The following is a 57,671-nucleotide window of genomic DNA, read 5'->3' as shown; positions in this document are numbered from 1 at the left end:
TCGAGTTAGATGGATTAAGGCTAACTCCAGTAGAACTAGAAAATGCGATCGCTAAATTCGATTTAACGCTATCAATGGAAAACACTTCTACTGGACTAGTGGGATGGTGGGAATACAATACAGATTTGTTTGATGGTAGTACCATCGAGCGCATGACAGGTCATTTTCAGACTTTACTTGAAGCGATTGTTGAAAATCCCCAAAAACAAATCTCTCAATTACCAATCTTAACCACAGCCGAACAACAGCAGTTATTGGTGGAATGGAATAATACTCAAACTGATTATCCAGTTGATAAATGTCTGCATCAATTATTTGAAGAACAGGTAGAAAAGACACCTGATGCGGTAGCAATAGTCTTTGAAAATCAACAATTAACTTATTCACAATTGAATAATCGCGCCAATCAATTAGCACATTATTTACGTTCATTAGGTGTGGGTGCAGATGTGCTAGTGGGGATTTGTCTAGAACGCTCAATAGAAATGGTAGTCGGATTATTGGGTATTCTCAAAGCGGGTGGAGCTTATGTACCCCTTGACAGCGAGTATCCTACTGAACGATTGCGCTTTATGTTAGAAGACTCTCAAGTAGGAGTGCTACTGACAAATGAGCGAACCAGAGAAAGGACGCTTGAGTATCAAGGAAACTTATTCTGTTTGGATAGTGACTGGCAATTAATTCAACAGTGGAGTCAGGATAATCCCATAGCCCAAGTACAAGCAACTAATTTGGCATATGTAATCTATACATCTGGCTCTACAGGTCAGCCGAAAGGAGTACTAGTTACTCATCAGTCGCTGCTCAATCTAGTGTTCTGGCATCAAAGTGCTTTTAAAATCACGTCATTAGATAAAGCCACGCAATTAGCAGGAACCGCATTTGATGCTGCTGTCTGGGAACTGTGGCCTTACCTGACGAAGGGAGCTAGTATTTACTTGGTGAAAGCGGAGACTCTGCACAACCCGATCGATTTGCGAGACTGGCTGATTAGCCAAAAAATTAGTATCAGTTTTCTGCCCACACCGTTGGCAGAGAAGTTATTGAGTCTGGAATGGCCTGAAAGTGTAGATTTGCGAACCATGTTAATTGGTGGGGATCAACTGCACAATTATCCGTCACGGTTGGTGCCGTTTTCAGTGGTGAATAATTATGGGCCAACAGAAAATACGGTAGTGACAACTTCTGGGGTGGTAGTAACCAATGGGGAAAACAATGCTGCATCACCTCCTATTGGTCGTCCCATAGCCAACACCCTAATCTACATCCTTGACCAATATCTACAACCTGTCCCAGTAGGTGTACCAGGAGAATTACACATCGGCGGTGCTGGATTAACACGAGGCTACCTGAACCGACCAGAATTAACTAATGAGAAGTTCATTGCCAATCCCTTGAGCAATGACCCAAATTCTCGCCTCTATAAAACTGGGGATTTAGCTCGTTATTTACCTGATGGCAACATCGAATACCTGGGAAGGATAGACAATCAAGTGAAAATCCGAGGTTTTCGCATCGAATTGGGCGAAATCGAAGCTATCCTTAGTCAACATCCTCAAGTCCAAACTGCGGTGGCGCTCGTCCGGGAAGACACACCCGGAGATAAACGCCTAGTAGCATACATCGTAGCGCCAGCCCAAGCAACACCTGCAACCAACGAACTACGGCAATACTTGAAAGCCAAACTCCCAGAATACATGGTGCCCAGTGTCTTCGTAATTCTCGAAGTATTACCACTCACACCAAACGGGAAAATTGACCGACGGGCTTTACCTAAACCAGAATCTCGCTCAGGAATCGAAGTCAACCTAGTAGCCCCCCGCACCTCAGAAGAAGAAACACTTTTGCAAATTTGGAAACAAGTCCTGGGAGTAGAGGAAATCGGCATTCACGATAACTTCTTTGAACTCGGAGGCGATTCCATCTTAAGCATTCAAATCATCACTAAAGCAAGGCAAGCGGGATTAGACTTTAGTGTCAAACAACTATTTACCAATCAGACAATTGCCGAATTAGCCGCAGTCGCAAGTGTTACTAAAGCCATTGAAATTTCTCAAGGATTAGTCACAGGTCAAGTAGAATTAACACCAATTCAACAGTGGTTTTTGGAGCAAAACTGGGTTGAACCGCACCACTTTAATCAATCATTTTTACTCACAACACCATCCAATTTCCAGCCGGAATTATTAAAACCAATCTGGCAGCAATTACTGCTCCATCATGATGCGTTGCGCTTACGTTTTACCCAAACAGAATCAGGTTGCGAACAGATTCACGCTACGCCAAATGATAACATTGCCATATCCTGTTTCGACTTATCAAGTCTCCCAGAAAGCGAGATTGCCGCTACCATTGAAAACACTGCCAACTCCTTACAAGCGAGTTTAAATTTGGCAGAAAATCTCGTCCAAGTCGCCTATTTCAAAGGGGGAGAAGATCGACCGGGAAGATTACTAATAGTAATTCACCATTTAGTAGTCGATGGAGTTTCTTGGCGGATATTGTTAGAAGACTTGCAGACAGCTTACCAACAACTAAGTCAGGGTCAACCAATTCAATTACCACCGAAAACCACCTCTTTTCAAAATTGGGCGCAACAGTTAACCAACTATGCTCAATCGGAGGTTTTAAAATCGGAATTATCTTATTGGTTGCGCGAATCTTATACCTCTGTTTCTCCTATTCCAGTAGACTATCCCCAAGGAGAAAACACAATTGCTTCAGCTCAGAACATATCTGTATCGTTAAATGAAGTTGAAACTCGCTCACTCTTACAAGATGTTCCGAAAGCTTACTCTACCCAGATTAATGATGTCTTATTAACAGCTTTAGTTCTAGTTTTAAGTCGCTGGACTAACTCAAATTCTGTGTTATTCAACTTAGAAGGACATGGAAGGGAAGATATTATTGAGGAAGTAGATTTATCCCGAACAGTTGGTTGGTTTACCAGCATTTTCCCAGTAGTAGTGGAACTGGAAGAAAGTGAGAATCTAGGTAGGGTTTTAAAATCAGTCAAAGAACAATTACGCAAGATTCCCAACAAAGGAATTGGCTATGGAATCTTGCGTTATTTATCTAGTCGAGACATCCAAAGCCAAATTAAAAACCTAAAAGAAGCAGAAATTAGCTTCAATTATTTAGGTCAATTTAGTCAGTTGTTTGATCGATCTTCTCTGCTGCAATTAGCGAATGAATCGAGTGGAAACTACTCGAGTTGGCAAAATGTACGTTCTCATCTGCTGGATATAAACGCCATTATTACAGAAGAACGGCTACATATAGATTGGATATACAGTAGCAATGTGCATAACTCTAGTACAGTTGAACAGATTGCCCAAGAATTTATTGCTTTGCTTAGAGAGCTAATTAGTCATTGTTTATCACCAGAAAATGGTGGTTATACTCCCAGTGATTTCCCGTTAGCCAAACTAAGTCAAATAGAACTCGATCGCGTTTTAGCAACTTGGGCAAAAGAAGCAGGACAACAGACAACTAATTGGCAAAATATTGAGGATATTTATCCCTTATCGCCAATGCAACAGGGAATGTTATTTGAAAGTTTCTATGCTCCCGAAACCGGAGTATATTTTCAGCAGATAACTTTCTCGATTACCGGAAATTTAAATGTGTCGGCGTTTGAGCAAGCTTGGCAACAAATAGTAGCCCAGCATTCAATTTTCCGTACAGCTTTCCTTTGGGAATCTTTACACCAACCTCTGCAAGTTGTCTGGCGACAAGTTAATATTAATGTCGCCACTTATGATTGGCGCAATTTATCTGCCAATGAGCAACAACAGCAATTAGAGATATTTCTTGAATCAGATCGCCAGCTCGGTTTCTCATTTTTGCCAGCGCCATTAATGCGTTTATATCTAATTCAAACCCAGGAGAATACTTACCAATTTGTTTGGAGTTTTCATCATATATTGCTGGATGGTTGGTCTTTACCTTTGGTGTTGAAAGACCTCTGGGATTTCTATGAAGTTATTCTGACGGGCAAATCTTTAGAGCGTCAACCCTCACTCAACTACCGACAGTATATTGCTTGGCTACAACAACAAGATGTGGCTCAATCTGAAGCTTTTTGGCGAGAAAAACTTGCCAGCTTTAGTGCGCCAACTCCTTTGATGATTGATAAACCTTTATCGCATCGGGAAAATGGCTTGGCTAGTTATGGGGAACAACATATTGAGTTAAGTTTATCAGCAACAACAAAGGCTAATTCTTTTGTCCGAGAACATCAATTAACCCTTTCTAATTTGGTGCAAGCGACTTGGGCTTTGTTGCTATCTCGCTATTCTCAAGAGTCTGATGTAGTGTTTGGTGCGAGTGTTTCTGGTCGTCCGCCTGTTATTAATGGAGTTGAGTCGATGGTAGGGTTATTTATTAATACTTTACCGATGCGTGTTCGATTCAATGAAAATACTAAACTTTTGGGACTGTTAAAGGATTTACAGGCGCAACTGGTGGAATCGGAACAATTTGCTTACAGTTCTTTGGTGGAGATTCAAGGATTTAGTGATGTACCTAGAGGTACTTCTCTGTTCGATACCATTGTGGTGTTTGAGAATTATCCAATTGATAGCGATCTTTTAGAAGACAATAGTAACTTTTCCTTCTCTAATTTCCGGGCGATCGAACAAACAAATTATCCTTTAACAGTTGTAGTAGGTCTAGGGGAACAATTGTTTCTGAAGGCGAGCTATGATAAGAACCGTTTTGATGATGGCTCAATCAGCCGGATGTTGGGTCATTTTGTCAATCTGCTACAAGCCATTGTCGCCAATCCCGAAACGACACCAATTTCCCATTTGCCGATGTTAACTCCATCGGAACAACAGCAGTTATTAGTGGAGTGGAATGATACTCAAACTGATTACTCAGTTGATCAATCTCTGCATCAGTTGTTTGAAGAACAGGTAGAGAAAACACCAAATGCCATAGCAATAGTGTTGGAAAATCAACAACTGACTTATCGGGAATTGAACGATCGATCCAACCAACTAGCCCATTATTTGCGCTCTTTCGGCGTAGGTGCAGATGTCTTAGTGGGGATTTGTGTCGAACGTTCCTTGGAAATGATTGTGGGAATACTTGGAATTCTCAAGGCGGGTGGCGCTTATGTTCCCCTCGACCCAGATTATCCGACAGAACGTTTACGCTTTATGTTGTCAGACTCTCAAGTGTCGGTGTTGCTGACTCAACAGAAATTCGTAAAGACATTGTATACAACGTCTTTACCTCAACATCAAGCGCAAATAGTTTGTTTGGATCGGGACTGGGAAACCATTGCAGAGCATAGCAACGCCAACCCGGAAAAGACTGCAACATCTGATAACCTGGCTTATATCATCTACACCTCTGGTTCTACAGGTCAACCCAAAGGCGTTTTAGTTAACCACTCGAATGTAGTGCGTTTGTTTGCTGCAACTAACGATCGCTATCATTTCAATGAGCAAGATGTCTGGACATTATTCCACTCTTACGCCTTCGACTTTTCTGTGTGGGAAATTTGGGGAGCATTGCTTTATGGTGGAAAACTAGTAGTTGTGCCTTATTTAGTGACACGCGAACCCGAATCCTTCTATAAGTTATTAGTAGAAGAGAAAGTCACAGTTCTCAATCAAACACCTTCGGCATTTCGCCAGTTAATTCAAGCCGAAGAGTCCCTAGCTACTGTGGGAGATCTGAAGTTACGCTTGGTAATATTCGGTGGAGAAGCCTTAGAACCGAAGAGTTTGCAACCTTGGTTTGAGCGTCATGGCGATCGACAACCCCAATTAGTGAATATGTATGGGATTACAGAAACTACTGTTCACGTCACCTATCGTCCATTAACTATCGCTGATGTCAATGGTACAGCAAGTGTAATTGGTCGTCCGATTCCCGACTTGCAGGTGTATGTGTTAGACCAACATTTACAGCCAGTACCAATAGGAGTTCCCGGTGAGATGTATGTTGGTGGTGCGGGAGTAACACGCGGCTATTTGAATCGACCCGATTTAACGAGCGAAAAGTTTATCGCCAATCCCTTTGACAACTCAAAAAACGAAGCGGTAGAGACGTTGTATACAACGTCTCTACCGCCCCTACTCTATAAAACCGGAGACTTAGCTCGTTATTTACCATCTGGCGAGTTAGAGTACTTGGGACGGATTGACAATCAAGTCAAAATTCGCGGTTTCCGTATTGAATTGGGCGAAATTGAGAGTTTACTGGTGAAACATCCGACTGTGTGGGAAAGCGTGGTAGTGGTGCGAGAGGAAACGCCTGGGGATAAACGTTTGGTGGCTTACGTAGTGCCCAAAGGTGAAGCATCGATTCAATCGGAGGAACTACGTCAATTCGTCGCCAACCAATTACCAGCTTACATGGTGCCGAATACTTTTGTAGTTTTGGAATCTTTACCCCTAACATCTAATGGCAAAGTAGACCGTCGGGCTTTACCCACGCCAAATGTAAAGAGCGAACCATCAGACAAGTATGTAGCACCTCGCACGCCTGTTGAAGAAATGCTGGCTCAAATTTGGATAGAACTCCTGAAAGTAGAGCGAGTAGGCATTCATGATAACTTCTTTGAATTAGGGGGACATTCTTTATTAGCAACTCAATTGGTTTTATGTATTCGCGATCGCTTTAAGGTCGAACTTCCTTTGCGCGACTTGTTTAATGCTGCGACATTAGCTGAATTAGCGCAAACAATAGCCAATTTACCCCAACAAAACTCAGATCAAACGACCCCACGCATTTTACCAAGGAAAAGACAATGATGACTGAAGAATTACCCCTATCTTATGCTCAACAACGTTTATGGTTTTTAGACCAATTTGAGCCGAACAGTGCTTTATACAATATCCCAGCAGCATTACGTCTGGAGGGAAAACTCGATCGCGTGGCGCTGGAAAAAAGCTTGACTGAAATTATTCAGCGTCACGAGGTTTTACGCACAAATTTCGCTGTTGTTGATGGACAACCAACCCAAATTATCCATACAGAAACAACCTGGAATGTCTCAATTGAGGATTTAACGCATTTATCCACACAAGAACAAGAGATAATTTCACGACAATTATTGCAACAACAAGGGTTGCAACCTTTTGACCTCACAAGTGAGTCATTAATCAGAGCAACGTTACTAGTGCTGTCCGAAACAGAACATATTTTGTTGGTTTGTATGCACCACATTGTTTCTGATGGCTGGTCAATGGGTGTGTTTGTTCAGGAACTATCGGCACTATACAATGCTTACACTCAAGGTGAGCGATCGCCTTTGAACCCACTACCAATTCAATATGCCGATTTTGCTATCTGGCAGCGAGAATGGTTGCAAGGGGAAGTATTACAACGCCAATTGAATTACTGGCAAGAAAAACTAAAAGACGCACCTGCTTTATTAGAATTACCTACAGACCGTCCCAGACCACCAGTACAAACTTTCGTTGGCGGAAATCAACAGTTTGCACTTTCTCCTGAATTGTCACGAAAATTGACCCAACTTAGTCAGGAGACAGGAGCGACTTTGTTCATGATGCTTTTGGCGGCTTTTAATACTTTACTGTACCGCTATACAGGACAGTTGGATATTTTGGTGGGGACAGCCATTGCTAATCGCAATCATAGTGAAATTCAAAGCTTGATTGGTTTTTTTGTCAATACATTAGTGATGCGGACTGATTTATCAGGTAATCCCAGCTTTAGGGAGTTACTGAGTCGGGTTCGAGAAACGGCAATGGAGGCGTATACTTATCAGGATTTGCCGTTTGAGATGTTGGTGGAGGCATTGCAACCGGAACGTAATCTCAGCTATTCACCACTGTTCCAAGTGATGTTTGCGCTCCAGAATGCTCCCATGTCTAAGTTAGAACTGGGTGGATTAACGCTGAGTCCCATAGAGCTAGAAAATCCGATCGCTAAATTTGATTTGAGTTTGGCAATGGCTAGCACATCTGAAGGACTGGTGGGAATATGGGAGTACAATTCTGATTTGTTTGATGGCTGTACGATCGAACGAATGACAAATCACCTTCTCTCTTTACTCGAAGGTATTGTCGCCAATCCCCAAATCCCAATTTCTCAACTACCAATTTTAACGGCAGCAGAACAAGGTCAGTTAATTGAATGGAATAATACTCAAGTTGATTATCCGGTTGATAAGTGTCTGCATCAGTTATTTGAACAACAAGTGGAGAAGACACCCGATGCAGTAGCTGTAGTGTTTGAAAATCAACAACTAACATATCGGGAATTGAATGAAAAAGCGAATCAGTTAGCACATTATTTACGCTCTTTAGGTGTAGGCGCAGATGTGCTTATCGGAATTTGTGTGCGACGTTCTTTAGAAATGGTGGTGGGAATACTTGGTATTCTCAAAGCGGGTGGTGCATACTTACCCCTCGATCCAGATTATCCTAAAGAACGTTTAAGCTTTATACTTGAAGATTCTCAGGTATCAGTGCTGCTTACCCAATCTTTCCTATCCGACAAATTAAGCAACATTAATTTAGAACCATCTCCACAAATTATTTGCTTAGACCAAGCAACTTTTAGTTCAGAATTAAAAGATAATCCCAGTCCCCTAAGTACTCCGGCTGATTTAGCTTACGTAATTTACACTTCTGGTTCCACTGGTACGCCTAAAGGTGTGACGATCGAGCATCGTGCTATTGTCAATCTTTCTTTAAGTTGGGCAAAAACTTTTCAAGTACACAGTGAGAACCGTTTGCTTCAGTTTGGCTCGTTTAGTTTTGATTTATCTGTAGGAGAAATAGCCACAAGTTTAATCAGTGGTGCTAGTTTATATCTGACTGATAAAGAAACTTTGTTACCTAGTCAAATGTTGGTTGACTTCTTAGCCGAAAACCAAATTACCCACTGCTTTTTATCTCCTTCGGCTTTGTCTGTTTTACCGCAAGCAACCTTACCCCATTTGCAATGTTTAACTGTTGGTGGTGAAGCTTGTCCGGCTCATTTAGCTAACTTTTGGGGGGTAGGAAGGCAGTTTTATAATTGCTATGGGCCTACAGAATCTACGGTAACAGCTGCGATCGCACCAATTCAACCCAACAACAAAAAACCCCCCATCGGTAAACCCTTATCCAATCTTCGCATCTATATTTTAGATGCCCACAATCAACTATTACCTGTAGGAATCCCCGGAGAATTGTGCATTGCTGGGGTAGGTTTAGCTAGGGGTTATTTGAATCGTCCCGACTTAACGGGTGAAAAGTTTATCGAAGTAGAATTGTACGGTAAAGTTGAGCGAATTTACAAAACAGGAGACTTAGCTCGCTATTTACCCGATGGCAACCTTGAATACTTGGGACGCATAGACAATCAAGTAAAAATTCGCGGTTTCCGAATTGAATTAGGCGAAGTTGAAGCAGCTTTGTCCCAACTACCTGAAGTCCAAACAGCGGTTGTTGTTGCACGGGAAGACTTCGGCGTGAGCGCTCAGTCGAACGATGAACCAAACAAAAAACGTTTGGTAGCTTACGTTGTACCACAACAGAAAAATTTTGAATCATCAAACAAACTAGAAGATTCATTAACAGATAAAGCAGAACTATTGCCATCTGTAGCTGAATTTTATGTTTATGATGATTTACTTTATTATGCGATGACTAATGACCATCGACGCAATCATAGTTATCAGGTGGCGATCGATCGATTGGTCAAAGATAAAATAGTTGTGGAAATCGGCACAGGTAAAGATGCTATCTTAGCGAGATTTTGTGTTGCAGGAGGTGCCAAGAAAATTTATGCAATTGAACTAAATGAAGAAACCTGCCACAAAGCCAGAACTTGTATTGAAAAGTTAGGTTTAGCAGATAAAATTATAGTGATTCATGGAGATGCAACTGTAGTTAATCTCCCTGAACTTGCTGATGTTTGCGTTTCAGAAATTGTGGGATCGATCGGTGGCTCTGAAGGTGCTACAGTAATTATTAATAATTCCAGAAGATTACTCAAGCCTGATGGTTTGATGATTCCTGAAAGAAGCGTTACTAAAATGGCAGCTGTCACGCTTCCAGATGAAATATTACATAATCCTCAGTTTGCTGAAATTGGGGCACATTACGCCAAAGAAATCTTTAAACAAGTTGGATATCCCTTTGATTTAAGGGTATGTATTAAGAATTTTCCCAAGTCAAATCTTCTATCCACAGTGGATATTTTAGAAGATTTGAACTTCAATGAATATGTTAGCCCGGACTTCACCCATGAAATTAAATTGAAAATCCAAAAAAATGGGCGAATGGATGGCTTTTTAGTCTGGTTGAATCTGCATACAATTGCTGGAGAAGAAATAGATATTTTAGAACACGAACATTGCTGGCTTCCGATTTATTTCCCAGCATTTGAGCCAGCAATTGAAGTAGAACAAGGTGATATCATTCAAGCAAATTGTTCTCGGACACTTTGCGACAATAATCTCAATCCAGATTATGCGATTAAGGGTAGTTTGCTGAAAAAGAATGGGGAAAAGATTGATTTTGAATATGTTTCCTATCACTATAAAAATAATTTCCGGCAAACACCTTTCTATCAACGATTATTTGCTAATTATGAACAGGGGGAAAATAACAATCAACTCGATAATCTAGTGCCATCGCTGAGATCTAATCTCAAGAAACTCCTGCCTGATTTCATGATTCCCTCTAGCTTTGTGGTATTAGAGAATCTGCCCTTAACACCAAATGGCAAAGTAGATTATCGCGCTTTACCTATCCCGGAATCTCGATCGGGAATAGAAGCAAATTTAGTCGCACCCGTCACCGCAGTTGAAGAAATTCTGGCAACTATTTGGCAAGAAGTTTTGAAGGTAGATCCGATCGGCATTCATGATAACTTCTTTGAACTAGGTGGCGATTCTATCCTCAGCATTCAAATCGTCACTAAAGCAAGGCAAGCTGGACTACAACTCACTGTTAACCAATTATTTGCCCATCAAACTATTGCCGAATTAGCTGCTGTTGCTGGGACTACAAAAGTAATTCAAATTGCCCAAGAATTAGTTACTGGTAAAGTACACCTAACGCCAATTCAACAGCGATTTTTTGAGCTAAAATGGGTAGAACCACACCACTTTAATCAATCATTTCTATTCACAACACCATCCCACTTTCAGCCGGAATTATTATCACCAATCTGGGGGCATTTACTTAAACATCACGATGCTTTGCGTTTACGCTTTACTCAATCAGAATCCGGTTGGGAACAGATTCACGCTACTCCAAATGAAAAGATTGCTTACTCCTATTTCGATTTATCAAGTCTCCCAGAAAGTGAAATTTCAGCGACTATTGAAAACACCGCCAACAGTTTACAAGCAAGTTTGAATTTGGCATCTAATCTGGTGCAAATTGCCTATTTTAAATTAGGAGAAAATCAACTAGGAAGATTACTAATAGTAATTCATCATTTGGTAGTAGATGGAGTATCTTGGCGGATCTTGTTAGAAGATTTACTAACAGCTTATCAACAACTAAGTCAGAATCAAGCAATTCAGTTACCGCCAAAAACCACCTCTTTCCAAGATTGGGCACAACATCTTAAAGAATATGCTCGATACGCCTACGGCACGCTGACGCGAACGGAAATTCTCAAATCAGAATTAGCTTATTGGCTATCCAAATCTGACTCAAATGTTTCATCCCTACCAGTAGATTATCCTGCTGGAGAGAACACAGTTGCCTCGGCTAGCAATATCAGTGTCAGCTTAAATGAAGCGGAAACTCAAGCTTTGTTACAAGAAGTACCAAAAGCTTATAAAACCCAAATTAATGATGTCTTATTAACAGCTTTAGTGCTGGTTTTAAGTCGCTGGACTAATTCAAATTCAGTGCTGTTCAACTTAGAAGGACACGGACGGGAAGATATTATTGAGGGAGTAGATTTATCCCGGACTGTTGGTTGGTTTACCACCCTTTTTCCGGTACTGGTGGAACTGGAAGAAATTGATAATTTAGGGACAATTTTAAAATCAGTCAAAGAACAATTACGCAAGATTCCTCATAAAGGAATTGGCTACGGCTTATTGCGTTATCTTTGTGATGACCCGGAAATTACCAGCCAAGTTCAGAAAATAAAAGAAGCAGAAATTAACTTCAATTATTTAGGTCAGTTTGGTCAAGCACTGAATCAATCTTCTTTGTTTCAATTGGCAACTGAGTCAACTGGAAACAGCCTGAGTTTACAAGGTCAACGATCGGGTTTACTCGATGTTAACGCTGCGATCGCAGAAGAACAGCTACATATACATTGGATATACAGCAGCAATGTGTATTCTTCGAGTACGATCGAGAAAATTGCCCAAGAATTTGTAGTTACTTTACGAGAATTAATCGCTCATTGTTTATCACCAGAAAATGGTGGCTACACTCCCAGTGATTTCCCCTTAATCAAACTCACACAACCAGAATTAGATCGGGTATTAGCCAGTCTTCCATTAACTAATTGGCAAAATATTGAGGATATTTATCCCTTATCACCAATGCAACAGGGGATGCTATTTGAAAGTTTGTATGCTCCTGATTCTGGTGTATATGTGGAACAGATGACTTCCACTTTAACCGGAAACTTAAATGTGTCGGCATTTGAGCAAGCTTGGCAACAACTAGTAGCGCATCATTCAATTTTCCGCACAGCATTTGTTTGGGAATCTTTAGAACAACCAGTGCAAGTGTTGTATCGACAAATAGAAGTGAAAGTCGAAAGATTAGATTGGCGGGAATTATCTGCACAAGAGCAGCAACAGCAATTACAATTGTTTCTTGATTCAAAACGGCAACAGGGTTTCGATTTTGGCATAGCACCATTGCTGCGTCTCTATCTGATTCAATGTTCAGAGAATACTTATGAATTTGTCTGGAGTTTTCATCATATATTAATGGATGGCTGGTCTTTACCATTAGTATTTCAAGACCTATTGAATTGTTATCAAGCAATTATCCAGGGTCAAAGAATCGAAGCTCAACCCGCACTGAACTACCGTCATTATATTGCTTGGCTACAACAACAAGAACAACAGCTAGCAGAAGAATTTTGGCGCAAAAAATTGCAAGGTTTTAGTGCTCCTACACCTTTGATGGTAGATAAACCGATAACAAACCGGGAAAAAGGCTCACGCAGTTACAAGGAAAAACAAATTGGGTTAAGTGTTTCAACAACAGAAAAGGCAGTATCTTTTGTCCGAGAAAATCAATTGACACTCAATAATTTGGTGCAGACAACTTGGGCTTTGTTGCTATCTCGCTATTCTCAAGAAACGGATGTGGTGTTTGGTGCAACTGTTTCTGGTCGTCCAGCGGCGTTAGCTGGGGTAGAGTCGATGGTAGGATTGTTTATCAACACTTTACCGATGCGTGTTCAGTTCTCCGAGTCAAAGGAATTGCTGGGTTTGTTAAAGGATTTGCAAGTTCAATTGGTGGAGTCGGAGCAGTTTTCCTATAGTTCATTGGTGGAAATTCAGGGATGGAGTGATGTTAAGAGAGGGACGGCTTTGTTTGAGAGTATTCTGGTGTTCGAGAATTATCCGGTGGATAGTGAGAGCCTAGAAGAAAATTATAGTTTTTCGTTTTCTAATTTCCGAACGATCGAACAAACAAATTATCCTTTGACAATTTTAGTCGGACCCGGAGAACAGTTATTGCTGAAGGTGTACTACGATGGCGATCGGTTTGATGATAGTGCAATCAGCCGGATGTTGGGTCATTTTGTCACCCTGCTAGAAGCCATTGTCGCCAATCCCCAAACGCCAATTGCTCAACTACCAATGTTAACTCCGGCTGAACAACATCAACTATTAACCGAATGGAACAATACTCAAGTAGACTATCCGCTTAATCAATGTCTGCATCAATTATTTGAACAACAGGTAGAGAAAACACCCGATGCAGTAGCAGTAGTATTTGAGAATCAACAACTAACTTACTCCCAATTGAATGCCAAAGCCAATCAGTTAGCAAATTATTTGCGTTCATTAGGTGTGAGTGCAGATGTGCCCGTAGGCTTATGTGTGGAACGTTCGATCGAAATGCTTGTGGGAGTGTTGGGAATTCTCAAAGCTGGTGGCGCTTATGTTCCCCTAGATCCAGAGTATCCAGTTGAGCGTTTAAGCTTGATGTTGTCAGACTCACAAGTTCCTGTGTTGCTGACACAACAAAAATTTGTAGAGACGTTGTATACAACGTCTCTACCTACACATCCCACACACTTAACTCGCTTGGATACTGACTGGGCAATGATTCAAGAGTGCAGTCGGGATAATCTGATTTGTGATGTTCAACCGGAAAACTTAGCTTATGTAATTTATACCTCTGGTTCCACAGGAAAACCCAAAGGCATCGCCATGAATCACCTACCTTTGGTGAATCTGATGCTTTGGCAAGTGCAAAATTCGACAATGGCTCAAGGAGGAAAAACCCTACAATTTGCGCCAATTAGCTTTGATGTCTCATGTCAAGAAATGTTCTCTACTTGGTGTAGTGGTGGGACATTATTGTTGATTAGCGAGCAATTGCGTCGAGAGCCAAAAGCTTTATTGGATTTACTCTCTGAACAAGCAGTAGAAAGACTGTTTCTACCTTTTGTTGGCTTACAACAGTTAGCTGAGGTAGCTATGGAAAGCCAATCAACTGTGTGTCTGAGGGAAATTATTACCGCAGGGGAACAGTTACAGATGACACCAGCAATTACTGATTGGTTGAATCAGCTAAGTAACTGCACTTTGTACAATCACTATGGGCCTTCGGAAAGTCATGTAGTTACCAGTTTTACCGTAAATCAGACAGGAGAAAGTTGGTCGTTACTGCCCCCGATCGGTCGCCCCATAGCCAACACTCAAATTTACATTCTCGATCGATATCGTAAGCCAGTACCGATCGGAGTCCCAGGAGAATTGCACATTGGCGGTGTTTCCCTAGCCAGAGGCTACCTAAACCGACCAGAATTAACCAGTGAAAAATTCATCACCAATCCCTTCGGGGATAGGGGTCAGGTGTTAGGGTGTAGGGAAGAAGAATTTCCCCAACCCCTAACACCTACCCCCCAACCCCCAAGACTTTACAAAACCGGAGACTTAGCCCGTTACTTACCGGATGGGAACATCGAATACCTGGGAAGGATCGACAATCAAGTGAAAATCCGAGGTTTCCGCATTGAATTGGGCGAAATTGAGGTAATTTTGGGGCAACATCCCCAAGTCCAAGCGGCTGCGGCGATCGTTCGCGAAGACACACCCGGAGATAAACGCCTAGTTGCATACATCACATCGCAACCGTCAGCAACACCGACAAGCAGTGAACTGCGGCAATACCTGAAAGCGAAGTTACCAGATTATATGGTGCCGAGTGCTTATGTATTATTGGAGACTTTGCCTTTAACTCCCAGTGGCAAAGTCGATCGTCGTGCCTTACCCGAACCTTCCGATCGCAGTAGTTCGGATACAATTGTTTTACCCCGGAACCCCGTAGAACTGAAACTCGCACAAATCTGGTCAACAACTCTCAAACTTGACCTTGTGGGGGTAAAAGATAACTTTTTTGACCTTGGTGGTCATTCCCTGTTAATTCCTTATTTAATGGCGCAAATTAAGCAGGCGTTTAATAACGATATCCCTTTAGCTACTCTCTTGCAAAATCCGACGATCGAACAGTTAGCAACTGTAGTGCAAAAAGATGCCGATACTAGGAGTGATTCTCCTTTGCTGGCAATTCAGCCAATGGGTGAGCATCTACCTTTGTTCTGTGTTCCCGGATCGGGGGGCTATTCGTTATACTTGTATAACTTGGCTCGTTGTCTCCCAAAAGACCAACCTTTCTACACTTTCCAAAAAAATTATTACCAGCAGGAAATATCACCTGTTACCCATATTGAGGAGGTAGCTGCTAACTACATTCAAGCAATGCAGACAGTACAACCCCAAGGCCCATATTTTTTAGCTGGGCATTCTTTTGGTGGTAAAGTAGCTTATGAAATGGCACAGCAGTTGCTCGATCGGGGAGAAGAAGTTGCTCTGTTGGCTATTCTTGATACAACACCACCAGGCTTTGGCAAAACTTCAGATGATTGGGATGATACTCAATGGTTGATTGATTTAGTTGGTGCAATGAAAGCTACTTTTGCATCTGATTTGGAATTGGATGTCGAGAAGCTTATATCTTTGGCTCCAGACGCACAAATTCAATATGTTCTGGAGTACGTGAAAAAGTTTGATATCCTACCTCCTGATGCTGATTCCACTTATTTGTTGCATCTGTTGCAATCTTTCATGGCTGACCATAAAGCTAAGTATTCCCCACAACAACAGGTTTATCCTGTCCGTATTACTCTGTTTCGCTCTAGTGAGATTAAAGTCGAAGAAAATGAGTTTTTCCGTGAGGTTTTTCAGGATTCCACCTTTGGTTGGAGTGCTATTTCTGGAACACCTGTGGATGTTCATTTTGTCCCTGGCAATCATACGACGATGTTGCATTTCCCTCATGTTCAGGTGTTAGCCCAAAAGTTAAATACTTGCATCCAGCAAGCAAAATTAACAACTAACAACGGGCAATTCGCCTGATCTGACTTTTGAAGATTCTGCCCTTTTTGGGCGGATTATGTACCGAGTGTTGAAGTTTGGAAAAAAAAGATTTTAAGGAACTCAAATGAACACAAAAGTAATAGAAACTTATCCGCTTTCTTATGGTCAACAAGCCTTATGGTTGCTCTACCAAATAGCTCCAGAGAGTGTCGCCTATAATATATTTATCACCGCCAAAATTAATTCACCTTTAAATATTTCTGCCTTCATCACTGTATGGAATAAGATTGTTGAACGCCATCCTATTCTCCGAACTACATATACTAGTCATGAAGGTAAACCACTCCAGCAAATTAATGAAGCACAGGAATTGAGTATTGAGTTAATAGATGCTTCCCACTGGAGTGAAGATTATTTAAAGGAGAGGATATTTGCGGAAACCGATCGCCCATTTAACCTAGAAACAGATTCCGTTTTGCGGATTAATTTGTTTACTTGTTCTGAAAAAGCTCATGTTCTGTTGTTAACAATGCACCACATTGCGGGTGATATGTGGTCTTTTGATATACTGCTGAAGGAATTTCAGGCTTTGTATACTGCCCAAATCGAATCAGCAAATCAAGAAAAAGCAGAGAGTGTTGAAGGCTCTTTAATCCAGAATAAATCATATATAGATTTTGTTCGATGGCAGTCAGAAATGCTATCGGATGAGAGGGAAGAAAAACATTGGCAATACTGGGAAAAACAATTAGCTGGCGAATTGCCAATTTTGAATTTGCTCCCAGACAAACCCCGCCCACCCAGACAGACTTATCAAGGAGAAACGCTTCTTTTTAGGTTAGAAGAGCAGTTAATTGAAAAACTCAATAATTTGGCTCAAACTTCTGGTAAAACCCTTTATCAAATTCTGCTAACCGCATTTTACGTGCTGCTTTATCGCTACACTAACCAAGAAGAAATCCTCATAGGAAGCCCAATGAGAGGGCATAGAAGTGGAGATTTTAAAGCAATTATTGGCTACTTCGTTAATCTGGTTCCCTTACGAATTTTTCTGGAAAAAAACGTTAAATTCACAGAACTCCTGGCTCAAGTTAGTAACACTGTAAAAGAGGCTCAAAAACATCAAGATTATCCATTTTCTCGCTTGACAGAAAAACTTGCTCCAGAGCGAGATCCCAGTCGCCCTCCTTTGTGTCAAGTGATTTTTACCTGGCAATCGCATCGGTGGTGTCAACCAATAGAGAATTCATTACATAGTCGAGAACAAGTGCTTCAGATGGAGCCATTTTTACTCGGACATCAACGCGGTGCAGATTTCGATCTGAATTTAGCGGTGATGGAAGCTCAGGGAGTTTTGCAACTATGTTGGCAATATAATACTGACTTGTTTGAGGCTAGTACAATTACGCGGATTGCAGGGCATTTTGTCACCTTGCTTGAAGGAATTGTCGCCCATCCAGAAGCGCTGATTTTCCAACTACCAATCTTAACTGCAACTGAACAACAGCAGTTAATTGAATGGAACAATACTCAAATAGATTATCCGGTTAATCAATGTCTGCATCAGTTATTTGAACAACAGGTAGAGAAAACACCCGATGCAGTAGCAGTAGTATTTGAGAATCAACAACTAACTTACTCCCAATTGAATGCCAAAGCCAATCAATTAGCACATTATTTGCGTTCATTAGGTGTGGGTGCAGATATACCCGTAGGCTTATGTGTGGAACGTTCGCTCGAAATGCTTGTGGGAGTGTTGGGAATTCTCAAAGCAGGTGGTGCTTATGTTCCCCTAGATCCAGAGTATCCAGTTGAGCGTTTAAGCTTGATGTTGTCAGACTCACAAGTTCCTGTGTTGCTGACACAACAAAAATTCGTAGAGACGTTGTATACAACGTCTCTACCTACACATCCAGCACACTTAGTTTGCTTGGATACTAACTGGGTAGTGATTCAAGAGTGCAGTGGGGATAATCTGATTTGTGATGTCCAACCGGAGAACTTAGCATACATAATTTATACCTCTGGTTCCACAGGAAAACCCAAAGGCATCGCCATGAATCACCTACCTTTGGTGAATCTGATGCTTTGGCAAGTGCAAAATTCGACAATGGCTCAAGGAGGAAAAACCCTACAATTTGCGCCAATTAGCTTTGATGTCTCATGTCAAGAAATGTTCTCTACTTGGTGTAGTGGTGGGACATTATTGTTGATTAGCGAGCAATTGCGTCGAGAACCAAAAGCTTTATTAGATTTACTCTCGCAACAAGCAGTAGAAAGACTGTTTCTACCTTTTGTCGGCTTACAACAGTTAGCTGAGGTAGCTATGGAAAGCCAATCAACTGTGTGTCTGACGGAAATCATCACAGCTGGGGAACAGTTACAGATGACTCCGGCAATTACCCAGTGGTTGAATCAGCTAAGTAACTGCACTTTGTACAATCATTATGGGCCTTCGGAAAGTCATGTAGTTACCAGTTTTACCGTAAATCAGACAGGAGAAAGTTGGTCGTTACTGCCACCGATCGGTCGTCCCATAGCCAACACTCAAATTTACATTCTCGATCGATCTCGTAAGCCAACACCAATCGGAGTCCCTGGAGAATTGCACATAGGCGGTGTTTCCCTAGCCAGAGGCTACCTAAACCGACCAGAATTAACCAGTGAAAAATTCATCACCAATCCCTTCGGGGATAGGGGTCAGGTGTTAGGGTGTAGGGAAGAAGAATTTCCCCAACCCCTAACACCTACCCCCCAACCCCCAAGACTTTACAAAACCGGAGACTTAGCCCGTTACTTACCGGATGGGAACATCGAATACTTGGGACGGATTGACAATCAAGTGAAAATCCGAGGTTTCCGCATTGAATTGGGTGAAATCGAAGCAATTTTGGGGCAGCATCCTCAAGTCCAAGCGGTTGTAGCGATCGTCCGGGAAGACACACCCGGAGATAAACGCCTAGTTGCATACATCACATCGCAACCGTCAGCGACACCGACAAGCAACGAACTGCGGCAATACCTGAAAGAGAAATTACCAGATTATATGGTGCCGAGTGCTTTTGTGTTATTGGAGACTTTGCCTTTAACTCCGAGTGGTAAAGTCGATCGTCGTGCCTTACCCGCACCTTCCGATCGCACTAGTTCGGACACCATTGTTTTACCCCGGAACCCCGTAGAAGTGATGCTCTCACAAATCTGGTCAACAATTCTCAAACTTAACCTGGTGGGGGTAAAAGATAACTTTTTTGACCTTGGTGGTCATTCTCTGTTAGCTCCTTACTTAATGGCTCAACTTAAGGAACACTTTGGTAAGGATATCCCTTTAACTACTCTGTTTGAAAATCCTACGATCGAACAGTTAGCAATTGTGCTGCAAAAAGGTGTGGATACTTTCAGTAATTCTCCTTTGGTAGCTATTCAGTCGATGGGTGAGCATCCACCTTTGTTTTGTGTTCCCGGCGCGGGTGGCTATCCGTTCTATTTGTATAACTTAGCCCGTTGTCTCCCAAAAGACCAACCTCTCTACAGTTTCCAAGCAAATTATGACAAGCAGAAGTTGGTATCCATGACTTCTGTTGAGGAGAAAGCCACTCGCTACATTCAGGCAATGCAGACAGTACAACCCCAAGGGCCATATTTTTTGGCTGGACATTCTTTTGGTGGTAAAATAGCTTATGAAATGGCACTACAGTTGCTCGATCGCGGAGAAGAAGTTGCTCTGCTGGCTATTCTTGATACTACAGCACCAGCGGCAATACCAAGGTCTTACCTGGAACTGCTAGATAAGTTGGATGTTGCTTCATGGATGATAAGTTTTGATTACTCCATGAAAGCTGTCTATGGTAAAGAGTTAAATTTGGATGCTGAACAACTTCGATCTTTGGCTCCAGAGGCACAAGTTCAATATGTTTTAGATTCCTTGAAAATGGCCGATCTTTTACCTCCTGATGCTGAACCAAGTTATTTGTCCGAGGTGTTAGAAATTTACCGGGCTGAAAGTATGACTGTTTATGTCCCAGAACTGTTTTATCCAGTCCCCATTAGTTTATTTCGTTCTAGTGACGTTTTTGCGGTGGATGAGTCTGAGATTTCCGATCCGGAACTTCTTGAATATTCAAAATTTTTTAGAGAGAAAGCTTTGGGTTGGGATGCCTTTTCTAGCCGACCAGTGGATGTCCACTGTGTTCCAGGCAACCATGTTACGATCCTGCGTTTGCCTCATGTTCAGGTTTTAGCAGAACGGTTGAATGCTTGCATCCAGCAAGTACATCTGACAATCAAGAATCGGGAATTAACCTTGTTTGGCTAAGAAAATTCCGCCCCCAAAGGGCGGATTATTCATATTACCAAAAAAACTAGAATTTTTATATAATTTTTTAGCCCACATTCCGCACGTCAATTTAGGTGATACTCGAACACATAGATAATTGACTGGAACTACAGCAACACAGGTTGCTTGGGCTCTCGATGCGATCGCTCAGGTGTTTGTACACTTGGATCTGTTACTGGTAACAATAAACCGGGCGGCAACATTACGCTCAATCACCTTGCTTGAGGATAGCTTACTGTTGTACTCAAGGCTCTAATTCAATTTCAGGAAACTTTTTTTCATCAAGTTTGTCACTTTTGTTTGTTAAACAATTAAGGGCAAATCAGTAAAAATTGCTATGTTGGCTCAATATTCAGTGAAGGGAAACTTAAATTATGGCAACATTGACGGTATGGAAATTTAGTACAGCTGACGGTGCAGATAAGGCTCTGAGCAAGCTAGAAGACTTGCAAAAACAGCAACTTATCCAGGTTATTGATGCGGCGATCGTTTCTTGGCCCCAAGGTCGCAAACGTCCGAAAACTTATCAAGCGATGAATACAGCAGGAGCAGGAGCATTAGGTGGTGCATTCTGGGGAATGCTGTTTGGACTGATCTTCTTTTTACCCTTCCTGGGAATGGCAATGGGAGCCGCGATCGGTGCAATTTCCGGTCATTTTACCGATTATGGAATTGATGACAGCTTTATCAACGATGTGAAAAGCAAAGTAACTGAAGGAACTTCCGCCTTGTTTTTGCTGACTGGTCAAGTGACAGTCGATAAAGTAGAAGCTGCTTTCGCCCCAGAAGAACGAGGCGAATTAATTCAATCTAACCTGAGCGATGAACAGGAAGCCAAGCTACGTGCAGATTTTGGCGTAGAAGCGTAATTTTAACAGGCTGGCTGCGGTTCTCTATCATGAGTATGAAAGAGCCGTAAGCCTAGCATTGTATTATCGGAAGATGGTTGGAAAAGGAAGCTAAATCATGCAATACCCCTTTGAGCGTTTGAGATTCCATTTTGTTGAATATACAGTGAGACAAGTTTGGCAGGATGGTAATGTCGCTACGACAGTAATGGATAGTCTGCAACAGGAACTCAACCGCAGCTTAACCAATGAAGAAGCGCTGAATCTCAAAGATCGCATTCAGTTACTCTGTTCTGAAACCGATAAGCTGCTTCGGAGTCGCATTCCCCACGACTTTCCATCTCGGCAAAAAGCTATTGAGCTATGGGGTTATCAACGAATCCAGCCGCTCCATCCCGATATTTATATCCACCACGAACAACCAACTCAATCCGATTTTGATAATCAGTTTGCTCTTCCTTCGTCAGAGGTTTGGGGATGGAATGTTGTGTATACATTCACAGGCGCATATTACGGCATTCAAACAGATGCAAGCGATTGGGCGGCAACTTCTTCGGCAGATTTAGGTTCTCTGGATTTTGTTCTGCAATCTGCACAGATACTCAAGACTTTTCCCAACTGTGAGTTGTTGGGAGATTTAACACCAGATAACATTGATTTATTTACGCTAGAAGCAGACGAATGCCGCAAAATTAATCAAACGCTGCAACAACAACAAGATGCTGTGACAGAGGCACTTAGCCAACTGATCCAAGGTGACGATCGCCTAACCCATGCAGCAACATTGATTAACATTTGGCAAACTCCCCTGCAAGCTGCCCAGAATCAAGGCATCGCTCAATTTAAGTATGGTAAACCAATCTATTCCATTGAATATACTGAGGTTGAAACTTGAGTTTGATTACTTCATAAATCTTTGATTTATCGAAATCTCAGTTCTCAGCCCTCCATTCTCAAAATCAGGGTTTTCTGCTCCCTGTCTCTTATTTCTTGAAACATTAAAGTTATGACTTCTGCAATCACGAGTCCACAACGCGATCGCGGGCGGTGGATGGTTTTATTTGCCTGTATTATTGCTGTGCTGATGGTGGCGATCGATTCAGGTATTCTGAATATGATTATCCCAGCAATTCAAAAAGACTTAAATGCACCCCAAGCAACGATCGGTTTAATGTCAAGCATTTCAACTTTAATGCTGGCAGCATTCATTTTGGGCGGAGGTACATTAGGAGATATTTACGGGCGACGTAGGTTAATTCTAATTGGTACAGGAGGCATTGTTGCAGCCGCAATTTTATCAATGTTGGCATCTAGCGCTGGTGCTTTGATTGGAATTCGGGCAATGGATGGGGTTTGTCAAGCATTGGTAAATCCTTTGGCGTTAGCGATTATTACTGTTACTTTTGATAAAGAAGAACGTCCGAAAGCGATCGGAATTTACGGCGCAACATTAGGCATAATGGGAGGTTTATCATCCCTATTAATTCAATATTTTAATCAGGCTTTTGGTTGGCGATCGGTCTTTACTTTAGTGATTGCACTCGGATTTCTGACTATTTTCCTCATGTTGCGGTTTGTCTCGGAAAGTAAAGCCGCTGGAAGTCACAAACTAGATTGGCAAGGAATTTTACTTTGTGCGATCGGATTATTCACCCTAATTTATGGCATTAGTCAGGCAAGTGGCGCTGGTGGTTTTTTCAGTGCGGGAGTGCTGATTCCAGTATTGATCGGACTGATAATTTTAGGCATTTTCATCTGGTGGGAAGTGCGTGTAGAATCGCCTGCACTGGAATTATCCCTATTTCAAAAACCTGCTTTTTCACTGGGAACTTTACTAATTTTATTGTTTTCCTTTGCTCAAACCGGAGTCTTTTTTCATCTTTCCAATTACTTCCAAGTTTTACTGAAAAAATCTCCCGTTGAATCAGCATTAATGTTGCTGCCTTTAACATTAGCGCTGTTTGTTTTTAACATCATTTCTGGTACTTTAGTTAATCGCTTTCAAATTCGCACTTTGATTGTTACAGGAACAGCAATGTTTGCTTTGGCAATGTTTCTGTTTTCGCGGTTGATTAGTCCTGATTTAACACTTTGGACATTGCTAATACCGATGTTGTTGTTAGGTGCAGGGATGGCGATCGCAAATATTCCGCGAATGAATGCCTTGTTAAGTTCTGCACCTCCAAATTTAGCAGGTGTGGCTTCAGCAACTAATAACGCATTCATGCAATTAGGAAATGCGATGGGAATAGCAGTAACAGTTGCTTTGGTGACAACTTTCGGGCGTAATTATTATTTTGACGAACTCACTAAAGCGGGATTGAACGAAGAGCGAATTCGGAAAGTAAACGAATTATTGCAGAAGGTTTTAAGTAGCGATTTACCTTCAATTTCTGCTCAATTTGCCATTCCTCAAGAGCAGTTGAAAGGTTTAGTTGGTAATTATCAGGCTGCTTTTACAGTTGGGGTAACGCAGATGATGTTGATGAGTGCGATCGCCCTTTTCTTAGCAGCAATTCTGTCCTGGTTTTGGTTACGTCATTATCAAAATACTCAAAAAACTTCCCTTTAAAATAAACTTCTCCCGCTGCTAGTTGGGTGACAGGTATTGAACTAAGGGTTGATGGTGGTGGTTCTTACAAGAGTAAAATGCCAAAAGGTGACGATGAATAATGCGTTGCAAGTTTGAGGTACGTTGTTGGGCTTTAGCCCCAGATTTAGCGCTAAAGCGCAACAACGTACTCTAGTACTTTTTTGAATGTGCCAGTTGCGTAAGTCCTGCTATTACTAATTACCAACTACCAACTAGAGGTTTTTTATGAAACAAAGAACGATTATTGTTAGTTTGCTGGCTTTTAATCTGACGTTGTTAGGATCGATCGCACCAGCATTAGCAGATAGGTGGGAATTTTTGGGAGAGCGAAGTGTTCGTTTAGTTACCGATCGCGACGTAATTCCAGTAAACTCTGGAAGACAGTATGCTTTCCTCAAATTAAGAGTCAAAGAAACGGGGATTGAAATTCTCAGTATGAGCGTCACTTTACGCAATGGCGTAACTCTTAATCCCCCTTTGCGACAATATATTGGCAAAGGCAAAGAATCAAGAGCGATCGATCTCCCAGGACAGGATCGTGCCATCCGTTATGTCACCCTAATTTATCGATCTCGTCCAGGTTCAACCGAAAGAGCAATTGTCCAACTTTACGGCAAAACTAGATAAATTCGCTAATCGAGCTTAGGCTTACAATCGACAAAAGATAAAGCTTAAAGTGCGTAAGTCATAAAATCCTCCAAAGATGGCGTTACCTGTCCGGGAATTTTTGCCTGTTCATCCCAACGCCGAAGTTGAACCGCATCTTCTGCAAATGGTAAGCTAATAAAAGCTGCCGCTTCCTCTGGGGAATAAATACCACCTTGCAAGATTAAACTCTGTTGCGAAGCAGGTGATAAACTGGCGAAATAGGACGGCTCAACAGCACAAAGGTAGCGTTTAGCTTGAACATGGAGGCGAATAGGTTCGGTAACTGCCTCTGAATACAAAGGACGTAACCAAGGAATTACGCGATATTCATGGCGATCGTCAAGTCCAGTTTGCAACCCATCTTCTCCTAAAGAGTGTACCAAATGCCCAAAATCATGAAGCAAGCAGGCTATCACTAGTTCATTACTTGCTCCACAATCTCTTGCCAAAGTAGCACATTGTAAAGCGTGTTCTAGTTGACTGACCGCTTCTCCACCATACTGTCGATCGCCACGCGATCGCAGAATCTCCACTATCTTGGTTTTAACCTTCATCTCTATGCTCTTCAAATTAGTCTATAAATAAGTAACGCAGTAATTGTTGTATTAAGGTAATTATGGCATAATTTGAAGTGATTCTAAAGTTAGATCTTGAGTTACTAAGTAATAGAATACTTGCTGCACTAAAAAAGGATGACCAGCTACAAGTTGCATTAATTTATCCAATTCGGTATTGGATAAATTTAGCCCATAATTTTGGGCTAGGTTAAATAATTGATTGGCTGTAAATTCTTTTAACTCGATCGCCAATCCTACATTCAAAATTGATTTATTAATATCTAAAAGCACAGAATCTTCTGAAGAATGGATAACAATCGATCGCAACTTTTTCCATTGTGGATTCCCGCTGCTTTCATACCAAGACCTGAGTAATGGAAAGAAATCATCACCTATTTGCGGGTGACGAGAGATCTCATCTACTTGATCTAATGCCAAAACCAAAACCCCATTGATTTCTGGTAATATGCAGTTTTCAAAATAGCTTGTGCAGTTTTCTTGGCTGTTGAATGTATTATTCCAGTATTGATCGACCTGATACGGTAGCTGAAGTTTACGGGTAAGTGCGGCACAAAACCAGCGCAAAAAGCGATCGCTATTTGTAAAAATAGTCTTTTCAGTTTTCTGCAAATTTAATGCTACTGTCTGCACATTAGCATCCTGTTGTTTTGCATGAGCCAGAATGCGGATCATCAAAGAGGTTTTGCCCATCTGACTGGGTGCATGAATCCGCACCAGTGTACCCGATCGCATTACCGCTTCATAGCACTGAACCTCAACCGGAGGACGTTCCACGTAGAGCGCAGAGTCCAATGGTAACACCCCAACAGGAGGCTCCAAGGATTTTAGATGAATAGTTCTAGAGGCTGCAAGGCTAAAAGATTTGAGATTTTTCCCCTCTTCCTGAATCGTCTCTGCTTGCTTGTTTCCTTGTTTGGCAATTTTCTCCTGTTCTCTCTCATTTCTCTGCACACTTTGCCCTACGCAATCTGCCCGTTGTGCCAAAACTGCCATCAAGTTGGTTTTGCTAACTTTCTCACCCAAGCTAGAGGAGAGGATTTGCCACAACTTAGGCCCGACATCATGCTTGATATATTCAGGAGCATAGCTATATTCTTGTGCAATCTGGTCGTATTTCTGCCCCTGCAAAGCTCCTCGCAAAACAGCCACTTCAATATTTTTTAAATGTCTGGCTGTTTGAGCAAATACGGCTGTATCAGCAATCTTGAGCGCGATTTCAAAAGGAATTAAACTCTTTGCATTCATTTTCTCGATCGGCTGTACGCTTTGTAATACCATCACATTTACACTCTCAATTTTCTACTTTGCAATCTTCAGGAAGGATTTATCTTATCCCCATTTGATTCTCAGTTTGTCCCATTAAAATTCCGCTGGAAAGATCAATGTGGATCAGTTAGCCATTGGTAAAATTGGTCTTGACAAAATCGTTTTTATGTAATACTAACTAAAGCTTACGGGTGTCTTCCTTTGAGCCAGTAAGTAACCATTTCTCCCTTTCCCTTAATTGTAAGTTTACCTCGTTTTTCAAATAAGTATTTGTCTTTCAAACATTGATAAGTTGCTTCTGTTACCTGAATACAACCGGGTAAACTATGAGATTCCATCCGGCTGGCGGTATTGACGGCATCTCCCCACAAATCGTAGATAAATTTTTTACTACCAATTACCCCAGCAATAACAGGCCCAGTATTAATGCCAATTCGCAAGCTGAGGGGTTCCATGCCTTCAACTTGAAAGTCCAGTTTGGCGATCGCGTCGAGCATATCTAAAGCCATTTGAGCGATCGCTTCGGCATGATCGGGGCGCGGAATTGGTAAACCTCCAGCTACCATATAATTATCGCCAATCGTTTTGATTTTTTCTAATCCATGCCGATCGCTCAAATCATCAAAAGTAGAGAAAATTTGATTTAATAAAGCGACTAACTCATTGGGAGAAATTAGGGTTGAAAGAGTTGTAAATCCAACAATATCAGCAAACAAAACACTCACTTCGGCAAAGCCATCACAAATACTACGGCGACCTTGTTTTAATTCTTGGGCGATCGGTTCTGGTAAAATATTTAACAGTAATTTTTCGGCTTTGTCTCGTTCCGTTTGCGCTTCTGCTTCCGCCTGTTTGCGGCGACTCATTTCTTCATAATTTCGCAAAAATGACTCATTAAAAGCAGCGATCACTTCTCCCAATTCATCCTGACGATTTACCGCCATTAAATAAGATTTCGGGTTAATTCGATCTTGTTGTAGAGCGATCGATGCTTCCATCAAACTATCTCGGAGTTTTAAAATCGGCACAATTACCACAGATTGCACTACACTCATTGTTACAAAGGTAATAAACGCAGAAATTAGTAACACAATTCCCACAACTCTAGCCACATAGACATAAAGTTCTTGTTGAATTGAGAGTGCATCGTGACGAATAATCAAAAGATAATCATTTCCCATTTCTTTTGGGAACCAAACAGCATCATAACGCTGCTCAAATTTAAACCATCTTTGTTGCATTTGTTGTTGGCTAACCATTTCCCAGGATAAACTGGGTTGTTCGCCAAACTTGCCTAACTCTTTACCATCTGAAGCTCGATATAACACACCTCCCAACAAATCCTTTAACATCGGTTTATTTTGAAGTGCTTGGATACGAGTTAGTAACTCTTCTGAAGAGGCATTTGGGTAAGTCCGCACAATCCACTCAATTTTTGCTGAAGTCACCTCTTTGAGTTGATTTTCTAGTTCCTGACTCTTTTGGTTTACTGAAGGAATAAAAACTACTCCCTCAATGACTATAAAACTGGCAAAGACAGAGAGAGCTATTCGCCGTGAGAGTCGAGTTTTGTAAGAATCAAAGAGATGAGTTTTCAAGGAAAGTGACTGTGAATGAGTGATGTTGTTTACTTTATCGGTGGATCGGGCTTGTTTGCCTACGATCGCGCTGAATAAAGTGTAAATATTTGTTTGGATCATAATACTTATAACAGAGTTGAGCAAGCATTGAGCTAATATCTGATTGTAGGTTACACCCAGTAGCAATTAGCTAATCTAAAAGTTGTATACACCCTGTTAGAAAATTTGAATAGTTATTTCTGTCACACTGCACTTGGTTAATTGTATGTAATTCGGATTTTTTCCCAGTAAAAAGCGAGCGCTCAAATTATTGAGCCAGAGCGATCGCTTCCACTCTCATCAAAAGCGATTTATTACCTGGCAGCGACTAATTTAAAGTGTCAACTGCCTCTCCATGATAGTAGGTAGTACCACGATAGGAGAGCTTTTGATTTGCTACTGGTGCGATCGCTGGAGAACCTACGGAACAATATTTATTACCTCGATAAGAAAGTTCGATATTGTGTCGGGGTGATGAAATCGTAGGGAAATATTTAGCACCCCGATAGCAAAGCTGGGTATTATTTTGTAACAATGAAGATGTATCAGAATAGTTAGCACCGCGATTTACGAGTTGCATAGTCGTTGCTCCAAAAGTATTTATTGATGATGTCTTATTTATAGAATGAGCTAATCTTGAGGTCGATACAGAAAAGTTAAGGAGTTGAGAATAGGTGACAGTTTTCGAGTTAAGTTTCGGATAGGGTAAGTTCAGATTTTGAAGGTATGGGTTGATTTGCAAGTTGTGTGACGATTCTGGCTACCAACCTAAGCCGGGACATTTGGTGGCATCGTGATTTCAAGGATTTAAAGGAACTCGCCTGAGATTTTTCTAAAAATCAATAGTCAATAAAGCGTATTACAATACTACTTAAGCCAGAAATAATAATTCCTATTTATTAAGATTTGCTTGGGGAGATTGCTACTAAGCTGTCACGCATTTAAATCACTTATTAAGATTGCAGGGGAGCAGGGGGGCAGGGGGGCAGGGGAGAGAATTAGACGAATTTTCTTCTGTTTCCAAACAATCCAATTTAAATGCGGAACAGCTTACAGCAGTCATACTCTTACCCAAATTTGCCTCTTACCCTAAAGAAAAAATAATTAAATACTCCTCTAGCTAGAGAGATAAATACTTTGTGATATGTGAAATAAATACAAAAGAAGGTAAAATAAAATGCGCCAATTAATAGTACAAGTCCCGCGTGGTTGCGGCAAAAATGTCCTTAATATTGCTAAAGATTGTAAAGGAACAAACCTGGCTCAATTGGAAGCAAATAGCGGCGATCAACTCATTGATGTAGTTATCGTTCATGTCTCTAATCAGAGAGTGGAGGAACTGCTAGGCAAGTTAGAAGAAATAGATAACTTGCACGTTACTATGTTTCCTCATGGTGTAATTGCTCTTAAACCCCCAGCTTCCGAAACACCGGAACAAGTAACAAATGTACAGGAACGTAGCCCAATTGAAGTGTTCATTGGTGGGTTGCAGAGTATTGGTTCTTGGCGTGGCTTTTTAGGATATGCAGCGACAGCGGGTGTTGTGGTTTGGATTGGTTTATATACAAGTACAACTTATTTGTTAGTTGCGGCGATGCTAATTGCACCCTTTGCTGGGCCTGCAATGAATGTGGCGATCGCTACTGCTAAAGGTGACAAAAAATTGCTCAAGCGGTCTTTACTGCGCTACTTTGTCGCTTTGTTAGTAACTATTTTAGTAGCTGCGGCACTCAGCCTAATTTTTCAACAAGAAATTCCGACCAGTTTAATGGTACAAAATAGCCAAATATCAGCAGTAGCAGTATTACTACCTCTAGCAGCAGGAGTAGCGGGTGCTCTCAACCTAATGCAATCAGAAAGAAGTAGTTTAGTATCTGGTGCTGCTACTGGGATGTTAGTTGCAGCTTCCCTCGCCCCACCAGCGGGATTAGTAGGCATGGCAGGTGCTATAGGTAGATGGGATATGAGTATTAATGGGATTTTTCTATTACTTCTGCAACTTGTCGGCATTAATTTGTCAGCTGCAATTATTTTCCGCATCTATGGTTTATCTGCTCAAGGAGTGCGCTATCAACGTGGTAAGAAATGGTTATTTCCATCTTCTGTCGCAATCACAATAGTAGGACTGATAGGTTTATTAACTTGGCAGTTATGGAGTTCTCCAGAACTTCAGCGTTCTACTCGTTCTCAACGTGCAACTGCTCAAATCCAAAAAGCTGTTAATGAAAGTAATTTAGCAGAATTAATTGAAGCCAATGTTCGCTTTACTCGCCCTAGTATTCAAAGGCAAAATACACTACTCGGCGTGGTTTATGTGCAACGCAAATCAGGTGTGACTGTATCCGATCGAGAAATCCGCCAACGTCTTACTAATGCTATTCAAAATCGGTTACTTCAACAAGGATTTAACATTACACCACTAATTGATGTCAGCGTACTTGAATCACCAAAACGTAGTTAATGCACTGCTACTCCAAAGCATAAACTTTTGCACATTGAATAACTGAACTTATGGTAGATTTTTAACTTGCGCTTTTACTTATAACATCAAGTAATAATTGATGAGTTAGGAAGTGCAATGAATATAAAAATATCGGCAGTTTGGCAACAGTTGCAGAGCATGATGAATGATTTCTTAGCTCTGTTACCTAATCTGGCGATCGCAGTAATCGTCTTTTTCATCTTTTTCTTTATTGGTAGAGCAGTTAAAAGAATAGTTAGAAGATTAACACGCAACCGTCGCCAAGCACGGAATTTAGGATTAGTGCTAGGAAGATTAGCTCAGGGAGCTATAGTTTTGGTGGGGCTATTTGTGGCTCTATCAATTGTGATTCCTTCGATAAAAGCTAATGATTTGGTGCAATTATTAGGAATTAGTGGGGTAGCGATCGGTTTTGCTTTTCGGGATATTTTGCAAAACTTTCTAGCAGGAATTTTGATTTTGTTAACCGAACCATTTCAAATCAATGACCAAATTGTATTTAAGGATTTTGAGGGAACTGTTGAACATATTGAAACCAGAGCGACAACAATTAGAACTTATGATGGACGACGCATAGTAATTCCAAATTCCGAACTTTTTACTAATTCAGTAACAGTTAATACTGCTTTTGAAAACCGGAGGTTACAATACGATATTGGCATTGGTTATGGTGATGATATTGAACGAGCTAGGCAATTAATTCTAGAAGCAATGTACGAAATTCCAGAAGTTTTAAGAGAACCTGCACCGGATGCAATTGTAGTAGATTTAGCTGAAAGTACTGTGAATATTCGTGCTCGTTGGTGGATTCAACCTCCGCGAAGATCTGATGCTTTAGATTTGCAAGATAAAGTTTTAACTGAGATTAAAAATAAGCTGACTGCTAATGGTGTCGATCTACCATTTCCCACCCAACAAATTCTATTTCATGACCAAACAGAGGAGACAGATGGCGATCGCATCCGTCAACGAGAAGGTTGGCCTGTTGGCAAAAAGGAAGCTCCAAAACCTCGCAGTATAGGCGGTTCTTTGCGAAAATTAGTTGAATTACAAGCAAAAAAAGATAGCAATGGTTAATCTTCATTTAATAATAAATCATGAAAAATGTTAAGCTAGCAAAAATGTGGGATTCGCTCCATTCTAGCTACTGGTTTTTACCGTCAGTAATGGTTTTAGGGGGAATTATTTTAGCTTTTACTACCCTCACCCTTGACCAGACAGATAAGGTAAAGATGGAGCGATGGAGTTGGATTTATACAGGTGGGCCAGAGGGGGCGCGATCGCTACTTTCGGCGATCGCAGGTTCGATGGTAAGTGTGGCAGCTACAGCATTTTCTATTACGATTGTGGCGCTACAATTAGCATCTGCTAACTTTGGCCCACGACTGCTCCGAAATTTTATGCAGGATACGGGAAATCAGATCGTTTTAGGGACATTTATTGGTACATTTATTTACTGTTTGCTGATTCTGCGAACAGTAAGAGGAGAAGATTACGAGTTATTTGTACCAGAATTTTCAGTCACAGTGGGAATTTTATTAGCGATCGCCAGCATTGCTGTCCTAATTTTCTTCATTCATCATGCTTCAACTATTATTCAAGCATCTCATGTAATTAAGAGCGTGAGCGTGGATTTGCATAGAGCGATCGAGAATTTATACCCTGAGAAAATTGGACATGGTAAAGACAAACAGGAAAGAGCAGTTGCCGAAATTCCTGAAAATTTTGCTGCCGCAGCTTACTCAATTCCAGCTTCTCAAACAGGTTATTTACAAGTTATTGATGATGAACAATTAATGAAAATAGCTTGTAAGTATGATTTGTTGTTACGCCTGGAATTTCGACCGGGAAAATTTATTATTAAAGGTAAAACATTAGTAATGAGTTACCCCGCTCAAAGGGTAAATAAAAAAGTTATCAAAGAAATAGGTAAAGTATTTATTTTAGGTAAAGAACGCACAGAACAACAAGATATTGGATTTCCGATCGAGCAATTAGTAGAAATTGCCATGCGTGCCCTTTCTCCAGGGATTAATGACCCTTTTACTGCCATTCGTTGTATTGAACACATCACCGATGGACTATGCCATCTTTCCCAAAGGAAATTTCCCTCACCTTACCGTTATGACAAAGAAAAGAATTTGCGATTAATTACCGAAACTGTAAGTTTTACTGAATTAATTGATAACGCTTTTAATCAAATTAGAATTTATGGAAAATCAGATTTAGCTGTCAATTTGAAGTTATTGGAATCAATAGCTATCATTGCCAGTTACACGGAAAATCCTAAATACAAATCTCATCTATATAAGCAGGCAGAAATGGTTTTTCGAGGTAGTCAGTCAGGGTTATTTGAGGAGCAAGACCGTTTAAATGTGCAAGAGGAGTATCAAAGAGTTATTCAAGCGATCGAAAGAAAATTAGGAGAAAATTATGCTTAGTGTAAATTGGCGAAGTTAAGCTGTTAAGCATTTAAATAGTGATAAGAGCATTACCTTTATTTTATGGTACAAGAATGTTCAATTACGGTCAGTGGGAAAGCAAAGAAGCATTTGAGGCAATTCTCAAGTAACCAGGTTTTAATCCAGAAAAACCTTATTGGGAGGGATTCAATACTGCTCGGTTAAGGGTACGGGAGAGCCGATATTTCTTAATGATTTAGCACAGTAAATAGGGAAGAATCATCACTTTCAAGAACGACTATACGATCGCACCTAGCATTTGCAAGGTAGCGATCGTCGCTGGAGTTAAACCTTTAACCCCCGTCAGCTTCATACCTTCGTAAAGACGTTTAGCAATTAAGATGCGATCGCATTCTCCCGTATCAGTATTCCAAATCCGCACAGTTTGATCTTGGGAACCACTGGCGATCGCTTTTCCATCAGGACTAAAGGCAACTGAAGAAACCAGATGGGAATGTCCTGTGTAAACATCGATACACTGACCTGTTTTAACATCCCAGCGGCGCACTGTTCGATCGTGGGAAGCACTAGCAAGGGTTTGTCCATTGGGACTAAAAGCAACAAAAAACACCCAATTGGTATGTCCGGTAAAGGTTTTGAGGCACACTTCTGTTGTCCAGTCCCATAATTTGACAGTGCGATCGGTACTAGAACTAGCCAGAAGCTTTCCATCAGGACTGAATGCAACTGAATAAACACGATTTGTATGTCCATCAAGTACCGTGATGCAATCGCCTGAGTGATAATCCCATAATCGAATTGTTTGATCGGCACTAGCAGTCGCTATCATTTGTCCATCAGGACTAAAAGCAATTCCGAAAATTTTATCACTGTGTCCGGTCAGGGTTTTTAAACATTGACCAGTTTGCCAATTCCACACTTTCAAAGTACAATCAGCACTGCCGCTAACAACAGCAAAATTTTCCGGGTGAAAGGCAACAGCAAATACCCAATCAGCATGACCTTGGAGAATTTGGAAACATTGACCAGTATTGACCTTCCATAGCCTCACAACACAATCAGTACTAGCACTGGCTAAAATTTGCCCGTCTGCATTAAAGGCAAGTCCATAGATAAAGTCGGTATGTCCAGACAAACTGCGGATACAATCACCTGTCTGCCAATCCCACAACTTTACGGTTTTGTCATTACTGCCACTAGCCAAGATCCCCCCTGCGCCCCCCTGCTTAGTAAGGGGGGATTGGGGGATCGGACTAAAACTCACAGGAAGTGCCCAATCGGTGTTGCCATACCAAGATTTTAAACAATGTCCACTTTGGTAATCCCACAATCGCACGGTTTGATCTAAGCTGACACAGGCAATAGTTTGCTCGTCTGAGCTAAAGGCAACGCAACAAACTTCATTGGTTTGTCCGTACAATGTTTTGACACAGTTATCGCTATAGCAATCCCAGAATTTGACTGTGCGATCGCCACTGCCGCTGACAATTAAATCACCTGTGGGACTGAATGCAATTGAATAGACACTACCTTGATGTCCGGTGTAAGTTCTGAGACATTCTCCTGTCTGATAATCCCAAAGCTTGATGGTGCGATCGCTACTAGAACTCGCCAAAACTTCCCCATCAGGACTAAAAGCCACAGAACGCACCCACCCAGTATGCCCTTTTAGAAGTTTTGAGTTTTGAGTTTTGAGTTCTAAATTATCATCTTTTCCCCTATGTTCCCCATCTCCCACTTCCCACAATCTAATGGTATGATCTGCTGCACCACTAGCCAGGATTTTACCGTCTGGGCTGAAGGCGACAGAACGTACCCAGTCTGTGTGTCCGGTCAGTGTTTGCAAACAATGACCATTGCAGATATCCCAAAGTTTGATTGTGCGATCGCCACTCGCACTTGCCAAGCGTTGTCCATCCGGGCTATAAGCAACGGCAAAAACCTCATGTTGATGTCCAATAAATGTTTTAATGCAAACACCATCTTGCACATTCCACAGCTTTACAGTACAGTCCGCGCCACAACTGGCAAGGGTTTTCCCATCTGGACTAAACACCACGAAGCGCACCCAGTTATTATGACCCTGACAAATAACTAGCAATTTGCCTGATTTAACTTCCCAAATCCTAACATTACAATCAGTGTCGCAGGTGGCTAATAACTGACTATCAGAACTGAACGCAACCCATAAAATATTTCCCAAGGTTTCTGTGAAAATACAGCGAGATAAATCTGAGTTAGTAAAGTCAACATTGTGTAAAGTAACGCCTTGCAAATAAGCTTGCCAAACAGTTAATCCAGAACAATCAAAACCTGTCAAATCTACACCAGTCTGATGCAGCAAATTAATTGCATTTCCGGCTGCATATCCAGTTTCTTTTGGAGGTTTTCCTCGCAAATTGCTCAAAATTTCACTAAGGCAAATTGAGATATTTTCGGAACTTCCTAAAGTTGTAGTTAATTCATCAATAATTGGTTGCAAGATTAAGTTAGCTTGGGTTTCTCGGATGTAATCTTTAGCAGTGGCTTTCAGGAGTGCATGATTGATGAAAATTTTATTAGTTGCATAGCTTTCTTCTAAGCTGCTGATTTCTGCACAAACTTGCTCAATTAAATGAGTTGTTACATATTCCATAACAACTGGTTGCTGAGTAAAACTAGCGTTGCTTTTTTCGATAATTGAACGCCGTTGTAATGAATTCAAAGATTCCAGAAATTCACGAGGGGGAATAGTTGTAACGAAATCAGCTTGTAATTCCGGTAAAGTGACAGATTCTCGATCGATCGCCAACCAATACATAATTGCGCGTTCTAAGTCAGTTAATCTTTGGAATTGTTGTGCCAACAAGTCACGAATATCATCAAACAAAAACGCACTTTGTTGAGTTGTATCTAAAAAGTAAGAAATATTATTATCAAAATAATCGTGAATAGAAGAGGCAACAATTTTGAGCGCCAGTGGATTTCCCGCATAACGCGAAATCAAAGTTTCCCATTCTGTATCTGTTGCCGTAAATGTTCCTTTAACGTTGAATAATTCCCGCCCCACGCCTTTAGGTAAACCGCTTAATTGCAGCGAGCGCACTGGTAAACTTTCCCCTTCAAATTTAGCTAATCCCTGCGGTTTTTCACGAGATGTTAAAATTAAACAACTCTGATGTGATGTTTCGGCAATCGAACGCAAAAGTTGCCCGTAACCTTCATATCCAGTCCGATAACGCCCCGTGCGATCGCCTGCTTGTAAAATCGATTCAGCATTATCTAAAATCAGCAAACAGCGTGAAGTTCGTAAATAATGGAGTAATCTGGTAATTCTTCCTTCTAAATTCGATGGTAAATTAATTTCTTGTTCCTGGGAAAGAAACTGAATAATTTCTGTCAAAATCTCTTCCACAGTGGGAGCATTACGGAGCGATCGCCAAATTACATAATCAATGTTAGATTTTGAATACTCCTCTACTTCCCTACTTTCGGCGATTTCTCTCGCCAACTTCACCGATAACGCCGTTTTCCCAATCCCACCCATTCCCAACAACGTCACCAAACGGCAATTTTCCTCAATCACCCACTGCCTAACCGTATTCAACTCTACCTCACGACCATAAAACACCGAAACATCAGGCGCATCACCCCAATCCTGAAGCCTTCCATTGACTGATTTTCCTTCTTCCCCTGTGTCTCTGTACTCCTCTTCCCCCCTGCTCCCCTGCTCCTCTGCAACTTCCTCCCAGTTCAACTCAAGTACTTGACAATACGCTTTGAACGCCTCTGCATTGATGGGATATTTCCCAGCTAAGAAGCGTTTCCAAGTTCCCTCGGAAATGCCTATTGCAAGAACTCCATCCTCTGCCCAAGAAGCGCCTAAAAATGCGCTGGCTGTCTCAATCCAACGGAAATCACTAACAGCCCACCCTTTCTCGCTTCTAGCTTTTTTAATGTATGCAAGACCTTGTTGTGAAGCTTTGAGTGTTACCACAATCTTTTTCCACCAACTGTGTCTAATTGTTACGGAAGATAGAGTTTAGATTTTTTTTATGTTTAAACTAATTTGCCAGATTTTCTGTTGATGTGCAATACCATATTTAAGGTTTAATAAACAAGATCGATTTCATTCAAGTTAAACTGATCCACAACTGATCTTGATGTCAGTGATAATATTAACCAGTATTTTAGCTGATGACCCTTAAACATAGAAGATGAAAAGCCAATGATGAAGTTATATCACACTGAATTGTCAGGAAACTGTCACAAAGTTAGGTTAATGCTGTCATTGCTACAAATAGAGCATGAACGAGTATTAATTGATTTGGCAAGTGGTGAACATAAATCTGCTAACTTTCTGGAGATCAATCCTCTTGGACAGGTTCCGGTTTTAATGGATGGAGATACTTTAATTCGAGATTCCCAAGCTATTCTGGTTTATCTAACGCGCAAATACGAACGGGAAGATTGGCTACCATTAGAAGCCGAGTCAATGGCAAAAGTTATGCAGTGGTTGTCATTTGCAGCTAATGAAATTAATACCAGCTTATTTATTGCCCGACTTCATTTTCGCTTTGGCATGGATTTTGATTGGGAAACGGCGCAACAAAAGGGTAAACAAGTGCTGCAAATAATAGATACTCATCTACAAGATCGAAATTGGTTGGAGTGCAATTCTGCTACCATTGCAGATATCGCTTGTTATCCTTATGTAGGACTGGCTCCCGAAGGTAAAGTTGCTTTGGAGCCTTACCCAAATATACTTGCTTGGATCGATCACATTAAACAATTGCCTGGTTACGAAACTATGCCTGGACTTTAGAATAAAGAGGAAAATTTTGTGTTTTGAGTTACGGAAATCTCAGTTATTTTTAATCTTTTGTTTGTAATGTAGTAAGTAGCAAATAATTAATAATGTAATGATGCCTTTTCATTCTGGAGAAATTGCTGTTCAAACTCGTGCAGGTGTGCGAGAAGAGGCTGAACGGATTGGACAAGTGATTTGTAATAAAGTTAAGCCTGCTGCTTTGAGTTTTCTTAGTACTCAGCAAATGGCGATCGCCAGTACGATCGCAGCAAATAATACTATTTGGGCATCTTTGCTAACAGGATCGCCCGGATTTATTCAAGTATTAAATGACCAAATAATACAAATTCAACACACTTCTAATTATATAGATATTTTCCACAAAAATTTGGAGAAAAATTCTGCTATTGGCTTATTAGTTATAGACTTATCCAACCGGAAGCGATTAAGATTGAATGGGAACGTAAAGATGCACCTATCAGAGATGTTCCAAGTGGAAATTCAGCAATCATTTTTCAACTGTCCTAAATATATTCAAACTCGCTATTTAGAAACTAGTGCGATCGCAGAATTACCACCACCAGAAATTCACCAAAGAAATGCTTTAAATTCAGCAGATGAAAGTTGGATTAATCAAGCAGATACCTTTTTTATTGCCACTGCTAATTATACACAAGGGGCTGATGCTTCTCATCGAGGAGGCTATCCAGGTTTTGTGCAAGTAATTAATTCTAAAACTTTACTTTTTCCAGATTATGCAGGTAATAATATGTTCCAAACTCTGGGAAATTTAGCCCAAAATTCGCAAGCTGGTTTGCTGTTTATTGATTTCGACCAAGGGCATACATTACAATTAACTGGACAAGCAGTAATTTTGTGGGATACAGAACTGCTTTCGACTTTTCCCGGCGCACAAAGGCTGATCGAATTTACCATTTCTCAGTTAATCGAAACGCGAAATGCCACACCTTTACGCTGGGAATTTGGAGAATACTCTCCAGTAAATCCAACTTCGGAACAGCCAACTTCAAAATCAATATAGTTATCATCCGTAGGAGGCTCCGCAGCGGCAAAGCGCGATCGTCTCTCGTTCAGCATGAAATTGATTGCCCTCAGCATCGGTCAGCAAAACAGAACCAGCCACCAGGAAAGGACCGTTATCGAGCGTCGTGATTTTTGTGGCTTCAGTCATCGTGTTCTCTTTTCGTCAAAGAGAAATAAAGGCTTGCATTACTTACTATAAGTAACTAATATAAAAAGTGAAACCTTAATTACTGAAGGCGATTCTAGTAACTCAAGTTGCTAGTTACCCGGAGCGATCGCACGACGCGGGTAACAGAGATATAGCAACGGACATAAGGTTACTTTCCCGGGTCGTGCGATCGCTTCCCTGAGATGAGGCAGCACTATCTCTCATATTTGGATTTTTTGAGCATTTTTCACAGAGCGGGTCGGCTATAGAATAAAATCCCCTCAAATGAGAAATTGTGAGAGGAAATGATTAACGAAATTATTGCTATTTATGCTATCACTGATGACGTACAAGGAAGCGATCAATCACCAAGATGATAGAAGGCGACTAATGAGTGATGCGGAAGTCTTAACTACTGCATTGGTAGCCGCTTTATTTTTTCATGGTAATCAAGCTCATGCTAGAGTGTATCTGCAAGAAAGTGGTTTAATTCCCGCAATGTTAGATAAGTCGAGATTTTGCCGGAGATTACACGCTTTATCGGAATTAATGTACGACCTATTCCATCAAATTGGTATGCTTCTCAAAGCAACAAATTCTGATGTAGAATATCTGTTAGACTCCTTCCCCGTAGCGGCTAATGATGTGCGTGGGTTAAATGCTCTCCCCCTGAATCTGCCACCATTAAGTGAAATTTATGCCGATTCAGCCTACACTGATTATCAGGCAGAAGATGCTCTCTTATTGATTGACGAAATTGGTTTAAAAGCGTTAAGAAAAAAGAATTCGCATCGAGCAGCTCCTCCTTGGATAAGCTTTTACAAACAAGCTACTCGACATCGAATTGAGACGGTTTTTAGTGAGATTACCCGTCTTTTTCCTAAATCTATCCATGCCGTTACTTTTTCTGGATTTTTAATAAAAATAACCTGTTTTATTTTGGCTATAACTTTTAAAAAAGCCTTTATATAAAACCTGCCACACTTACAAATTCCACACTTTTCTACCTAATAAGCTGGTGGGAGCTTTCCCTGATAAGTAACTTAGGTAGGCTTGGTTGCTGCGCTTCTTTTTGTCTTTTTCTCGAAATGCGATCGCACTTTGGGTAACTAGCAACTTGAGTTAATAGCCATCGCAATCCCAATCATCATCTGTTTCCTTTCCCGCAGCTAAGTAATAAAGCAGCTAAACCAATAAAATCAAACATTCTTATTTGTTGAATTAATAACTTTAAGTGATTAATTATTCAATTGAATATTAAGAACTAAATTGCTGCTTACCTAATTTACAGAGGCTTTTGGGCGATTCTGTATAGGCAGATACTACGATCTATAGCTTTTTGGTAATACTTCCGATAAAATACGGTAAGTCGAGCGAATTAACGGAGTTAATTTAATAAGCTGAAGAGAGTTGCAAATGAACCGAGTCTTAGTGCAAGATAATCGATCGCAAAAATTAGGTAAAGTTCTCGGCGACTGTAGTTTCGGAGGTTATATTTTGAGTAGGGGAGTTATATGAGTTATTTACTACTAACACCACTGAGTTTTATAGTAGGTATCTTGGTGGGATTGACAGGGATTGGCGGCGCATCGTTGATTACACCAATGTTGATTTTCTTGTTTCAAGTGCCACCTGCGATCGCAGTTAGTTCTGATGTCGTAGCTGCCACTTTAATGAAAGTAATTGGTAGCGTTAAACATTGGCAACAAAAAACTTTAGACTGTGAAATAGTCAAATGGTTAGCTTTGGGAAGTGTACCAGGTTCACTTTCTGGAATCGGACTTTTATATTTACTCAGACAAATTGAAGATTTAAATTTAGATACTATTTTACTTCGCTTAATTGGCACTATGATGGTGTTAGTTACTTGTTCCGCAATAACACAATCATTATTAAAACTTTTTTTGCCCCAAGTCAATTTACCTTCTCCACCCAAATTTGATTTAACAACTAATTCTGGTCGGTTATTAACAATGGGAATAGGAGCATTTTTAGGTTGTTTAGTTGGCTTGACTAGTGTAGCTTCTGGTTCAATGTTTGCGCTAGCATTAATCACCTTTTTCCGCCTTGATTCCCAAAAATTGGTCGGTACAGATATTTCCCAAGCTTCCATTCTGTTAGTGTTTACATCAATGGGACACTTAGGTTTAGGAACAGTTGATTGGGGTTTAGTTTTGCCAATTTGGTTAGGTACAGTACCAGGGGTTTTGGTTGGTGCGAAACTCTGCAAACTCACACCCCAACCAGCACTACGTTTGATTATTTATAGCATTTTAACAATGGTTAGCTGGAAAATGATTAATCAAGCTTAATTGAATGTAGATCTCAAAATTTCAAAAGTTCCTCTTTCGTACATGATAAATAAACCCAACCCAATTAATACGAAAGGTACGATCGGCTTACCATAGCGACTTAACAAATAAGCAATATTAGGATGCAGAGTTAATGAGTAAGCAATTCCACACCAAACGCCTACCATGATAAAAAATACTCCCAAAATTACTAGTAAATCATTAAGATTTTGACCAGCAAATAAGGGAATATAAATACTAATATTGTCACCTCCATTAGCAATTGTGATTGCAGCTACTTGATAAGTCTTTGGATTGAAAATACTAAGAATAAAAGCTATGAGTGAGTTACTGGGTAAGTTTTGTTGAAAGTCGTTACTCACAGTTTGTACTTGTGCAGTGTCTTTGTTGCGATCGATTAATTGCTTAATTCCGATCGCTATAGGTAGTAATCCCAATAAACCAATCCATTCCTGCTTTACTACCAAACCACCGAAATATCCTGGTAAACTAGCAGCAACTAAAACCGCAAAACCAAGATATTGACCGATAATGATGTTTCGCCGCCGAAAATTTTCGCCCAGTTGTGAGAATAATAGTAACAGAATAATGATATCATCAATATTTGTTGCTGCAAAAGCGATGATTCCTTCAGTAATAGCTGTTCCTATACTAGTCATGTTGATTTATGAAAGAAGTTCCTTTTAATATTAATATTAATCTGGCAGTAAATAAGGAATTGTAGCAATGAGTGGGTTAGTAACAGCGATTACTACAGGTGTAACAGCCTTCTGTGCTACTAATATAGATGACTTTGCTATTCTGTTGTTATTGTTTTCTCAGAAAAACCCCTCTTTTCGCTACCAGCAGATTCTTTTTGGTCAATACATTGGCTTTACAATATTAGTAATTGCTAGTTTACCTGGCTTTTTAGGCGGGTTAGTTGTTCCCCAGGATGCGATCGGGTTATTAGGTTTCATTCCTATTATTCTTGGTCTCGATCGACTATTAAATAAAAAAAATGAATTTTCAAAAGTAGAATTATCAACAGAATTAAATGTGAATTCTATTCTAAGTAGCTTGATCTCTCCTCAAACTTATACTGTAGCAGCACTTACAGTGGCTAACGGAGCAGATAATATTAGTGTCTATGTGCCTTTATTTGCTCACAGTTCTTTCACAAACCTGTTAGTAATTTTCAGCATATTTTATTGTTTAGTAGGAGTTTGGTGCTATACAGCCCAAAAGCTAACAGATAATTTAACTATTGGTAATTTACTAAATTCGTATAGTAGTAATTTTGTAGCTTTCTCCCTGATGGGAATAGGTATTTTTATTGTTTTAGATAGTCAAGCATTGAATTTTACCAAGCTGTTTTTTAGTTGTCTTTGCCTGGTAGTTTTAATTAGAAAAGAGCCGGAAAATGATGAGTTACTTGGTTAATTGAAATAGAGAACGCAGACGTAGACCGATCGCAGTTCCCACCAAAGCACAAAAAATCCATACCCAACCATGCAAACTTGTGGAAGCAATACCACCAAAGAAAGCACTAACATTGCAACCATAGCCAAGAAATGCACCATAGCCCATGATTAAACCACCAATTAAGGTAAGTGCGATCGCCCCAACTGAAGGCGAAAATTTGGGAACTAATTTCCCTGCTAAAGCTGCTGCTAAAACTGCTCCCAACACAATACCAATATTCATCACAGAACTAACATCTGCCAACAAACTTTGACTAAGCGCTTGTTTTCCTGCGCCACTATTCCAGAAAGGACTTGAGGTAGAATTCCAGCCTAACCAAGTAGCAATTTGTGCTGCCCAAAGTGCGAAGCCCCAAGTAATTCGCCAGGGTTGTCCAGAGATAATTAATGTTAACCAATTCAGTACAGCCAGCGCAACTGCACCTGTGAACAATGACCAAGGGCCATAAATAAATGAAGATTTTCGGTGGTTTAAATTTAAGAAATTGAATTGCAATTTATCCGAATTTATAACCTTTTTACGACTCCACCATTGCAGTATTTTTACAAGCAGTAAAAAAGTTATTAATTGTAATAAAACTGCTGGTATCCAGCCAATTGTTTGACCAAGAGAAATTGGAGATGATGCGGGAAGAGTTGACCAAAGTTGCCGAGTTAAACTTGCCCCAAATGCCCCAATGCAAAAAGTAATTAGTGTTAGTAGCATGGCTAAACTACCACCGCCAATGGTGTAGAGCGTACCACAACCACAGGCTCCTCCTAATTGCATTCCAATCCCAAATAATAGAGCGCCGATCGCTCCTTGTACACCTACTGGAGCTAATGCACCTCTAACTTCTTGCCCAAAAATGGAACCACTTCCTAAAATTGGCGCAAATAAAATAGTGGCGATCGCTAACATGACTAATTGAGCATACATTCCCTGCACATCATGATTAACTAACAACTTGCGGTATGCAGAAGTAAACCCAAAACTAGAATGATACAAAGTCACTCCTAAAAGTCCACCAATCAAAAACAATACACTTTGTCGCCAACCATAATTACTTAAAGCGATCGCTCCCATACATAATAAAAATAACGCGATTAACACAATTAACTTTTGTGGTCGCGTCGTCATAGAAATGATACTGCCGTTAGAAGAATTCGTAGTACTACTCATAAGTTACTAGACATCTCAGTTAATTATTCAGCAAACAAGGGAATCAGAAAAGTTTTTCATCCCAAACTCTCCTAATCCCCAGTCCCTAGTCCCCTGTCACCCTTTTTTATCCTGATTTCCAGAAGAAGTTTTTGGCGGAGGATCGGAAGAAGTGGTGCAACTAATTAAGTGTTCGTCATTTTTGGATGTGAGTGCGATCGTTGTTAGCACACCCAAACTCAACAACAGAGTAATTCCCCAAACTACTTTAAATTTCATCATCAATTTTCTTTGCAATTACTGCGTTTGTGCTACTTTTTCCGGGCCCGTTGCTACAGGTAAATTTGTTGTACTGTACTCTGTCCAAGAACCTTCATAAATCCGAACTTTGGGATAACCTAACAAATGCTTCAGGACAATATATTGCAAAGTTGCTTCCCTTCCTGTACTGCAAGTTACAATTATATCATCAGAAGGCTTAATTCCTCTTTCTGCTAACAGTTTGCGAATCTCATCCAATGGCTTTAATTTATGTGGGTTCTTTAAAGCTTCTTGGGCATTTTCTGCTTCTGTAAATGTAGGCCAAGGAATGTTACGAGCGCCAGGAATATGACCATTACGCACCCAAATATCTTTCTCTCCTCGGAATAAATCGCCCGGTCTTGGATCAATAAACACCACTCCAGGTTTACCAATTAACTCCTTAACTTGTGCTAAACTCACCCGAATTGATGGATTATCTCGTACAGTAAATTGACCAGTAGAATAGCGAGGAAATTCTTTTGTCACTGACTGACTAGAACTTTTATAACCTGCATATCCACCATCTAAAACTGCAATATCCTTAACACCGGAACGTTCTAGCAAATATGCCACCATCGTTGCACCTAGAATATCCCGACCGTCAGAATATACCAGCACTTTGCTATTATTAGATATCCCAGATTTTGAGAATATACTGCCTAATTTATTCTCATCCCAATATTGCACAGGTAGAAACCCATTCGGCCCACGAAAGGCATTGTCAGCAATGTTTACTGCATTGGGAAGATGTCCAGCAATATAATCTAGAGGCAAATTTCTTACATCTAAAACTCGCAAGTTTGGATCTTTGGCATTAGCTGTTACCCATTGTGGTGAAACGAATTGAATAGATGAAGGAGAACTGGCTACCAGAGGTGAAAATGACCACAAAGGTATAGTAACTAAGCTAGCTACTAATGCCACAAAAAGTCCAAAAATCCTTGGCTTTTTCAGCCTGGATTGTAGCAATTTCAAGTTCATCAGGCTACTCCTAGCTGTTTGCTCAGTTGTTAGCTTAATTTATTTAAACTACGGCAATTTGGTAGGATTACCGAGCTATATAATTATTAGCATTTCATGGTTAGCAAGAAAATGCAAGGAACTTTTGGAAAAAAATCATGGCTTCTTAATAAATTTTTCCAATAATATAGATAGAAAACTTTCCTAGCATTGAGTAGAACTGCTGTAATTCTGTAATTTTGATTGAGTTACAGATTTTGTATAAAAAGAACTTGTTTGGTGATGGTGAGTGTGACATACTGCTAGTCTAAGACATAAAGGCACGTAAATCGATTGAATTACAGTATTTTATGTTTGGCATTGGCTATGTTCTAGTTGTTTGGTAGTTGTCTGCACGTCTGCCAAGTCTATACAAACATCAGAAAAAAAGGAGGATTTCGCTGATGCAAGTTCTTTGGTTTATCCCTACACATGGGGATGGTCGTTATTTAGCAACATCTATTGGCGGACGGGCAGTTAACTTTCCTTACTTGCGTCAAATTGCTCAAGCTGTTGATAATTTAGGTTACACTGGGGCTCTGTTACCCACAGGTCGTTCTTGTGAGGATGCTTGGGTTTTGGCATCTAGCTTAGTAACGCACACCTCAAAAATGCGTTTTTTGGTGGCAATACGTCCGGGGTTGATGTCGCCTGGAGTGGCGGCGAGAATGGCAGCAACGTTCGATCGCATTTCCAACGGACGGTTATTAATTAATGTTGTAACAGGCGGCGATCCTGTAGAATCAGCGGGAGATGGTTTGCATTTAAGCCATGACGATCGTTACAAATTAACTGATGAATTTTTAACAGTTTGGCGGCAAATTGTAGCTGGGGAAGAAACAAATTTTCAAGGCGATTATTTAGATATTCAACGCGGTAAAATCTTGTTCCCGCCAGTACAAAAACCTTATCCGCCCTTATGGTTTGGCGGTTCTTCTCCCATTGCCCAAGAAATTGCTGCCAAGCACGTTGATGTTTATTTAACTTGGGGCGAACCGCCTGCACAAGTAGCAGAAAAAATTGCTGCTGTTAAGAGATTGGCAGAGGCGGAAGAAAGAACATTAAAATTTGGCATCCGTTTGCACATCATTGTACGAGAAACAGAAAGTGAAGCTTGGTCAGCAGCTAATCAGTTGATTAAATATGTGGATGACGATGCGATCGCTACTGCCCAAAAAGCTTTTTCCCGTATGGATTCCGAAGGACAAAAACGCATGGCACAACTACATAATAGTAGTCGTGAAGCATTAGAAATTAGTCCAAATCTTTGGGCTGGTGTTGGTTTAGTCAGAGGTGGGGCGGGAACTGCTTTAATTGGCGATCCAGATACAGTTGCGGCGCGAATGTTGGAATATAGAAATTTAGGAATTGATACTTTTATTTTTTCTGGATATCCTCATTTAGAAGAAGCTTACCGAGTCGCAGAATTATTATTTCCGCGTTTGCCGTTAGAAAACTTACCTAATGCTGAACAAGAACTAATTTTAAGTCCGTTTGGGGAAATTGTTGCTAACGAGAAATTTCCCAAGCAGCAGTTAAAAGAAAAAACGACAGCTACAGTTGATTAACTTTTTGGAGATTTTAAAATGTTACACCAACAAATAGACCAAAAACTAACCGAAAAAGAAGCTTGGGCATTGCGAAGACAATTAGGAATTCCCAACAACAAACGTTTGTGGGTATTAGCTTGTATGGATGAGCGTTTATCTGTAGAAAAAGCGTTAGGAATTGCAGAAGGCGATGCTCATATTTTCCGTAATGCTGGGGGATTAGTGACTGATGATGCGATTCGTTCCGCAATGTTAACTACTCAGTTTTTTGGTACAAAAGAAATCATTATAATTAACCATACCGAATGCGGCATGATGACGGCTTCTGGAGATTTATTAAGTGAGATTCTGCTCAAAAGAGGGATTAATATAGATGAAGTTTCGATCGATCCAGCTTTACCGCAATTAAAATTACCGAAAGGGGTATTTTCCAAATGGATCAAAACTTTTACTGATGTGGATGAAGTTTGCTTAAAACAGGTAGAATTATTGCAAAGTTCGCCGCTAATTCCTCAAGATGTTGTAGTTACTGGTTACATTTGGGAAGTAGAAACAGGAAGTTTGCGCCGCCCTTATCAACGTTTAAGCCAAAAGGTAAACACTGCGGAAGATATGGCTGCTAAAACTAGTTCTAATTCGCATCATCATGCACCCCAGGCAGTTTGAAGTTTTAAATCGAGAAATCTTTTTTTAGGAGTTGTGGAAATGGCGAATATTTTAGCGATCGCAGGTAGTCCCTCTCACCCATCAAGAACTTACAGTTTGGTAGAATACACTACTAATTTGTTACAGCAACAAGGTTACAATATCGATATTATTTCTGTACGGGACTTTCCCGCCGAAGATTTAGTGTTTGGACGCTATGATAGTCCGAATTTAGAGCAACCAAAAGCGCTTTTAGAGAAAGCTAGTGGAGTAATTATTGCTACTCCAATTTACAAAGCATCTTACACTGGTTTACTCAAATCTTTTCTGGATTTGTTGCCTCAGAAAGCGTTGCTAGATAAAATTGTTTTCCCTATTGCTACTGGTGGAACGATCGCTCATTTGCTGGCGATCGACTATGCCTTAAAACCAGTATTAACCGAGTTAGGCGCACGGCACATTTTAGGTGGCGTTTATGCTGTGGATAAACAAATTCAACGGCAACAAGATGGAAGTATTCAGCTTGACGAAGAAATTGAACAAAGGCTACAACATTCATTAAATGATTTCGTTAAAGCTGTCGGTTTACCAAAACAATTGGTAAAGAATTAGCTCTGGTTGAGCTTACCCTTTTCTAGTCGAACACCTCCTAGTAGCAGATTTTTTGTTCTCCTCTCAATCTGCTACTTTTTCTTATTCAAATCAGGATGATAAATAAACCATGTTTGAACATCTAGAGCGAGAATTAATGGAAGGGGAACCTTGGGCAAGTGGATTAGTTAATTCACCTATCTGGAACATTGAAACTGAAAAACTAGAAAGTTCCCAAAAAAAGAATTTTGAATTAATCGCTAGACAGTCTGTTAACTCCGCTCAAAACCTTGGGTATGCCAAATTTTGGTTGCCTGTGCTTAAGCTCTTTTCCTAAAATTTATGAAACTCTATTACGTTACACTTAATAACACCGATGAAGTTCTGCAAATTGTGCAAGTTTTACTAGAAGAAAAATTAGCAGTTTGCGTTAATTGGTTTGCGATTACCTGCGCCTACCGTTGGGAAGGTAAAATTGTTCAAGAACCGGAAATAGTTTTAATAATTAAAACTCGATCGGTTTATCGAGAAAGAATTGAAGAGGTCATTCGGCAACATATCTCTTACACCAATTTTATCGTTGAACTCACTCCTACTAGCGTGAACCAAGAATTTTTGGATTGGTTAAACAAGGAAATACCAAACAATTCTTTGGTAGAATCGATAGATTAGAGAAGTTAAATTTAAAAAACGCGAGAGTTTAGTGACAAAATTAGTGGGAGAAAAGGCAGATAGTCCCAGGATTTCATTAATTTTATTAGGGGCTATTGCCTTCATGGTAGTCGCTGATATGCGAGTAATCGATCCCTTGCTACGGGTGATTGCCAATGAGTTTCGTACAAGTGTAGGTTACACGGCAGCAATTATTTCAGCCTACACTATTCCTTATGGTTTATTTCAATTAGTATATGGGCCTTTAGGCGATCGCATCGGTAAGCTAAAAGTGATGACTTTTGCGATCGCAATTTTTGCAATTGGAACAGTAGCTTGTGCCTTTGCACCAAGTTTACCAATCTTAATTTTCCTGCGATTTCTGACCGGAGTATTTGCTGCTGGAATTATACCGCTTTCTTTAGCTTATATTGGCGACAATTTCCCCTATACCGAACGTCAAACTGCTATTGGACATTATTTGAGTGCGCTGATGCTTGGTCAAATTCTTAGTAGCAGTTTGGGCGGAATCTTTGGTGAATTTCTCAGTTGGCGCGATATATTTTTGCTGTTTGGAGTAGCGTCAATGGGGATAGCATTTATCTTTTGGCAAGGAACAAAGGAGTATCAAATTCAGCCAGATAATAAAGAAGTAAAAAACGGTTTTGCATTTTTGAAACCTTATTGGCAGCTGATTAATCAACCATCTGCCCGATTGGTAATTACTACAGTATTTATTGAAGGTTTCTTTCTCTACGGTAGCTTTGGTTATATGGGAGCATTTATTCGCGATCGCTACCATCTACCATACATAGTAATTGGTGTGCTACTAAGCGGTTTTGGAATTGGTGGACTATTGTATAGTGCTTCTGTTAAATTGCTGGTGCGCCGTTTGGGGGAATCAGGTTTAGTTTTAGTTGGTGGATCGCTGATATTTATCTGTTACTTATCCGTCAGTTTGTTTAAAACTTGGTTGGTATTTATTCCCGGAACTATACTAAGTGGATTAGGATTTTATATGTTCCATAGCACCTTACAAACTAGAGCAACAGAAATGTCGCCAGAATCACGAGGAACAGCTGTTTCCTTATTTGCATTTAATCTATTTCTCGGTCAGGGAATTGGTGCTGCTGCGATCGGTCGAATTGTGGATAATTTCGGTTATATTCCTGCTTTTATCTTCTCTGGTATTGCCATAGTATTGTTAGCAATTTGGTTTGTAAATAAATCACGCCAGTTTCAGGATACATATTAGACATCTCCAGAGGTCTTGGCGGTTAAAACCGCAACTATACAAACAAAGTCCGCCTGCGCGGACTAATAACCTGCGTAGGCAGGTTTTGTCTGTGTAGCCGCGACTTTAGTCGCAGAGGCGACTTGCATTTTGCCTGGATTCATGTGATATTTTTATTGCAAGTTCCGGTACACCTACCAATTTACCGTAGTTTGCAAGAGACATAGAATATTTTCCGATCGCAAAATCTAGAGGAGTTATGTTGTCTAACCTACAAAAACCACGATGGTTGGGCATTGTGAGTAATTTGTTCTCAGTTTGGCAAAGTCCGTCTGTTTGTAACTTTGTATTGATGTTCTTCCTGGGATTCGCAGTGAGTTTAGCTATTTCGGCTTGTTCCTCTAACGCGAACGTCAACACAGCCAGTTCTCCAGCCGCTAGTCCCAATCCTGCCACTCCCACCACTAATGCTAGTGCTGAAGTTCGCATTGGCTACCAAAAAGCCGCAACAGTGCTGAATGCCTTAAAAGGAAAGGGTGAATTAGAAAAAGCTTTGGCAGCTTCTGGCGCAACTGTGAAATGGACAGAATTTCCCGCAGGGCCACCGATGTTGGAAGCAATGAACGCTGGAAGCATTGATTTTGGCTACACTGGGGAAGCGCCACCTGTATTTGCCCAAGCCGCAGGTACTCCTTTAGTTTATGTTGCTTACGAACCTTTGGGGCCGAAAGCAGAAGCGATCGTTGTTCACAAAGATTCACCAATTAAAAGTGTCGCCGATCTTAAAGGTAAAAAAGTTGCTTTTGCTAAGGGTTCTAACACTAATTATCTAGTAGTAAAAGCCTTAGAAAAAGCCGGATTAAAATATACTGATATTAAGCCAGCTTTTCTCACACCTGCTGATGCCCGTGCTGCTTTTGAAGGAAAGAATGTGGATGCCTGGGCAATTTGGGACCCTTACTTAGCAGTAGCAGAAAAAGCTATAGGCGCACGTATTTTAACAGATGCAACTGGCTTGGCACCAAATCGGGGTTATTATCTAGCATCCAAATCTTTTGTAGAAACTCGTCCTCAACAGTTAAAAATTGTTTTAGATGAAGTAACTAAAACCAGCGACTGGGCGAAGAGTAATCCATCAGAAGTAGCAAAATTTTTAGGGACTGAATTAGGCATCGATCCAGCTATTTTGGAAGTATCAGAAAAACGCAAAGAGTATGGTGTCTTGCCAATTACGGATGAAGTTATCGCTGGACAGCAACAAGTAGCTGACGCATTCCAAAAAATCAATCTGATCCCGAAACAAATAAACGTTAAAGAAATTGTTTGGAAAGACAACAAGTAATTGAAATGGAAACCAACATCAACACCCAATGGCTAAAAACTGATGTGTTAGTCATTGGGGGTGGGACAGCAGGAACAATGGCTGGGATTAAGGCAAAACAAGCTAATCCTAATGCCGAAGTGTTGATTTTAGAAAAGGCGAATATTCGTCGTAGTGGTGCGATCGCAATGGGAATGGATGGCGTAAATACAGCTGTAATTCCCGGTCATTCCACACCTGAACAATATGTCCGAGAAGTTACTCTGGCTAATGACGGCATTCTCAACCAAAAAGCGGTCTACCAAACAGGCAAATTTGGCTATGAAGTAATTCAAGAATTGGAAAGTTGGGGCGTAAAATTCCAGAAAGATACTGAAGGTAATTACGATTTAAAACAAGTGCATCGGATAGGTAAATATGTTTTACCAATGCCAGAAGGCAAAGACTTAAAACCAATCTTAGCCCGACAAGTTAAACGCCACAAAGTTAAAGTGACTAACCGCGTCATGGCAACCCGTATTTTAGTAGCAGAAAATCGGGCTATTGGTGCCGTAGGATTTGATGTCAGAAACGGAGATTTTATCGTTATTCAAGCCAAAGCAGTTATCCTTTGTACAGGTGCTTGTGGACGTTTAGGACTTCCGCTTTCCGGCTATCTTTATGGCACCTATGAAAATCCCACAAATGCCGGAGATGGCTACTCAATGGCGTATCATGCAGGGGCAGAACTTAGTAATATTGAATGCTTTCAAGTTAACCCGTTAATTAAAGATTATAACGGCCCTGCTTGTGCTTATGTTGCTGGGCCTTTTGGCGCTTATACAGCTAATGCTGAGGGAAACCGCTTCATTAATTGCGATTACTGGAGTGGTCAAATGATGCTGGAAATTTGGAAAGAATTACATTCTGGCAAAGGGCCAATTCATTTAAAAATGACCCACTTAGATGAGGATACGATCGCCGAAATTGAATCGATTCTTTGGACAAATGAACGACCGAGTAGAGGTAGATTTCATGAAGGTAGAGGTGAAGATTACCGCACTCACGGAGTAGAAATGCACATTTCCGAAATAGGATTATGTAGCGGTCATAGTGCGTCCGGTGTTTGGGTTAATGAAAAAGCAGAAACAACTGTACCTGGATTGTATGCTGCGGGAGACATGGCAAGCGTTCCTCATAATTATATGATCGGGGCATTTGTGTTTGGTAGAATTGCCGGAATCAACGCTATTGACTATATGCAAAATTTAGATTATCTTGAACCTAATGGAGATTTTTTAGAAGCTGAAAAAAAGCGAATTTATGCTCCTTTAACTCGCCCTAATGGAATTCCTCATACCCAAGTTGAATATAAACTGCGGCGGTTCGTTAATGATTATTTGCAGCCGCCAAAAGTGGGGAATAAAATGGAGATTGGTTTAAGCCATTTTCTGCGTTATCATGAAACTTTAGATTTGATGGGCGCACGCGATCCTCATGAACTAATGCGTTGTCAGGAAGTTCATTTTATTAGGGATTGTGCGGAAATGGCAGCAAGGGCTTCTTTGTATCGTCGGGAAACTCGCTGGGGTCTTTATCATTACCGTCTTGATTATCCTGAAAAAAACGATGATGAATGGTTTTGTCACGTTAATTTAAAAAAGGATGAATCAGGAGAAATGAAACTATTTAAGCGCCCAATTGAGCCTTATATTGTGGATATTGATTTGCAAAAAGAAGTTTACAATGTATCAGTGAGGTAGTTATGGCTTTAATTAATCAAAGAGTTGATGCCCCAGTAATTGTGGATGAATCAAAATGTTTAGAAAAATGCACTGTTTGCATTGAAGCTTGTCCTTTGGATGTGTTAGCCAAAAATCCCGAAACTGGTAAAGCTTATATGAAATATGACGAATGTTGGTTTTGTTTACCCTGTGAAAAAGAATGCCCAACTAAGGCAATAACAGTGCAAATTCCCTTTTTGTTACGTTAGAGGAAGTAGAATGTCTGTAGATACGGATAATGAGTTAGAAGGGTGGTTGGAAATGCTGCGATCGCCTAACTTACACGATCGCATAATAGCCGTGAAAAATTTACAATATTTGGCTGATGAAGCAGCAATTCCTAGCCTAATCATAGCGACAAAAGATGTAGATTTTACAGTACAGAAATTAGCGATAATTGCTCTCAAGGAAATTGGTAACTCGGTAGCTGTTCCCGCTTTATTAGAAACCTTGGTTTCATCGGATGTAGAAATTCGTCTTGAAGCTTTAGCAGCTTTAAGCGAGTTAGTTTCAGCAGAACATTTACTAATTTTACTTGATGCGATTAAGCGGGATAACATCAACATTCGATTGAGCGTATTGATTTTATTAAGAAAAATCCACGATGCCCAATCTTTGCCCTATATCATACCCTTCTTTCAAGCAAAAAACCCTGAGTTAAGGGAAGCTGCTGTTACTACGTTACGCTATCTCAACCAAGTAAAACAATGTCCGCCTGCGTTAGCTTTAATCAATGATTCAGCGGAAATTGTCCGCCGAGAAGCTGCTTTAACTTTAGGGTATTTAAAACATGAAGAAGCGATCGATTTATTATGCGAATCTTTGACTAAAGATACTGATTGGCAAGTGCGGCGAAATGCAGCTAAATCTTTAGGAATTCATTGTAATATAACTGCTATTCCTGCTTTAGAAATTGCTTTAAAAGATGAACATTGGCAGGTAAGGAAAGAAGCAGCTAAAGCTATTCAGCAAATCCCAGACGATCGCGTTTTACCTGAGTTAATTAAAGCTTTGTCTGATGAGTATTCTGATGTTCGTAAAGAGAGTGCGATCGCTCTTGGTAATTTAGGTAATTCTCAAGCTTTAAATGCACTTCAGCAAACTTTAGATGATCTTGATAAAGATGTTTCTATTTACTCACAACGAGCAATTCAAAAAATTCAACAAGCTGGGAATAGGTTAAATATATGACTCATTTGTTTACCCCACTAAACCAAAGAGGAGTGACTTTTCGTAACCGTATTGCTATGTCGCCAATGTGCCAATATTCCAGTGTTGATGGCTATGCTAATGATTGGCATTTGATACATTTAACTAGTCGTGCTGTTGGTGGTGCGGGATTAATTTTTACCGAAGCAGCTGCAATCGAACCGAGAGGACGTATTAGCCCCCAAGATTTAGGAATTTGGACTGATAAACATATTGAAGGGTTGGAAAAAATTGTCTCAGGAATTGAAAATTTTGGCGCAATAGCAGGTATTCAACTAGCTCATGCAGGTAGAAAAGCCAGTACTGCAACTCCTTGGGAAGGGGGAAAAGTTCTTGATGAAAATGAGGGTGGTTGGCGTTCAGTTGTCTCAGCTTCTGCGATCGCATTTAGCGAGAAATACCACATTCCCAAAGCATTAGATATTGCAGAAATTGGACAAATAATTGATGCTTTTGTGCAAGCTGCTAGACGTTCAGTAGAAGCAGGTTTTAAGGTGATTGAAATTCACGCAGCGCATGGTTATTTATTGCACGAATTTCTCTCACCTCTCTCTAACCATCGTCAAGATGAATATGGCGGAAGTTGGGAAAATCGGACTCGTTTAGTGCGAGAAATAGCCCAAAAATTGCGGGAAATTTTACCTGACAGTTATCCACTTTGGGTGAGGATTTCTGCTACTGATTGGTTAGAAAATGGCTGGGATGTGGAACAAAGTGTGGCTCTGGCAGATAAGCTTAAATATTTGGGTGTAGATTTAATTGACTGTTCATCAGGAGGCATTTTACCAACGGTAAAACCTCCTACAAATCCAGGGTATCAAGTTCCTTTTGCCGATCAAATTCGCCGCGAAGCCAATATCGCAACTGGAGCAGTAGGATTAATTACAGAACCAGAACAGGCCGACCAAATTATTCGTCAAGGTCAAGCGGATATAGTATTATTAGGTCGGGAACTTTTGCGCGATCCCTATTGGCCCCATCGAGCCGCTAAACTGTTAGGAAAAGATAAAGTTTGGCCTGTACAATATAGCCGAGCTTGGATTTGAGTAAATTCTTTGTCAGCTATTTATCAGCGAGTATGGATAGTCATTAGGATACTTATTCTAAGTGTAAAACTGAACTGTCCTTACTTTTAATAAATTTCACTAATACATTATAAAATAAGTAATGAATCAAATATAAAGCTAATTTTTTAGAAAAATTTTATATTTAAATTTAACTAATAGGTATAAACTTTTAAATGTGTAAAAAGCAACAAACTCAGTTTCTGGAATAGATATAATTTTTGCATAATAAAATTTTGGCAAAAGTTCAAAATTTAGCTTTTAACCCAGAGATGAACACAGATACACGCAGATGTATTTGTTGATTCTATGTAGGGATCTTATTAACGATTAGGAGCGTAGTTATGAACAGTTTGGAATCTACATCAAAGGAGACACGAAGCAGTTTCACAGCTAAACAGCTTGATTCTAATCTTTCTTTAGAAAGTAATTTTCACCCAATTAAAACAAACCCGATCGCTATTTTAAAAGCAGATTGGCAAGCCATTTTCCAACGCGATCCAGCCGCCCGTAACTGGCTTGAAGTACTTTTGTGTTCGCCGGGATTGCAGGCTTTATGCACTCATCGGATTGCCCATTGGTTACATAGTTTAGGCATTCCAATTTTGCCTCGTTTCTTGTCTCAGTTAAATCGATTTTTTACCGGGATTGAAATTCATCCAGGTGCCAAAATTGGTAAAGGTGTAGTGATCGATCACGGTATGGGAGTTGTGATTGGTGAAACAGCAATTGTGGGCGACTATGCCTTAATTTATCAGGGAGTTACTATCGGAGGAACGGGAAAAGAAAAGGGTAAACGCCATCCGACATTAGGTAATAATGTAATGGTGGGTGCAGGAGCAAAGTTATTAGGTAATATTCAAATTGGCGATCATGTTCGGGTTGGTGCAGGTTCAGTGGTGTTAAGGGATGTTCCTAGTAATTGTACAGTAGTAGGAATTCCGGGACGAATTATTCACAATTCGCGGGAAAAAGAAGGGCCTCAGTTGAATCAAAGTTTACCTGATTTAGAAGCAGAAGTAATTCGGAATTTATTTGAGCGAATCAAGGTGTTAGAGCAACAAGTTGAGAATTTACAAAGTCAATCATCTGTTAACTTTGAAGATGCTCGGAAGTATCAAAAGCCGAAAGCAAATACATCTGCAAAAGACGATCGCATAATTACCGAATTTCTCGATGGTGCAGGGATTTAAGAAGTAGTTAAATTCAGTAGAGGCAAATGGAGTCTGGATCATGCTGATTTCTGATGCTCCCACCACGATCGCAACCATCAAGGCAAAATCTATGCCGTTTCTCGTCGCGGGTTAACTCCCTTACCCCCAGGGCTGTTTCACGCTAATTTTTTCCAGTTCTCTAACCCTTCCGTAGTGAGGTGTTTAGCGGATAATTTCTAGTAAAAATGCTGAAATTATTCAAAAAGCCTGTTTTGCCCATTGGGAGAGAGTTTGAAAACAAAACGAGCCAAAATTAAACCTTAGCGTGAAACAGCCCTGCTTAACAAGGGGGGCTAAGAAAGAACCCCCCCTTGTAACTAGCAACTTGAGTTAAGTAGTAGGATGGTGCGTTACACTGGCGTTTTTCTTAAATGCCGCAGGCTATACGCACCCTACGCATAGAAGCTTTGCGTAAGTCCTGAAGAGAACTGTTAATGTAGTGGAAAACCCAGATTATTGAGTGCCTCGCGCAAGCGATCGCGTCCCGACAAAGACTCACGAGTAGCCACCCGCTTGGATGAGTGTTCCGACCAATCACCAGGGACATTCATCTTTTGTTCAATGTAGAACGCTTTCATCACTTCGTTGTAACGAGCGATCGCCTCCTCCTGAGATGCCAGCTGATAAATTTCCCGATGCAGCACAGCTTGTTGGGGTAAACGCGGCTTAATCGCAGCCGCCTTGTCTAAATCGGGATAGCCAATACACATTCCAAAAACGGCAAAGACATGAGGTGGCAAATTCAATACCTCTGCCACTTCCTCTGGACGGTTGCGTAATGCACCGATATACACAGTTCCTAAACCAAGAGACTCAGCAGCTACAGCCGCATTTTGTGCCGCTAACGCTGCATCAATGGCTGCCATAACAAACATCTCCAAGTAATCCAATCCCTCGTGAGGCAATCCTTGTGATTCG

General features: G+C 40.6%; 37 protein-coding genes and 1 pseudogene (2 of these 38 only partly in view). 27 read left to right on the top strand and 11 right to left on the bottom strand.

Annotated features, from left to right (window positions below; translation table 11 throughout):
* From ACE1CA_RS14300 to ACE1CA_RS14270, 7 genes are all read left to right on the top strand, one after another.
* Nucleotides 1-6,770, top strand: the 3' portion of a protein-coding gene (locus ACE1CA_RS14300) for a non-ribosomal peptide synthase/polyketide synthase (RefSeq protein WP_486517874.1). 18,493 nt of this gene lie to the left of the window's left edge; 6,770 of the gene's 25,263 nt are visible here — the last part of the coding sequence; the start codon falls outside the window, past its left edge; the stop codon is at nt 6,768-6,770.
* On the top strand, nt 6,767-16,561 hold the full coding sequence (locus ACE1CA_RS14295; RefSeq protein ID WP_486517872.1) for an amino acid adenylation domain-containing protein: 9,795 nt from the start codon (nt 6,767-6,769) through the stop codon (nt 16,559-16,561). The genes ACE1CA_RS14300 and ACE1CA_RS14295 overlap by 4 nt, the downstream gene beginning before the upstream one ends.
* Nucleotides 16,562-16,646: 85 nt before the next feature.
* Nucleotides 16,647-20,834 (top strand): non-ribosomal peptide synthetase, encoded by a 4,188-nt coding sequence (locus ACE1CA_RS14290; RefSeq protein WP_486517871.1) that lies wholly within the window; start codon nt 16,647-16,649, stop codon nt 20,832-20,834.
* A 395-nt stretch (nt 20,835-21,229) separates the two neighbouring features.
* Complete coding sequence (locus ACE1CA_RS14285; RefSeq protein WP_413275526.1) at nt 21,230-21,724, top strand: DUF1269 domain-containing protein; 495 nt, start codon at nt 21,230-21,232, stop codon at nt 21,722-21,724.
* A 97-nt stretch (nt 21,725-21,821) separates the two neighbouring features.
* Nucleotides 21,822-22,598: a hypothetical protein gene (locus ACE1CA_RS14280; protein ID WP_413275527.1), complete on the top strand. Its 777-nt coding sequence runs from the start codon at nt 21,822-21,824 to the stop codon at nt 22,596-22,598.
* Between the two features lie 111 nt (nt 22,599-22,709).
* On the top strand, nt 22,710-24,275 hold the full coding sequence (locus tag ACE1CA_RS14275) for an MFS transporter (RefSeq protein ID WP_413275528.1): 1,566 nt from the start codon (nt 22,710-22,712) through the stop codon (nt 24,273-24,275).
* Between the two features lie 246 nt (nt 24,276-24,521).
* The gene (locus tag ACE1CA_RS14270; protein WP_413275529.1) at nt 24,522-24,923 is read left to right on the top strand and encodes a hypothetical protein; all 402 of its coding nucleotides are present in this window, start codon (nt 24,522-24,524) and stop codon (nt 24,921-24,923) included.
* 44 nt (nt 24,924-24,967) lie between these two features.
* Here the strand turns inward: ACE1CA_RS14270 and ACE1CA_RS14265 are convergent, their stop codons facing one another.
* From ACE1CA_RS14265 to ACE1CA_RS14250, 4 genes are all read right to left on the bottom strand, one after another.
* The gene (locus ACE1CA_RS14265) at nt 24,968-25,498 is read right to left on the bottom strand and encodes a phosphonate degradation HD-domain oxygenase (protein WP_413275530.1); all 531 of its coding nucleotides are present in this window, start codon (nt 25,496-25,498) and stop codon (nt 24,968-24,970) included.
* Between the two features lie 60 nt (nt 25,499-25,558).
* On the bottom strand, nt 25,559-26,800 hold the full coding sequence (locus ACE1CA_RS14260) for an AAA-like domain-containing protein (protein WP_486517977.1): 1,242 nt from the start codon (nt 26,798-26,800) through the stop codon (nt 25,559-25,561).
* A 173-nt stretch (nt 26,801-26,973) separates the two neighbouring features.
* Complete coding sequence (locus tag ACE1CA_RS14255; RefSeq protein WP_459563543.1) at nt 26,974-28,488, bottom strand: adenylate/guanylate cyclase domain-containing protein; 1,515 nt, start codon at nt 28,486-28,488, stop codon at nt 26,974-26,976.
* A 247-nt stretch (nt 28,489-28,735) separates the two neighbouring features.
* Nucleotides 28,736-28,987, bottom strand: coding sequence for a DUF4278 domain-containing protein (locus tag ACE1CA_RS14250; protein WP_486517869.1), 252 nt, complete (start codon nt 28,985-28,987; stop codon nt 28,736-28,738).
* Nucleotides 28,988-29,584: 597 nt separating this feature from the next.
* On the opposite strand from ACE1CA_RS14250, the gene ACE1CA_RS14245 reads away from it, so the two are divergent.
* From ACE1CA_RS14245 to ACE1CA_RS14235, 3 genes are all read left to right on the top strand, one after another.
* Complete coding sequence (locus ACE1CA_RS14245) at nt 29,585-30,868, top strand: DUF389 domain-containing protein (protein ID WP_413275513.1); 1,284 nt, start codon at nt 29,585-29,587, stop codon at nt 30,866-30,868.
* Between the two features lie 117 nt (nt 30,869-30,985).
* Entirely contained in the window at nt 30,986-31,966 is a 981-nt protein-coding gene (locus ACE1CA_RS14240) for a mechanosensitive ion channel family protein (RefSeq protein ID WP_413275514.1), read from the top strand.
* A 20-nt stretch (nt 31,967-31,986) separates the two neighbouring features.
* A complete protein-coding gene (locus ACE1CA_RS14235; RefSeq protein WP_413275515.1) occupies nt 31,987-33,330 on the top strand; it encodes a DUF2254 domain-containing protein in 1,344 nt (447 codons plus the stop codon).
* Nucleotides 33,331-33,589: 259 nt separating this feature from the next.
* On the opposite strand, the gene ACE1CA_RS14230 is transcribed toward ACE1CA_RS14235, so the two are convergent.
* Nucleotides 33,590-37,288 (bottom strand): NB-ARC domain-containing protein, encoded by a 3,699-nt coding sequence (locus ACE1CA_RS14230; protein WP_413275516.1) that lies wholly within the window; start codon nt 37,286-37,288, stop codon nt 33,590-33,592.
* Nucleotides 37,289-37,519: 231 nt separating this feature from the next.
* On the opposite strand from ACE1CA_RS14230, the gene ACE1CA_RS14225 reads away from it, so the two are divergent.
* Nucleotides 37,520-38,116 (top strand): glutathione S-transferase family protein, encoded by a 597-nt coding sequence (locus ACE1CA_RS14225; RefSeq protein WP_413275517.1) that lies wholly within the window; start codon nt 37,520-37,522, stop codon nt 38,114-38,116.
* 97 nt (nt 38,117-38,213) lie between these two features.
* Nucleotides 38,214-39,143 (top strand): pyridoxamine 5'-phosphate oxidase family protein, encoded by a 930-nt coding sequence (locus ACE1CA_RS14220; protein ID WP_413275518.1) that lies wholly within the window; start codon nt 38,214-38,216, stop codon nt 39,141-39,143.
* Between the two features lie 3 nt (nt 39,144-39,146).
* On the opposite strand, the gene ACE1CA_RS14215 is transcribed toward ACE1CA_RS14220, so the two are convergent.
* Nucleotides 39,147-39,293: a CDGSH iron-sulfur domain-containing protein gene (locus ACE1CA_RS14215; RefSeq protein ID WP_413275519.1), complete on the bottom strand. Its 147-nt coding sequence runs from the start codon at nt 39,291-39,293 to the stop codon at nt 39,147-39,149.
* 305 nt (nt 39,294-39,598) lie between these two features.
* Here ACE1CA_RS14215 and ACE1CA_RS14210 point away from each other — a divergent pair.
* A pseudogene (locus tag ACE1CA_RS14210) lies at nt 39,599-40,265 on the top strand (transposase family protein).
* A 542-nt stretch (nt 40,266-40,807) separates the two neighbouring features.
* Nucleotides 40,808-41,605: a sulfite exporter TauE/SafE family protein gene (locus ACE1CA_RS14205; RefSeq protein WP_413275889.1), complete on the top strand. Its 798-nt coding sequence runs from the start codon at nt 40,808-40,810 to the stop codon at nt 41,603-41,605.
* Here ACE1CA_RS14205 and ACE1CA_RS14200 read toward each other — a convergent pair.
* Entirely contained in the window at nt 41,602-42,264 is a 663-nt protein-coding gene (locus ACE1CA_RS14200) for a cadmium resistance transporter (RefSeq protein ID WP_413275888.1), read from the bottom strand. The two genes, ACE1CA_RS14205 and ACE1CA_RS14200, sit on opposite strands and share 4 nt — an antisense overlap.
* Before the next feature lie 67 nt (nt 42,265-42,331).
* On the opposite strand from ACE1CA_RS14200, the gene ACE1CA_RS14195 reads away from it, so the two are divergent.
* Nucleotides 42,332-43,027 carry a cadmium resistance transporter gene (locus ACE1CA_RS14195; protein ID WP_413275887.1) on the top strand — a complete coding sequence of 232 codons (696 nt, stop codon included), beginning with the start codon at nt 42,332-42,334 and terminating at the stop codon, nt 43,025-43,027.
* Here the strand turns inward: ACE1CA_RS14195 and ACE1CA_RS14190 are convergent.
* The 3 genes from ACE1CA_RS14190 to ACE1CA_RS14180 form a co-directional block, all read right to left on the bottom strand.
* The gene (locus ACE1CA_RS14190; protein WP_413275886.1) at nt 43,016-44,230 is read right to left on the bottom strand and encodes a YeeE/YedE family protein; all 1,215 of its coding nucleotides are present in this window, start codon (nt 44,228-44,230) and stop codon (nt 43,016-43,018) included. The genes ACE1CA_RS14195 and ACE1CA_RS14190 overlap by 12 nt on opposite strands.
* Before the next feature lie 96 nt (nt 44,231-44,326).
* The gene (locus tag ACE1CA_RS14185; protein ID WP_413275885.1) at nt 44,327-44,491 is read right to left on the bottom strand and encodes a hypothetical protein; all 165 of its coding nucleotides are present in this window, start codon (nt 44,489-44,491) and stop codon (nt 44,327-44,329) included.
* Between the two features lie 15 nt (nt 44,492-44,506).
* Nucleotides 44,507-45,493 (bottom strand): sulfurtransferase, encoded by a 987-nt coding sequence (locus tag ACE1CA_RS14180; RefSeq protein ID WP_413275884.1) that lies wholly within the window; start codon nt 45,491-45,493, stop codon nt 44,507-44,509.
* 422 nt (nt 45,494-45,915) lie between these two features.
* Here ACE1CA_RS14180 and ssuD point away from each other — a divergent pair, with 422 nt between their 5' ends.
* The 12 genes from ssuD to cysE all read left to right on the top strand — a co-directional run bounded on the left by ssuD (nt 45,916) and on the right by cysE (nt 56,732).
* Nucleotides 45,916-47,079 carry an FMNH2-dependent alkanesulfonate monooxygenase gene (ssuD, locus tag ACE1CA_RS14175; RefSeq protein WP_413275883.1) on the top strand — a complete coding sequence of 388 codons (1,164 nt, stop codon included), beginning with the start codon at nt 45,916-45,918 and terminating at the stop codon, nt 47,077-47,079.
* Nucleotides 47,080-47,097: 18 nt separating this feature from the next.
* Nucleotides 47,098-47,727: a beta-class carbonic anhydrase gene (locus ACE1CA_RS14170; RefSeq protein ID WP_413275882.1), complete on the top strand. Its 630-nt coding sequence runs from the start codon at nt 47,098-47,100 to the stop codon at nt 47,725-47,727.
* Nucleotides 47,728-47,766: 39 nt separating this feature from the next.
* Nucleotides 47,767-48,318, top strand: a complete 552-nt coding sequence (ssuE, locus tag ACE1CA_RS14165; protein ID WP_413275881.1) for an NADPH-dependent FMN reductase — start codon at nt 47,767-47,769, stop codon at nt 48,316-48,318.
* A 109-nt stretch (nt 48,319-48,427) separates the two neighbouring features.
* The gene (locus ACE1CA_RS14160; RefSeq protein ID WP_486517867.1) at nt 48,428-48,634 is read left to right on the top strand and encodes a hypothetical protein; all 207 of its coding nucleotides are present in this window, start codon (nt 48,428-48,430) and stop codon (nt 48,632-48,634) included.
* A 5-nt stretch (nt 48,635-48,639) separates the two neighbouring features.
* Nucleotides 48,640-48,969, top strand: a complete 330-nt coding sequence (gene cutA, locus ACE1CA_RS14155; protein WP_413275880.1) for a divalent-cation tolerance protein CutA — start codon at nt 48,640-48,642, stop codon at nt 48,967-48,969.
* Nucleotides 48,970-49,000: 31 nt separating this feature from the next.
* Nucleotides 49,001-50,203 (top strand): MFS transporter, encoded by a 1,203-nt coding sequence (locus tag ACE1CA_RS14150; RefSeq protein WP_413275879.1) that lies wholly within the window; start codon nt 49,001-49,003, stop codon nt 50,201-50,203.
* Between the two features lie 238 nt (nt 50,204-50,441).
* Nucleotides 50,442-51,524: a sulfonate ABC transporter substrate-binding protein gene (locus ACE1CA_RS14145; protein ID WP_413275878.1), complete on the top strand. Its 1,083-nt coding sequence runs from the start codon at nt 50,442-50,444 to the stop codon at nt 51,522-51,524.
* Nucleotides 51,525-51,529: 5 nt separating this feature from the next.
* Entirely contained in the window at nt 51,530-53,245 is a 1,716-nt protein-coding gene (locus ACE1CA_RS14140) for a fumarate reductase/succinate dehydrogenase flavoprotein subunit (RefSeq protein ID WP_459563551.1), read from the top strand.
* A 2-nt stretch (nt 53,246-53,247) separates the two neighbouring features.
* Nucleotides 53,248-53,475: a 4Fe-4S dicluster domain-containing protein gene (locus ACE1CA_RS14135; RefSeq protein ID WP_413275876.1), complete on the top strand. Its 228-nt coding sequence runs from the start codon at nt 53,248-53,250 to the stop codon at nt 53,473-53,475.
* Nucleotides 53,476-53,485: 10 nt separating this feature from the next.
* Nucleotides 53,486-54,457: a HEAT repeat domain-containing protein gene (locus ACE1CA_RS14130; RefSeq protein WP_413275875.1), complete on the top strand. Its 972-nt coding sequence runs from the start codon at nt 53,486-53,488 to the stop codon at nt 54,455-54,457.
* Nucleotides 54,454-55,521 carry an NADH:flavin oxidoreductase/NADH oxidase gene (locus tag ACE1CA_RS14125; RefSeq protein WP_413275874.1) on the top strand — a complete coding sequence of 356 codons (1,068 nt, stop codon included), beginning with the start codon at nt 54,454-54,456 and terminating at the stop codon, nt 55,519-55,521. The genes ACE1CA_RS14130 and ACE1CA_RS14125 overlap by 4 nt, the downstream gene beginning before the upstream one ends.
* Nucleotides 55,522-55,883: 362 nt before the next feature.
* Nucleotides 55,884-56,732 carry a serine O-acetyltransferase gene (gene cysE / locus ACE1CA_RS14120; protein ID WP_413275873.1) on the top strand — a complete coding sequence of 283 codons (849 nt, stop codon included), beginning with the start codon at nt 55,884-55,886 and terminating at the stop codon, nt 56,730-56,732.
* Between the two features lie 452 nt (nt 56,733-57,184).
* On the opposite strand, the gene ACE1CA_RS14115 is transcribed toward cysE, so the two are convergent.
* A protein-coding gene (locus ACE1CA_RS14115) for an NADPH-dependent oxidoreductase (RefSeq protein ID WP_486517866.1) crosses the window boundary here: on the bottom strand, nt 57,185-57,671 show its 3' portion. Its footprint extends 335 nt past the window's final position; 487 of the gene's 822 nt are visible here — the last part of the coding sequence; its start codon lies beyond the right edge, outside the window; it ends in the stop codon at nt 57,185-57,187.

This window comes from Floridaenema evergladense BLCC-F167 (assembly GCF_041929205.2).
Classification (GTDB): Bacteria; Cyanobacteriota; Cyanobacteriia; order Cyanobacteriales; family Aerosakkonemataceae; genus Floridanema; species Floridanema evergladense.
This window is presented reverse-complemented; position numbering and strand designations above follow the sequence as displayed.

Coding starts and splice junctions, on each gene's coding strand:
- ACE1CA_RS14260 (WP_486517977.1), bottom strand. CDS start 26,800: ATGGTATTACAAAGCGTACAGCCGATCGAGAAAATGAATGCAAAGAGT.
- ACE1CA_RS14170 (WP_413275882.1), top strand. CDS start 47,098: ATGTTACACCAACAAATAGACCAAAAACTAACCGAAAAAGAAGCTTGG.
- cutA (WP_413275880.1), top strand. CDS start 48,640: ATGAAACTCTATTACGTTACACTTAATAACACCGATGAAGTTCTGCAA.
- ssuE (WP_413275881.1), top strand. CDS start 47,767: ATGGCGAATATTTTAGCGATCGCAGGTAGTCCCTCTCACCCATCAAGA.
- ACE1CA_RS14185 (WP_413275885.1), bottom strand. CDS start 44,491: ATGATGAAATTTAAAGTAGTTTGGGGAATTACTCTGTTGTTGAGTTTG.
- ssuD (WP_413275883.1), top strand. CDS start 45,916: ATGCAAGTTCTTTGGTTTATCCCTACACATGGGGATGGTCGTTATTTA.
- ACE1CA_RS14130 (WP_413275875.1), top strand. CDS start 53,486: ATGTCTGTAGATACGGATAATGAGTTAGAAGGGTGGTTGGAAATGCTG.
- ACE1CA_RS14225 (WP_413275517.1), top strand. CDS start 37,520: ATGATGAAGTTATATCACACTGAATTGTCAGGAAACTGTCACAAAGTT.
- ACE1CA_RS14195 (WP_413275887.1), top strand. CDS start 42,332: ATGAGTGGGTTAGTAACAGCGATTACTACAGGTGTAACAGCCTTCTGT.
- ACE1CA_RS14240 (WP_413275514.1), top strand. CDS start 30,986: ATGAATATAAAAATATCGGCAGTTTGGCAACAGTTGCAGAGCATGATG.
- cysE (WP_413275873.1), top strand. CDS start 55,884: ATGAACAGTTTGGAATCTACATCAAAGGAGACACGAAGCAGTTTCACA.
- ACE1CA_RS14180 (WP_413275884.1), bottom strand. CDS start 45,493: ATGAACTTGAAATTGCTACAATCCAGGCTGAAAAAGCCAAGGATTTTT.
- ACE1CA_RS14135 (WP_413275876.1), top strand. CDS start 53,248: ATGGCTTTAATTAATCAAAGAGTTGATGCCCCAGTAATTGTGGATGAA.
- ACE1CA_RS14255 (WP_459563543.1), bottom strand. CDS start 28,488: ATGATCCAAACAAATATTTACACTTTATTCAGCGCGATCGTAGGCAAA.
- ACE1CA_RS14160 (WP_486517867.1), top strand. CDS start 48,428: ATGTTTGAACATCTAGAGCGAGAATTAATGGAAGGGGAACCTTGGGCA.
- ACE1CA_RS14290 (WP_486517871.1), top strand. CDS start 16,647: ATGAACACAAAAGTAATAGAAACTTATCCGCTTTCTTATGGTCAACAA.
- ACE1CA_RS14285 (WP_413275526.1), top strand. CDS start 21,230: ATGGCAACATTGACGGTATGGAAATTTAGTACAGCTGACGGTGCAGAT.
- ACE1CA_RS14145 (WP_413275878.1), top strand. CDS start 50,442: ATGTTGTCTAACCTACAAAAACCACGATGGTTGGGCATTGTGAGTAAT.
- ACE1CA_RS14245 (WP_413275513.1), top strand. CDS start 29,585: ATGCGCCAATTAATAGTACAAGTCCCGCGTGGTTGCGGCAAAAATGTC.
- ACE1CA_RS14205 (WP_413275889.1), top strand. CDS start 40,808: ATGAGTTATTTACTACTAACACCACTGAGTTTTATAGTAGGTATCTTG.
- ACE1CA_RS14140 (WP_459563551.1), top strand. CDS start 51,530: ATGGAAACCAACATCAACACCCAATGGCTAAAAACTGATGTGTTAGTC.
- ACE1CA_RS14215 (WP_413275519.1), bottom strand. CDS start 39,293: ATGACTGAAGCCACAAAAATCACGACGCTCGATAACGGTCCTTTCCTG.
- ACE1CA_RS14265 (WP_413275530.1), bottom strand. CDS start 25,498: ATGAAGGTTAAAACCAAGATAGTGGAGATTCTGCGATCGCGTGGCGAT.
- ACE1CA_RS14235 (WP_413275515.1), top strand. CDS start 31,987: ATGAAAAATGTTAAGCTAGCAAAAATGTGGGATTCGCTCCATTCTAGC.
- ACE1CA_RS14270 (WP_413275529.1), top strand. CDS start 24,522: ATGAAACAAAGAACGATTATTGTTAGTTTGCTGGCTTTTAATCTGACG.
- ACE1CA_RS14190 (WP_413275886.1), bottom strand. CDS start 44,230: ATGAGTAGTACTACGAATTCTTCTAACGGCAGTATCATTTCTATGACG.
- ACE1CA_RS14220 (WP_413275518.1), top strand. CDS start 38,214: ATGATGCCTTTTCATTCTGGAGAAATTGCTGTTCAAACTCGTGCAGGT.
- ACE1CA_RS14125 (WP_413275874.1), top strand. CDS start 54,454: ATGACTCATTTGTTTACCCCACTAAACCAAAGAGGAGTGACTTTTCGT.
- ACE1CA_RS14275 (WP_413275528.1), top strand. CDS start 22,710: ATGACTTCTGCAATCACGAGTCCACAACGCGATCGCGGGCGGTGGATG.
- ACE1CA_RS14250 (WP_486517869.1), bottom strand. CDS start 28,987: ATGCAACTCGTAAATCGCGGTGCTAACTATTCTGATACATCTTCATTG.
- ACE1CA_RS14295 (WP_486517872.1), top strand. CDS start 6,767: ATGATGACTGAAGAATTACCCCTATCTTATGCTCAACAACGTTTATGG.
- ACE1CA_RS14280 (WP_413275527.1), top strand. CDS start 21,822: ATGCAATACCCCTTTGAGCGTTTGAGATTCCATTTTGTTGAATATACA.
- ACE1CA_RS14200 (WP_413275888.1), bottom strand. CDS start 42,264: ATGACTAGTATAGGAACAGCTATTACTGAAGGAATCATCGCTTTTGCA.